This window comes from Zunongwangia endophytica (assembly GCF_030409505.1).
Taxonomy (GTDB): Bacteria; Bacteroidota; Bacteroidia; order Flavobacteriales; family Flavobacteriaceae; genus Zunongwangia; species Zunongwangia endophytica.
This window is the reverse complement of sequence record NZ_JAUFPZ010000002.1, coordinates 3287645-3345315: the sequence shown is the minus strand read 5'-3', so window position 1 is coordinate 3345315 and position 57671 is coordinate 3287645. Positions and strand designations below refer to the sequence as shown.

Genomic DNA, 57671 nt, shown 5'->3' with positions numbered 1-57671 from the left:
ATAGATTCTAATTCCTTCTTCTGAAGCATCATCGGCAATAGACTCTACATTACCTTCGTGGTCCTCGCCATCACTTATAATAAATAATACGCGATTGGTTTGCGTATCATCGTCGTAATAAGTGGTTGCCAAATCGATTGCATCTCGAATCGCGGTTCCCTGAGAGCTAATCATATCGGTATTTAGCGCCTGAAGAAACATTTTTGCAGAAGCATAATCTGTCGTAATGGGTAACTGCGGAAAAGCACTGCCGGCATACGCAATGATCCCTACACGGTCACTACCTAAGCCGCCCAAAATTTGTCGTACTAATTGCTTAGATTTCTCTAAACGGCTAGGTGCAATATCTTCAGCATCCATACTTTTAGAAACGTCGATCGCAAATACAATATCCACGCCTTCTCGCTTTACAGTTTCCATGGTAGTTCCCATCTTAGGATTCACTAAAGCAACTACCAAACAAGCCAAAGCTAAGCACAATAAAATAACTTTAAGTATAGGCTTAAAATTAGATTTATTAGGTGCTAATCTTTCCAAAAGTTCATTACTGGCAAAGCTTTTACGTGCTTTTCGCTTCCAGAATAAAAGGAAAACAAATAGCAGTAAAACCACTGGAATGACTAAAAACAGCCAAAAATATATTTCTTCTTCAAATACTAACATTGCAAGCTTTATATAAAACTTCTAAACACGGTATACCTCAATAACAATTCAAATAATAATAACGCACCTGCCAACAAAGCAAAGGGACGAAATTTCTCGTCGTAATTGGTATACTTAAATTCTTCAATTTCTGTTTTCTCTAGTTGATCGATCTCTTCGTAAATATCTTCTAGCTTCTCGTTATTGGTTGCCCGGAAGTACTTACCGCCGGTTTCATCGGCAATCTGTTGCAATAGCTCCTCATCGATTTCAACCTTACGATTACCAAACTGAAATCTACCATTAGGCAAGACTCCAATAGGTGTTAGCGCCATGCCATTACTTCCTACACCAATAGTATAAACTTTAATATTAAATTCTTTTGCTAACTCACTAGCTACCTTCGGATCTATAAATCCTGAATTATTAACACCATCGGTAAGCAGGATAATTACTTTACTTTCTGCCTTACTATCTTTTAGTCGATTTACCGAAGTCGCCAATCCAGATCCGATAGCTGTACCTCCCTGTAACACATTATTAAACTCAATCCCTTCTAGCGCTCGTAGTACTACAGATTTATCGCTGGTAATAGGCGTTTTTGTAAAACTTTCTCCTGAATATAACACCAAACCTATTCGATCTGTAGGTCGATCTTTAATAAATTCTTCCCCAACAGATTTTAATGCTTCTAACCGGTTAGGCTGAAGGTCTCTTGCCAGCATACTGGCAGAAACATCTATGGCCATTACAATATCAATACCTTGTGTACTATTTGTTCTGGTAGAAACATCTACTGTTCTTGGTCTTGCCAATGCGACAATTAACAATGCCAAAGCCAGGATTCTTAAAACGAAAAGAATCGGCTTCAATTTTGCCAAAATACTCGGTTTTGCTTTAAATCCCTGAATGCTGGACATTCGTAAAGCCGGGGTTTGCAGATTTCTTTTCCAGAAATACCATGCTATCGCCACCGGAAGTAAAATAAACAACCAGAAAAACTCAGGATTTTCGAAAGTGAAATTCGCAAACATTAATTTGTTGATTTTATAAGTTCTACCGAATTAATAATCCTTCCGGAAATTTCTTCAGCATAGCTATCGTCTTCATTATAAATCACTGTGATTTGTTGGAAGCCACCATTTTGAGCAAAATTCAGAATACTATATTTTTTAGGCTGAATTTCGTCGTTTATAGGATTTGTCATTTCTAAAGTGCCAAAGACTTTTACGCCTTTTGCACCATTTACCGTCGTAAAATCTTCCTGCTTCATCACTATATTCTGTGCTCCCTGATTCTCCAACTCTTTATAAACGCCATCTACACCCGTTTTAAGATCAAATTGGTCTTTTTTACTAAACATTCTGGTACTTAAGCTGGTATAAAAATTACTAACCAAACTACCAAAACTAAACATCTGCGCATCTACATAAGATTGAGTAGCATCCTCGCTAAGCTCCATGTCTTTTCTTACCAGAACATCTGGAGTGGTAATATACACAGCTGGTGCTCCATACTCACTTCTTATCCAATCACCTTCTAATAATTCTTTTGTTGGATGTCCCCAATACGTATCGACCACATAATCCAAACCTTTAGAGCTAATTAAAACAGCCAGTGCTATAAATATCACTAAAACACCTCCTGAAATTCCCAAAATCAGTCTTTTCTTTCTTCTTTTTGAAATTTTGTTTTGGCGATATTCTTCATCTAACATTAGCTCTTCTTCAGAAGGCTCTGGCATCGATGATTTTACATCGTTAATGATCATTCGGGTTTTATTACGATCTTCTTTTGCCGTAATAACATCGGGACGTGAGCCTGCAAATTTTGCTAAATCGGCTCTATTTAAAATTTGTTTTAAATTTTCTAGTGTTTTGCCGTGTAACTGTAGAACTCCCGATTTTTGCTGAATTTCTAGAAAGTCAATTAGCTCGGTTGTAGTACTTTCCATAGCGCGATCATAAACCTTTTCGTCTAGATATCGTCTTACTGCATAGGTTAACCTTGAATAATACTCTTTAACCTCTCGGCTTTCCAACAGCGAACTTTTGTCTAAAGTTTCTAAATCCTTTATGGCTTGTTCGTAGGGTGGTAATTTATTTTCTAAGGCTTTTTCTCTTCTGCGTTTAATAAAAAAGAAAGCTAAAACGCCCAAAATGACCAATGCTAACAATAACCACCAAATCCAGTTTGGAATACTAAAACTTTTAGGAATCTCTACCGATGGCTTTATTGGATACATTTCCTGCTTTGTAGTATCTACTGCTACATCGGCAACCTCAACACGCATCGAATCGGTTAAGAAAGGCTTATTGTTAATGATAATTCTTTGCTGCGGAATGGTATACGAACCAGAATCAAACTGCGTAAGCGTATAGGCTTTTAGCAGCTTATATTTATTTTGTACTCGTGTAGTATCTGTTCCTAAAGATTCTACAATTTCTAAAGGTGCAAAAGTGTTTCCTTCAGGAAAAACAACAAGATTCGTAGAATCGGTTTCAACATTTATTTTATAGGAAATTTGCTCTCCAATCTTAATTTGCGCAGTATCTATTTTTACTGAAACCTGAGCCTGCTGAGCAACTAATGGCATTGCAAAAAAAGCGAAAGCAATCACTAAAATCGCCGATAATCGCTTTTTGACAGCATGTTGTATATATATAGTGTCTGACAATGGATTTTTCTTCATCTTAATATGCTTAGCCTCTTCTTTTAAAATACCCCAAAAGTTTTTTCACGTAACTTTCGTCTACTCTGGTATTAATTACTCCCGAGCCACTTAGCTTAAAGCTTTCTTCAAAATATTTGACACGATCCAGATAATGATCGGTATAACTTCTTCTTACCGATTTACTGCCCGTATTTACGGTGATATATTCGTTGGTCTCTTCATCCAACATTTGTACCAAACCAAGATTAGGAATTTCCTTTTCACGTTGATCGTAAACTCGTATTCCCGTAACATCGTGCTTGTTTCCGGTAATCTTTAGAGTTTGTTGATAATCATCGCCAATAAAATCGGAAAGCACAAAAACAATTGCTTTCTTTTTCATCACATTAGAAAGGTATTTTAATCCTTTACCAATATCGGTTTTCTTGCTTTTGGGCTTAAATTCTATAAGTTCTCGAATAATTCTTAGAACGTGAGATTTTCCTTTTTTAGGCGGAATATAATTTTCGATCTGGTCTGAAAACATTAGCAAACCGATCTTATCATTATTTTGTGTTGCTGAAAATGCCAAAGTCGCCGCAATTTCAGTAATCACTTCTTTTTTAAACTGACTTTGAGTTCCGAAAAACTCAGATCCAGAAACATCTACCACTAACATCATGGTTAGCTCTCGTTCTTCCTCAAAAACTTTTACGAAAGGCTCGTTATACTTGGCAGTAACATTCCAGTCTATACTACGAACATCATCGCCAAACTGATATTTTCGCACTTCGCTAAAAGTCATTCCCCTTCCTTTAAAAGTAGAATGATACTCACCGCCAAAGATATGATCACTAAGGCGACGGGTCTTTATTTCGATCTTACGAACTTTTTTAAGTAACTCTTTGGTATCCATATAATTCAATAAACAAATAACAATAATCAACTATCAAAACGTCTTTGATAATTGCCAATTGATAAATGTGTATAGCTACGGTACTTCGATCTCGTTTACGATCTTAGCAATAATATCTTCAGAAGTTATATTTTCGGCTTCAGCTTCGTAGGTGATTCCTATTCTGTGGCGTAATACATCATAAACTACTGCTCTTACGTCTTCAGGAATTACATATCCTCTACGTTTAATAAATGCATAACATTTTGCTGCAGTTGCCAGGTTAATACTACCACGAGGAGAAGCTCCAAAATTAATTAGAGGTTTTAGATCTTCTAGTTTGTATTTTTCAGGAGTACGAGTGGCAAAAATGATATCAAGAATATATTTCTCGATCTTCTCATCCATATACACTTCTCTAACCGCTTGCTGAGCTCTTAAGATCTGCTCGATACTTACCACCTGGTTCACTTTTTCAAAGCTCCCTCTTAGGTTGGCACGAACAATCATTTGCTCTTCCTCTAATTGTGGATATTTAATTACTGTTTTTAGCATAAAACGATCGACCTGTGCTTCTGGCAAAGGATATGTTCCTTCTTGTTCTACCGGGTTTTGCGTAGCCATTACCAAAAACGGTTTGTCTAGCTTAAAAGTCTCGTCACCAATAGTAACCTGCTTTTCCTGCATGGCTTCTAATAGTGCCGATTGTACTTTTGCCGGTGCACGGTTAATCTCATCTGCAAGAACGAAATTGGCGAAAATCGGTCCCTTTTTTATACTAAAATCGTTGATTTTCATATTATAGATCAGCGTACCAACAACATCTGCTGGAAGCAAATCTGGCGTAAACTGCACACGGCTAAACGACCCGTGTACTGCCTGAGATAATGTATTAATTGCCAGGGTTTTTGCAAGCCGGGAACACCTTCTAAAAGGATATGCCCCTGCCCTAATAAACCTATAAGTAAACGCTCTACCATATGTTTTTGGCCAACAATCACTTTGTTCATTTCTGTTGTCAACACATCTACGAAAGCACTTTCTCTTTCAATTTTTTCGTTTAGACTGGCGATGTCTAAAGAAGATTGATTGTCTGTCATTATTCTAATTAGATTTTAAAACGTGAATATACAACCATACAGCGGTCGTAGCAAATTCAAAATTATTAAACTTTCGGATATTCAATAATCTAGTTTATTTGGTTTAAGCATAAATCTAACGGAATGTCACAAATTGTATTGTGTATCAGGGATTAATATTTTCAAAACAAAACTAAATCGCTAAATATTAAGATTTTATAATACATCAAAAATTTCACTTATAAATGCCTAAACTTAGGATCATTAGTCTTTCAAACATTTACGCAATAAAAAAGGGCGCTCTAGAGCGCCCTTTTTTGTTTTATCTACAAGCTGAAACTATTCTAAAAATAAAGTCTCTACATCTGTAATCTCACCATCTTCTACAACCACGTTGTCTTCTGTAATAGGGTCTAGACCTGAAGTTTCGTCTGCGATTATCGTAATTTGGTAAGTGCCTTCTGGCACCCCGTAAAGTGTAAAATCACCGTCTTCGTTTGTGTAAGCAGAAATAGTATTCGAAGCATTTTTAGCCGTAACTAAACTTCTAAAACCTGAAGGGTGAACTTCACCTACAATTTTACCTGAATTTTCTTCAGCAGATAAACGAATAACAGGTTTTAATAAATATCCGCCGTTTCCTTGTACAACAATCGATTCTTCTACGTCAAAATCCAGCGTATACGTATATGCTTCGCCTGCTTCTAATTCTTTATTCAGGTTTAGTTTTAATCCAGATTGTTGAGCGCTTGGTGTTGCCAGTGCATATTGCTCGCCATCTACAACTACCGAATTATCATCTCCTAAAATTAAACGAATTTGTCCCGCATATCCAGGTGCAATTTCTTCGTCGGCTAATAATTGCGACACACCACCGGTAAGTTCTAATAAATTATAAATTCCGGCTTCAGTATCTAATATTATCCAGCCATCATCTTCACCTTCAGCATCAACTTGTACTCTCACTTCTTCAACATCGATATTTACCTCATCAAAATCTCCGGGAGCATCGACCATTCTAAAAGCGACTCTGGCATTTTCTTCAGTAGCAACATTATCGTCATCATCGCTACAAGAGGTTAGCGTAATACCGGCAAGTACCAGTAAAAATAGTGTCTTAAAATTAAAAATTTGTTTTTTCATAAAATCAGATTTGCGTTTGTTTAGCTTAGATAACGGTGCAAAATCGAATTCATTTTTTGCGTTTTTAGCTGTTAACTATTTTTAACAAGATTTAAAATCTAATTAATTTGGCTAAATCTCTTACTTGTAAATAGTTTAGTACTTTAGTCTTTAAAAAAAATTAACAATGAAAACTGCATTAATCACAGGAGCTAGCAGCGGGATAGGAAAAGAAACAGCAAAAGCTTTAGCCGAAGAAGGTTATAATCTGATTATCTGCGGAAGACGAGAAGGCAGATTGAATGAACTTAAAGAAACATTAAGTAAAAAGGTTGAAGTATTAGCTTTAAGCTTTGATGTAAGAGATAAGGAAGAGGTTTTTAAGAAGATTGAAAATTTACCGCCAGATTTCTCGAATATCGATATTCTAATAAACAATGCCGGAAATGCCCATGGTTTAGAAAGTATCCAAGACGGTTCTTTAGACGATTGGGACGCAATGATGGATATTAATGTAAAAGGGTTACTGTATGTAAGCAAAGCCATAATCCCGGGAATGATCGAAAGAAAATCTGGACATATTATCAATATCGGTTCAACTGCTGGTAAAGAAGTTTATCCTAACGGAAATGTTTATTGTGCAAGTAAGCATGCTGTAGACGCAATTAATCAGGGGATGAGAATCGATCTAAACGGCAAAGGAATTCGCGTAGGCGCAATTAACCCAGGTTTAGTAGAAACCGAGTTTAGTGATGTTCGATTTAAAGGTGATAAAGAAAAAGCGAAAAAAGTTTACCAGGGTTTTAAAGCTTTACAACCAGAAGATATTGCAGATATTATTCGGTTTGTGGTTACCAGACCGTATCATGTAAATATTGCCGATTTAATCGTGATGTGTACTTCGCAAGCCACAAGTACCATTGTAGACAAAAACTAACATGATTAATAAACGCCTCCTTATAAAGAATCTTTTAGCGCATAACGACGAGAATAGTTTTTATGATAAAAAGCTACAACTCAACATTCGCGAAAAAGAGGGGAAGGCGAAATTTCTAAAGCACATTTGCGCTCTTGCAAATTCTAACCCAAGCAATAACTCCTACATTGTAATTGGCGTTCGGGATGAGGATAACGAAATACTAGGTATCGATTTTTTTGACGATAGCAAAATTCAGAATCTTATAAATGCGTATTTAAGCAATCCTCCAAAAATTATTTACGAGAATATTCCCTTTCCACACCTTCCCGATCATTTGGTGGTGGGTTTAGTTACAATAAGACCTAATAATGGCCAAATTTGTTCACTTCGGAAAAATATTTGGAAGTACTACGGAGGATCCATTTTCCTTAGAGATGGAAGCATTAGTATGCCGAAGGATTTTGATATTAAAATTGAAGATGAAAATTCCGAAGTTGTTACCGCCATCGAAAAACATGCCCAGAACAATATTGAGCTAACGCTAAACGGAGTTTTTGATTTTGTTAATCATCATAAAAAACTAAATCCCACATATAAAGTTTTTAAAGAATACTTTGTAGTCTGCTGGGCCGGGAAGAAGAAACATGCGAAAGGAAAAATTTACTTTAGCCGAGTAGATATTGCGCTTATCAACGAGCAGGTAAAACTATTTTACTCAGATTTAGATGAAGTAAGTATTTCTTCAGATAACGACACTTTTAAGATATTAGAGTATGTTCATCTTGGTGTTCCCAATAGTTACAACTATTATCCTTTAGAAGAAGTGATCATTCATTTTAGAGATAATGCGACCTACGAAATACAAAGCAAACTAGTTTTCGAGCCGCCTGTGTACGATAAAAGTACGCTCTATCATATTTATAATAGCAACAATCTACTTTTGGAGCGCCTAAAACAACTCTTACCACTTACTAAAAATCAGCGAAAGGATGTTAAAAACCTACCATCAACCTATTTGCTTTGTTACCTTAACGGCTTTGGAGAGGCGATGGAAAAACTGGAAGAAGCAAAACCCTTCCTAAAAAAGTATAGTAGAGAAGCCTACCACTATTATAAAGAAAGTACACGAATTTTAAGAAAAGTAAAATACAATTAGCATGGGTAGAACGCTTGCCATTGGTGATATTCACGGAGGACTACGCGCACTAAAACAACTATTAAACGAGAAAGTTGAAATTACAGAAGAGGATACTATTATTTTTCTTGGAGACTATGTAGATGGCTGGAGTGATTCAGCAAAGGTGGTTTCGTATTTAATTGAATTATCTAAAGAATACAAGTGCATTTTTATGCGTGGTAATCATGATGATCTTACACACCAGTGGTTAGAAAGTGGCACGATGACTGAAAAATGGTTACATCACGGTGGTCAAAGCAGTATTGATGGTTACGCGAGATTGAACGAGGAAGAGAAGCAAGAACATCTTCGATTTTTTTCTGAAATGCAAAACTACTATGTAGACGATCAAAATCGATTATTTGTGCATGCTGGCTTTACTAATCTCCATGGTCCAGAATACGAATATTACAGCACAGGATTTTACTGGGATCGTACGCTTTGGGAAATGGCTTTAGCATTAGATGAAAATATTAAAATAGACAGTCCTTTTTTTCCGAAGCGATTACAGGTTTTTGAAGCCATTTTTATTGGTCATACTCCGGTAACTCGCATTGGCGAAAGCTTTCCGGTGAATAAAGCGAATATTTGGAATGTTGATACCGGTGCCGCTTTTAAAGGAAGTCTATCTGCTATAGATGTTGATTCTAAGAAAGTGTGGCAAAGTGATCCTGTCTACACCTTGTATCCCGAAGAAAGCGGTAGAAATTGATTTAGAACCGTAAAAATTTTAGCACTTTGTAATTCAATGTATTTCCCTTTAATTTGCAAACCATGCATTTAGTTAAAATAATTGCATGATTATTGCATTTTAACTTGCTAATAACTCTGTAATTTGGACAATTTTCATTAATTTACAGTAACATAGAAAAATAATGGCCCTAGAAAACATAAGACTTGAAGTAATGAAGACCATCGAAAAAAAAGTAGATGGGTTTATTGACGAATATCTAATTCCCGTAGATGATATTTGGCAACCTACCGATCTTTTGCCTAATCTACAGGGAGAAGAAGGTTTAGAAAATGCGAAACAACTACGCGAAGAAGCTAAAGAATTAGGTTACGATTTTTGGGTTGTTTTAGTGGCAGATATGGTTACTGAAGAAGCCCTACCTACTTACGAAAGCTGGCTAATGGATGTAGAAGGTGTAGACCAACAACGTCGTGCCGATGGTGAACAGAACCCATGGTCTAAATGGGTAAGACACTGGACAGGTGAAGAAAATCGCCACGGTGACACTCTTAATAAATACCTTTATTTATCGGGTCGTGTAGATATGCGAGAAATCGAAAAAACTACACAACATCTAATAAATGATGGTTTTGATATTGGTACCGGTAGAGATCCCTATAAAAACTTTGTGTATACCAGTTTCCAGGAATTAGCTACAAATGTTTCTCACAAACGTGTGGGACAATTGGCTAAGAAAAAAGGCAATAAGATGCTTGGGAAAATGTGTAATATCATTGCAGGAGACGAGATGCGTCATTACATGGCCTATAGAGAATTTGTAAAAACAATTTTTGAACATGATCCTAGCGAAATGATGATTGCATTTCACGACATGATGAAGAAGAAAATTGTAATGCCGGCTCAATTTTTAAGAGAAAGCGGACAAGGAATTGCAGAAGCTTTCGAAAACTTCTCGAATGCAGCGCAACGTCTTGGTGTGTATACTACTTACGATTATATTGACATCCTAAGAAAACTTAACGAGTATTGGGAAATTGATAAAATGAGATCACTTACTGATGATGCTGAGAAAGCTCGTGACTATTTGATGAAATTACCAGATCGTATGACGAGAATTGCAGATCGTATTGCAATCCCTCAGGATCAATACCAATTTAAATGGGTAGAATCTAACGGAATTGTATAAATTCAGAAAAGATATAGAATTAAAAAAGTCCGCTAAATAGCGGACTTTTTTTATGATTCCATAAAAGGAATTTGTTTTTAAGCTTTTTGGTTTTCTTTCCAAACCTTATACACTGCCAGATCTTTTTCAATAAGACTTAATGAAAAAGCAATCACCGCAGCATCATCCAGATATCCTATAACCGGAATAAAATCTGGGATCAAATCGATAGGAGAAAGCACATATAATAGCGCTGCCCCAACACCCGCGACGATATTAAAAGGTATTTCCCTATAATCACCGTTCGCATAATCTCTTACCAAACTAAATAAGATTTGCGCATCATCAAAATAACGTCGAAGTGCGTTCTTACTTTCGAATTTAGATTTAATTTTCTCTTCTTCCTCTAGAACAGTTTCTACATCTTCTTCCTGAAAATCATCCTGTTTCTTCTGGTGTTCTTCCTCAATTTTATCTTTACTGAAAATGCTCATTTTTGATTGTTTAAATAAAGCTCCAAATTAAAAAAATTATAGCAGACAAGTAAGAACGTTATCATTGTTTTAAGAGTAAAATTGTAAAATAAACACACTATGTTTTGAAAGTTATAAAACACAAAGCTCCTTAGCGTTAATAAATTACATTTCAGCCGATAGCTTTATTATAAAATAATTAAAATGCTAGCACATTAAATTTATTAAACCTGAAAAAGTATATTTGCGCCACTAACAAAAATAGATCGATTTATGAAGAAGGTATTTTTTCTACTAAGTGCTATATGTCTAAGCACATTTGCTAAAGCGCAAACCAGCGGAAATCCACAAAACGAAATAAAATTAAATATTGCCAACACCATCGCTATTGCATCAGTAGAATTTGGTTACGAGCGTTTTTTAGATGACAATCAATCTATAGAAGCTATCGTTTTATTTAACGACCGTATAAATTATCATAGCGAAAGTGGTTCCAGAAAATTTAATACGACCAGCTTTAAGTTTGGATATAACTACTATTTTGGCGAAGATGCAGGTTCTGGAATTTACGCCAATCCTTTTATCAAGATTCGTACAGGTGATTTTACAGAAGATGAAACCATAGATGAAAGAACCGTAGAATCAGAAACAGATATGGATTCATTTATCGTAGGTCTAGGCGGTGGTTATAAGTGGAATTTCAACAATAAATTTGTTTTAGGACCATTTATAAATATTGGAAGAAATTTTAGTGACGAGGTAAAAGATCGGTTTTCTGCAATCGAATTTAATGCAGGTTTCCAGATTGGCTATAGATTTTAATTGTACAGAAACCTCATTTCGTCCTGAGAAAATGAGTGTTTAGTTCATTTAAAAAATTAAAAGAGATGTGCTTTATAGTTTTGATTTCAAATCTATAAAGCACTTTTTTTATGAAAACTATTTTAATTTCTCTTTTACTCAGTTTTAGCTTCATTTCAATAATAGCACAATCTAACCTAAAAGATCCCGATGAATTTCTTCGGAAGGGAGAAAAGGTTCCCAAAGTCCTTTTAGTTGGAAGCTTTCATTTCAACTATCCAAGCTTGGATGCTCATAAAATTTCAGAAGAAAAGAAAATAAATATTTATTCTGAAAAACGTCAAAAAGAGCTTCAAGAATTATTGAATTACATCAGCAAATTCAAACCAACCAAAATTGTTGTTGAATCACGAAATACCTCAAAAATCCTCGAAAACTGGAAGGAATATAAAAAGAGTGAAGCTGAATTATCTGCTAGCGAATCCAGCCAAATTGGTATGCGATTGGTAGATCGATTTGCCCTCGATACTATTTATGGTGCGGATGCTAGACCTCTAATGTTGGATCTATATGAAAAAAGAACTTCTGAAAAACCGCAAAATTATGTAGATAGCATCAGTGATCGACACCACTTTGGAGGAGATGATAAATTTATGCGACGTTACAACGAATTTTACTCATATAAAGATAAGGTTGAATACAAAAACACGCTGCTGGAAACCTTTAAGTATATGAATTCAGATAAAGTGTTGGATCGTGGATTTGGAGATTATATTTCTGGAGGGCAATTTCTTTCTGAAAAGATGGAAGGTCCCGATGCTTTGTCTATGTTTTGGATGAATAGAAATCTTAGGATCTTTAGAAAAATTCAGAAAATAAATTATAACCAGAATGACCGAATCTTAGTAATTTTTGGAGCCGGCCATGTCTCTATTTTAAAATGGCTTTTTAAATGCACTCCAGAATTTGAATTGGTTAAATTTAATGAGTTGTAATCATGAAAAAAATAATCAACATCTTCATTTTTATAGCGCTAAGCCAGATCTCGTTTGGACAACAAAAAGAAGTTTTACTTATAGGAACCATGCATAAAGTTCCAAAAATAGTAAGGCATAGTTACAAACCGCTTTTAAAAAGGGCGGTGAAATATCAACCTGAAGCTATCTATGTAGAAACACCACACCCCAACGATTCTATTAGTTGGGAGTATCTAAAAGATGGCTGGTCTAACAGTTATAAAGAATTTTACTCGCTTTCAGATTCGCTTCAAAAGCACTATAATTTTGACCAATATCGATTTCAGCAATTATTAAAGAAAGACTTCAATGCATTAACGCCAAAAAACTTACAAAGCATCATCACTTCTTTCGCTTACCTGCGTGATTACGCGAATTATGACTTCTATTCTTATATTCAGCAATATGGGATTAAGGGTTCATCAAAACCTACTCGGCACGAAGATGGCGATCTCACCGCCAAACTTGCCTTACAATTAAACATCAAAAAATTACAATCAATGGACGATCAACAAACTAATAAAGAATATCATCAAGCCTGGCAAAATTGCGCAAAAGATGGTGGAGAAAATGGCGATAATGAAATTAATCGTAAACTAAATAAAAAGCATTACAACAAAGCTATTGTTCCTGCACTCTTTGGTCGATTGGGCTTCTACGTAAATAAAAGAAAATCCCTAAAACGCTTAGATCAACTAGCCTCTTTCAGCTATGTAAAAAATCAAACAGAAAGTTGTCTCGAAGGCTTGAATTTTTGGAATCGTAGAAATCATAACATGGCACAAAACATAGGTTCTCAAATCGTGGAAAATTCAGCAACAAGAAGCGTTGTTATCGTAGGTGCAGCGCATATTTATCGCATCGAAAAAGAACTAAAAGCAAATTTTCCTGAAATTACTGTATTATTGTTAAACGACTTATGACCAAGAAACAGGAAGTTACATATCATTTGATCTTTTGGGTACTCTTTTTTGCAATGGATATTTTTGCTGAAATTGTGCTTCAGGGATCTACAACATTCAGCTTAAAAGATCTAGAGTTTGCACTTTTGCAAATGAGCTTGTTTTATCTGGTGTACAGTTTTATCGCTCCCAAAACGATTCCGCAGAAAAAATGGGGATATTTATGTCTAGGCTTAATTTTTAGTTTGCTGTATTTCGTCGGTCTTCGTTACCTTATAGAAGAAGTGATTGTTTACAGTTTTACCGGAGTGCATAATTACTACGAAAACTCGCGTAAACCGCTCTATTACATATTCGATAATTCCTATTACGCGATTCGGATATTTTTATTGAGTTTGATCTTTTATTTTGTGAAATATCAATTCAGCATCAATAAGCGAATTAGTGAACTAAGTTTGGAGAAAAAACAAGCCGAACTTCAGGTGTTGAAATCACAGTTGAGTCCGCATTTTTTATTCAACACACTTAATAGTTTTTATGCAGACGCTTTGGTGGTCGATGAAAAACTGAGCGACGATATTCTTAAACTTTCTGAAATGCTTCGCTATGTCACTTACGAAAATGAAGGAGAATATGTTTTGCTGAAAGATGAAATCCATTTTATTAAAAATTATATCAATCTTTTTCAGCGTCGGTTTTCAAATCAGCTTTTTATAAACGCTAGTTTCCCTGAAGCGGTCGGCAACGAAAAAATCCCCGCTTTACTTTTAATTCATTTTGTTGAAAATGCATTTAAACACGGAATTTTAAATCAGCCAGAAAAACCTGTTGACATTCTATTGAAAATCGACAAAAATCAACTTCATTTTAAAGTCGAAAACTTTTTCAAACCTCAGCAAAATTATGATGAATCGGGAATTGGCTATAAAAATATTGAGCAGAGACTAGCTTTACTTTTTGGTAAAGACTATCACCTAGAGCACTTCAGCAAAGAAAATTCTTATTTCGTAACCCTTCAATTTCCTTTAGACTAATGGCAGAATCTTTAAAATGCATCATCATCGACGACGAACCGCCAGCAATTAAAGTTTTGAAAACTTTCGTGGGGAAAATGAAGAATATTGAATTGCTGACTTCAACTACCGATGCTTTAGAAGGTTTAGACCTCATCAAAAAGCATAATCCAGATCTAGTATTTCTGGATATTCAAATGCCCGATCTTACCGGAATTCAGCTTTCAAAAATGATCGGCGATTCGACCAATATCATCTTTACCACCGCTTATACGCAATTTGCGATTGAAGGATTTCAGGTAAATGCAGTCGATTATCTTTTAAAACCTATTGCTTTCCCCAGATTTATTGAGGCTGTAGAGAAAGTAAAAAAGAAATTTTCTTCGGAAATAATTACTGAAATTATACAATCTGATGACTATTTTTTTGTAAAAACTGATGGAAAAAACAGATTTCAGAAAGTAAAACTCGATGAAATTTTATTTGCTGAAAGTATTAAAAACTACGTTGTGATTCACACCAAAAACGAGCAGCTAGTGACTTACAATACATTGAAGAAAATCCAACAAAGTCTGCCTGAAGATCAATTTATTAAAATTCATAAATCGTATATCGTTGCTCTAAATAAAATTAAAAAAACCGATACTTCTGAAGTTTGGATCGACGGAAAAAATCTTCCGCTAGGTGACACTTATCGCGCAGAATTCTTCAAAGAGATAAACACTAAAAAGCTTTAAATTTCAGCAATATAATTTCTTCAAAAAGATTATGCCGAACTCGTGGAGCAGCGAGACAAAGACGCTAACTTAATTTTAACAAATCCTTTCATTTTATTCTGTAAGCAATAATAAAATGTATTTTTGCAAAAAATTATAGAATATGAGTGTACTTGAAAAACAATTAGTAGAACGCAGTGGCAACAAATGTGAATTATGTGGTAACGACCAAGATTTACAAATTTATCAGGTACCGCCAACTTCAGAAGGAACTTTAGAAGACTCTATTCTAGCGTGTAGCACTTGTGTTTCTCAAATCGAAGATCCAGAAAAAGTAAATCCCAATCACTGGCATTGTTTAAATGACAGTATGTGGAGTGAACATTTACCGGTACAAGTTGTGGCCTGGAGAATGTTAGACAGATTGCGTAGCGAAGGTTGGCCGCAAGATCTACTTGAAATGATGTACTTAGACGAAGAAGCATCAGCTTGGGCAAAAGCAACAAAAGAAACCGAAGAAGAAACTGAAAAAATAATCCACAAAGACAGTAATGGTAATATTCTTGCCGATGGTGACTCTGTGGTACTAATTAAAGATTTAGATGTAAAAGGTGCTAATTTTACCGCAAAGCGTGGTGCAGCTGTTCATAGAATTTCTTTAGTTTGGGATAATGCTGAACAGATTGAAGGTCGTGTAGAAGGACAGAACATTGTGATTCTTACCCAATACGTAAAGAAAACCAAATAAAGAATTGAATTGAAATTAATTCCGGTTTATGCTTTAGACCGGAATTAATTTTGCTCCTATCTTGCGTATTTTATAGTGAAAATGTGGGATCACTGCAATCGCTAACATCACTAATCCTATAAATATACTCATATAAATAAAGTAATCCCTAGCAAACATCAGGTTTGCCTGCTTCCCAACTTCTTTATTTAATAAAGCTTTTGCCGCTTTGTTAGATGCTACCAACTTTCCTTCTTGCTGTAACGCATTTGAATATTTTGAAATCTCCTGCATCGCCACTGGATTATCTGCAGTAATATTTGCTGCGAAAGATTGCTGATGTATTTTTTGCTGATGTAATCCCATAAAAGCGACCAAAGCCATACTGGCTGTAAAAGAGAAAAATCGAAAAGCGACACCTGTTACCGAAGCCGAGAATCCAATTTCAGAAGCTACTGAAGTGACATAAAAAATAACGATGGAAACAATCAACACACCATTCCCGAAACCTTGTAAAAATAAAGGCAATAGTAAAGTAGACATTTCTGCCTGATTTCCAAGGACATTTAAACTCAACAAATGATATAATAGCAAAGAACCAAAACCGGTAAGCCATATCAGTCGTATTTTTCTACCGGCTAAAATAAATCTGGCACTTAAAAAGGCGCCTAGAACAATTCCGAATCCGTTTAATAGCATCACATAACCCTGATGATAAGCATCTAGCTGGACACTGTTTCTAAAAAATCCGTAAAGTACACTGGTATCACCTTTGGCTAGGTAAAACACAAAGAGCAAGACCATACCAATTCTAAAGTTTCTCACTTTAAAGATTTTCAAACTGATGTAAGGAGTTTTTAATTTCAGCTGCCGTAATACAAATACCAGCAACAGAAATATAAAAGCAATCATACAAAAAGTAATTTTCAAACTTTTAAACCAATGGTAATATTGCCCATAAAGCAGAATATAACCAATTAGCAATAAGGCTGCAGAATAGATCACAAAACTCTGCCAGTCTACACCTTTAAACGGAAGCTTACCTTCTGGTCTTAGATCAACATTACTTTTCAGCAGAAAAAGGAATAGTAACAATCCCGGCAACACCATATAAATTTTAATTAGAAAAATGGTATTGAAATCGTAATGAGTAAAAACATTGGCATCTAAAATTTGAGCCAAAGGTGCGGTTACAAATAAACAGGAATATAAAGTCGCATATCCCAAAACTCTGCTTCTTTGCGCATGAAATTGCCTGAAAATAAGACTGAAAGATATTCCTATAAAACTAAGAGAAAGTGCGCCTCCAACAAATCTCAAAATCAGTAATACTGCAAAACTATTGGTGAAATATAAGATCAGATTTATGCAAACAAATACGATGCTCGCTCCTATTAAGTAACTTTTTGATGAGAAATAATTAAAAAAACTTTTCTCTAATGGAAAGGCACTGGCAATTGCCAGATAAAACACCACTACCGAGTAGCGAACATCGGTACTATCTATGCCGTAATAAGTAGCAGCACTATTTGTCCCTGCCAAATAAATCCCGAGCACAGAAGCTATCGGAAGTAAAAAAAGAAAGATTGCCAGTAAAATTAACCAGTCTGTGGCCCAGCTTTTAAAAATAGCCTGATTTTTTTCACTTGCCATAGGTTAAGATTTGGGTACAAAAACTTCAGCATTCATTCCTGCGCGAAGTTTTTTAAGTTTAGCAGCCTCATCGGTAAATAAAATACGTACAGGAAAACGTTGCGTAATTTTCACAAAGTTTCCGGTAGCGTTGTTCGTTGGTAGTAAAGAAAATTCTGATCCTGTAGCTGGAGATAAAGATTCTATTTTTCCGTGGAAAGTTTCATCAGGATACGCATCGATGGTAATTTGAGCTTCTTTACCTTCCTGCATTGTTGCAATCTGCGTTTCTTCAAAATTAGCCACAACCCATTTTCCCTGATTTTGATCTACAATAAAACCAAGCGTTTGTCCTTTTTGAATATACTGTCCTTTTTGCAAGTTCTTTTTGCCCATATAACCATCAGACGGTGCTACGATTACGCTATATTTTAAATTCAGCTGAATGCGTTTTAAAACCGATTTCTTTTGTTCTATAGCTGCTTTAGCCACTGCAATTTGAGCACTCACATCTCTGGTTTTACCTTGTGAAGTACTAAACGAATTTTTAATGGCTGCATAGTTCGATTTCGCAACTTCTAACCGAGTTTTAATATCTTCAAACTGTTGCTGAGTTACGGCTTCTCCTTCTAGCAGTTTTTCGTAACGATCAAACTCCTGCTGTTGTTGCCATAATTTGGCTTTAGCTGCACTAATTTTCGCTTCATTTACACTGGCACTGCTGGTTGCGGTAGTCACATTACTTTCTAAAACTTTTAATTGCGCTTCAGCAGACGCTAAAGCTGCTTTGGCTTCCTGCAAGCTCACATTGGCTTCATCGGTATCTAAAATTACCAAAGTATCTCCTTTGGCTACCTGTTGATGATCGCTATAGCGTATTTCTTCAACATAACCATTGGCTCTACTTAGTATAGGATTTATATATTCTTTTACCTGAGCATCGTTAGTTTCTTCGTATCGCCAAAACCGATCCAGCGTAAAAGCACCCCAAACAATTAGACCTAATAAAATGATCAAGGCAACAATGTAAGTTGATTTTACAACCGTCTTATCTAATTTCTCGTATTTCTTAACTTGCTCGCTCATTATAATTCGCCTGTGATTTTTAGTAATTGGTAATAATGTAATCTTGCTGAAATTTGATTGTTTACCAGTTCAAATTTCGCTTGTAATAATTGCGTATCGGCTTCTAAAAGATCTGTTAGCAATGAAAGCTGATTGAAATAAGTTTGGTTAACAATACGATAGCTTTCCTGAGCCTGTTCAATATTCATTTTAGAAATTTCTATCTTCTCTAGATCTTCCTGCAAATGTTTATAGGCCGCTTTTACACCTTTTCTCAAATTATCTTCGGTATGTTGCTTTTCTAATTTTTGCCGATCTACTGCAATCTTTGCAGCTTCTTCTTTATGCTTGTCGTGATATAAAGCTGAAATGTTATAAGAAAGCTTGATTCCTGCAACACCCAACAAATACGGAGCTGTTTCGTAAGGGTATAATTTAATTTGAGGATAAGAATAGGTGTAATCTCCAAACAGCCCAATTTTAGGAAGCTTATCTGCTTTTAATTCTTTTTCCTGAAGTTCTTTGATCTCGATTTGCTTCTCTGCAATTCTTGTGCGGGGAGAAATGTCTAGTGCTTCATTCCTATAATCTCGATAAGTTTGTTCCGCTTTTAAAATATTCACCCAAATACTATCGGTTGGTTTTATGGGCTGTTCATCTTCAAATCCCACCAAAATATTTAGGGATTGCGTGGAAAGTTCAACCTGATTTTTCATTTCCAACAAATTTGTGTGCTGTCGTGAAAGCTGAAGTTTTGCGCGTAACAAATCACTTTTTAAAACCACGCCATTTTTATACAATTTGGTGATTTGATCTAAACGCTTTTTATTTCGTTCTATATTTTGAAGAATTAATTGATTAAACTCCATAGAACGCTGCATTTGCAAATAAGCTTCTGCTACTTTATAATGAATGGCCGCACTGGTTTCTTCTTCCAGATAAGTGAGCAATTCTTGCTTTGTTTCAGCTTCTTCAATTTGAAGATTCGTTTTATTCCCATTATATAAATTGAAGTAGGCTTCTACACCAGCGCTGTAAGTGGTGTGATCTTCCAAGTGAATATAATCCGCATCATTAGGAAATCCATCAGTAAAAACGGGAATATTAGAAAGCTGTCCATAACTACCTTCTACGCCTATCTCGGGTAGTCGCTGGCGTTTAGCATCGATAATTTTTTCTTTTCCAATTTCGGCGTCAAACGCACTAAGTCGAATTTCTTTGCTATAGGTATTGGCTCGGCTCCAAGCTTCTTCTAAACTTAAAGGAATGCTGTCTTTCAAAACCTGTGCGCTTGCTATTTTACTCATACTTAGAGAGAAAAAGCAAAATAGCAGGCAAGCTGAAATCTTATGTGTCATCTTAAATTTCATTTTGCAAATTTCAGATGAATTATCGAGGCTTATTTTCAAAAAATAGACAAATATTTTATAATTTCAGCCAATATTAAAAATTTCAGATGCATCCATTTTTAGAGAAAGTAAAACGAGATGGAGAAAGTTTCTTTGTACATCATACCAAAATTGAAGAACTACTTCCTATGCACAGTCACAACAAACATCAATTAAGTTATGTTGAAGGTGGAGTGGCTTTTTTAAATACGAGAAACAAATCTTATTTTTTCCCTGCGAGGCATTTTATTTGGATCCCGGCAGGAAGGGAGCATAATGTTACGTCGCGAACTTCAGTAAAAATGATCCGGAATATTTTCTTCCCAAAATGGGTTATCCCTCAAGATCATAAGCTCCAGGAACGCGGTGGAATCTTTCCTGTAACCAATCTTTTAATGGAAATGATTTATCATACTGCCGAGTGGCGAGGCGATATTTCAAAAAAAGATGGTGCCGAATTTGAGTTTCTAATCGCAATGAAAAATATTGTACTAAATGTTGCTGAAAATCCTTTGCCAATTGTTTTACCCACAACCGAAAATGAAATCTTACAACCTATTTTAAGGTATATACATCTTAATATCGATCAGGATTTGTATTTAGATAAAATAGCCGAAGAATTTGGACAAACTCCCCGTACGCTATCCCGGTTATTTCAGAGAAATATGGAGACGTCATTTCTACAATATGTAAAACTTACCCGCATTATAAAAAGTATGGAAATGCTTTTACAAACCGAACTTTCAATTACTGAAATTGCCTATAGTTGCGGCTATAATAGTATTTCTGCATTCAGTTATGCTTTTCATCAGTTAATTCATCGTTCCCCCAATGAATTTAGAAAACAGAATGTTTAGGAAAGCAAAAACCTCACAGACTTTGAAAATCTGTGAGGTTTTTATCTCATTTCTTAAATCTGAAATTCCAGACCTAAAAACTATAAATCAAATTTTATCCCTTGCGCTAGCGGCAATTCTGTAGTGTAATTTATGGTATTGGTTTGTCTACGCATATAAACTTTCCACGCATCAGAACCAGACTCGCGACCACCACCGGTATCTTTTTCACCTCCAAAAGCGCCACCAATTTCAGCACCGGAAGTCCCGATATTTACATTGGCAATTCCACAATCTGAACCTTCCACAGATAAGAAACGCTCAGCTTCTCGTAAATTATTGGTCATAATTGCAGAAGAAAGTCCTTGGCGAACTCCGTTTTGTAATTCTAAAGCATCGGCAACATCACCTTTATACTTCATAATATAAAGTACCGGAGCAAATGTTTCGTGTTGCACGATTTCAAAATGATTTTCAGCTTCGGCAATGGCTGGTTTTACATAACAACCGCTTTCGTAACCTTCACCTTCTAAAACACCACCTTCAACTAAAACCTTACCCCCTTCTTCAACTACTTTTTCTAAAGCGTGTTGGTAATTTTTCACCGCATCTTTATCGATTAGCGGCCCCACGTGATTGTTTTCATCTAAAGGGTTGCCAATCTTAATTTGCTTGTAGGCATCAACAACCGCATTTTTTACTTTATCATAAATATCTTCGTGAACAATTAATCGACGGGTAGAAGTACAACGTTGTCCGCAACTTCCTACCGCCCCAAAAACAGCTCCGATTACTGTATTTTTAATATTCGCATCTGGAGTAACAATAATGGCGTTATTTCCGCCTAATTCTAAAAGAGATTTCCCTAAACGTCCGGCAACTTCTTTGGCTACAGTTTTGCCCATTCGGGTAGAACCGGTTGCAGAAATTAGCGGAATACGCTCATCTTTAGTCATCATTTCTCCTACGGTATAATCTCCTGTGATTAGACAAGAAATCCCTTCTGGCACTCCGTTTTCAGAAAATACACGTGCCGCAATGTTTTGACAAGCTACCGAGGTAAGCGGAGTTTTCTCTGAACCTTTCCAGATACAAGCATCACCACAAACCCAAGCTAAAGCGGTATTCCAAGACCAAACGGCCACAGGAAAGTTAAATGCAGAAATTACTCCTACTACTCCAAGCGGATGATATTGCTCGTACATTCTATGTCCGGGACGTTCAGAATGCATCGTTAATCCGTGTAATTGTCGAGAAAGACCTACGGCGAAATCACAGATATCGATCATTTCCTGAACTTCACCTAAACCCTCTTGGTAAGATTTTCCCATCTCGTAAGAAACGAGTTTCCCTAGTGGTTCTTTTAAGCGGCGTAATTCATCATTAAATTTTCTAACAATTTCTCCGCGTTGTGGTGCCGGCATTGTTCGCCACTCCTTAAAAGCTTTTTCTGCTGTTGTGATTACTTTTTCGTAATCATCTGCCGTAGTTGCTTTTACTTTTCCAATCAAAGCTCCATCTACCGGAGAATATGATTCGATAATTTCTCCGTTACCGAAAAAATCTTTCCCCGTAGAAGTTCCATTATTTATTTCTTGTAGCCCTAATTCTTTTAAAGCTTTATCGATCCCGAACTGTTTAGCAATTTCACTCATTTTTTATGGTATAACTTAATACTCAATCTAAGATTCATCGGCTACAAATCGTGGATCTACAGGCATCACCTCTCCACAATTATCACAGGTTCTTAAATCTTCATTCTCGTAGAAATATTTAAAATGCTTTAAAAAATCTACTTCGATATCTTCCAAAGGAAAATAAACCTCATATAACTTATGGTTGCAATTATCACAATGCCAAAGCAAGCCATCTTCCCCTTCTAAATGCGCTCTTTTGCGCTCTACAACCAATCCCAAAGAACCTTCTTCTCGTACGGGAGAATGCGGAATTTTACCGGGATTTAAATACATATCCCCAGGTCTTAATTCCATCGTTCTCTTCTGTCCATCTTCTTGAATATTTACCTGAATATTCCCTTCTAATTGATAGAATAATTCTTCAGTTTCGTTATAATGATAATCCTTTCTTGCATTAGGCCCGGCAACGATCATTACAATAAAATCACCGGCATCTCTATACAAATTTCGATTCCCAACAGGTGGTTTTAGCGTATCTCTATTCTCTTCGATCCACTTGTTAAGGTTAAAAGGTTTTGCAACAGCCATATTCTCTATTTTGAACCTAAAATTACATAATATGAGCAAAAGAAAATCAAGATTCGGCAATTATCTCCAGATTCTCAAAGCATTATCAACGCAAAATGAAGCTTAAGATCTAATCCAGATTTCGGTAAACGATTTAGACTTAGCAAATAAGGGCGTTTGGGCAAATCGCTCCGCTTTTTGCCCACCGTGCTATCCGTTGCAAGTCCGCAGCGCCAAAAAAGGCGCTTTACGGGCTTTCCACTACTATCACTAACGCAAAAACTAAGTCCGTTTCAATAAATTTCTATAACTTCAAGCCTAATAAACTCCATATTCGATGAAAAAACTACTCCTTATTTTTAGCATTTTCGCCTTTATTTCCTGCGGAGAAACCTCACATAAAAACACTTCTCAAAACACAGCTACTTCCGAAGAGAAAAAAACGGACAGTATTCCTAATTTCGGAATTGTGATTCATGGTGGCGCAGGAACGATCCTAAAAGAAAATATGAGCGATTCTTTAGAAAACGCCTATAAAGCCAAATTAAAAGAAGCTATAAAAACCGGACATCAAATTCTTGCCGATGGCGGTACAGCAATCGAAGCTGTGCAACGAACTATTAATGTGATGGAAAATTCACCGCTATTTAATTCGGCTAAAGGAGCAGTGTTGCGAACGATGAAACCAATCAATTAGACGCTTCAATTATGGATGGAGCAACCTTAAATGCAGGTGCCGTTGCTGGTGTTACCAACGTAAAAAATCCTATAAACCTGGCTTACGAGGTTATGGAAAATTCAGAACATGTATTACTAGCCGGGAAAGGCGCTGAAGAGTTTGCAGCATCCCACGGATTAGAAATTGTTGACCCCAGCTACTTTTATACAGAAAACCGCTTTAAAAGTTTACAGCATTTAAAAGAGCGGGAAGCCAAAAAAGCAGGAAATAAAACAGCGGCCAATTACGACAGTTTTATAAAAGATTCAAAATTTGGCACTGTAGGTTGTGCGGCTCTGGACAAGAACGGAAATCTTGCTGCGGGAACTTCTACTGGCGGAATGACCAATAAAAAATGGAATAGAATTGGCGATTCTCCCATAATTGGTGCAGGAACGTATGCAAACAATGCCACTTGTGCAGTATCTTCTACCGGCTGGGGAGAGTTTTTTATTCGAGGTGTGATTGCTTATGATATTTCAGCTTTAATGGACTATAAAGGCTTGAGTTTACAAGAAGCTGCTATGGAAGTTATTCAGAAAAAATTACCAGAGATGGGTGGTGATGGTGGCATTATCGCCATTGACCATGAAGGAAATGTTGCGATGGAATTTAATACCGCCGGCATGTATCGCGCTACGATGAATCGAAATGGAGAGTTAAACATTGGAATTTATGGTGAGTAATTGCTATTAAATGTATTTCAGTCATGCTTTTTCAAATAATAAGATTCTTAATTTCAAAAAGTTAAAAACCTTTGCGAAAATTTTTCGAATTTTGAGTTATTAAAATTTTAAAGGTACGACTAAGCGCTTTCTCTAAATTGAATTTACATAAAAAGCCTATTAATTAATGAAGATCTTCTTTTCCCTGCTATTTTTCTGTTTTCTGAATACCCTAAATGCTCAAGGTCTTACCAAAGAGACCTTGAAAGACAGTCTTGCGGTATTGCCTTCTTTTACCATCCATAAAGACAATTACTTTATTACCGGGATTCCCACGCATACGTCCATCAATAAACAAACGGCAGATGCGAAATACCAGATTAGTTTTAAGCAGCTAATTTTCAGAAAAAAAGTTCCGCAGGATTCTTACTTATATATAAAATATACTCAAAAAGCATTTTGGAATATTTACGAGTTTTCCAGTCCTTTTGAGGAGATAAACTTCAACCCGGGAGTTGCTTATTCCAAATACTTTTATGATAAAAGCGGTAAAGTAAATTCTCTTGGAACGTTAGCTTTAGAACATGAATCTAACGGGCGTGATAGTATTTATTCTCGTAGTTGGAATTTTGTTTCTTTAGACTTCAATTTGGCTATTAATGATAAATTGATCGCCGGTGTAAAAGGATGGATTCCTTTTTCTTACAAAGAGGGTAATCCAGATTTGATGGATTATTCAGGATACGGCCAATTAAATTTTGATTATGAGTTTATCCCAAACAAGCTTTATGCACAATTGATGATCCAAAAAGGATTATCCTGGGATTGGAAAGGTGCTGCACGACCACGTATTTTATACAATCCTTTTAATAGCGTAAATCAGTTTTTAGTCTTAGAATGGTTTACGGGCTATGATGAAAATCTAATCGAATACGATCAATATCGTAGTGTTATACGTGTGGGCTTCCTTTTAAAAAGCAATGAGCTTGACTTTCTGCGCAGTAACAAATAATTAACTTTTTTTTAAGTTTAATTAGTTCGGTAGTTTCCGAACCAATCATACCTTTGCACCTCAAATTTTTTAAATATGAGTTGTTGTTCAGAGGAAAAAAGCCAGTTGATTGAAGAGATAGGTGTGCACTTCGAACAGATTCATCAATTAGCTCCATTAGCGGCAAGAATCTATGCTATAATGATTCTTTCGCCAAAAGACGGGCATACTTTCGATGAAATTCTAGAGATCACAAGTGCAAGCAAAAGTTCAGTTTCTACGCATCTTAACCATCTTTTACAACTAAAGAAAATAGAATATTTCACGAAATCGGGAGATAGGAAACGATATTTCAGAGCGAGCACATTCTACTTAAAAAACACCCTCGAAGAATATCATCTCAACATTTCTGAAGAAATAAAATTGATGGACAAAATTATAAACTTCAATACAAAAAATAACAATCAAAAATTTCAAATGAATGGACAGACAGCTTTGCTCTTTAGAGAATATCTAGAGTCTCAAAAATTGAATATTGAGAATGTTATACAAAAAATGTCGAAAATAAAAAGCTAATAATCTTTACCCCCTAATTATTATAAAATGAGAAAAATTAAAGCTTATATGGGTTTTGTCGCCGGAGTTCTCATGCTCGTATCTTGCGGAGAAGACAAATCGAATCAGCAACAAGCCCAAGGCCAGCAACAGCAGGCAATGCCTTATCCGGTAATTTCTATACCAGCAAAAACACTCACAGGATATAACTCCTACCCTACCAGAATTGAAGGTATTGTAAATAGTGATGTTCGTGCAAAAGTACAGGGATATATCCAGGAAGTACTAGTAGATGAAGGTGAACGTGTTAAAAAAGGACAGGCGCTATTTAAATTAGAAACCCAGTCACTAACACAAGATGCTAATGCTGCTAAAGCAAGTGTAAATGCTGCGCAGGTAGAAGTTGATAAAATTAAACCACTAGTTGAAAAAGATATTGTTAGTGAAGTTCAATTAGAAACGGCTAAAGCAAACTTAGAGCAGGCTAAAAGTAAATACGAAGGTATTACTGCTAATATTGGCTATGCAACGGTAAAAAGCCCGGTTGATGGTTATGTAGGTTCAATAAGATTAAGACAGGGAACTCTTGTAGGCCCAACAGATTCTACTCCTTTAACTACAGTTTCAGATATCGAAAAAGTATACGCATACTTTGCTATGAACGAGTCTGACTACTTAGATTTTATACAGTCTACAGAAGGAGAAAACCGCCAGGATAAAGTAAATAATTTCCCAGAAATTAGTCTTGTACTAACTAATGGTGAAACTTACGGAGAAAAAGGTAAAATCCAGACGGTTACAGGACAGGTTAATCAAAATACTGGTACGGTTAGTTTTAGAGCGATCTTCGACAATCCAAACCAGCTAATTACCAATGGTAATAGCGGAACGATCAAGATACCGGTAACATATAAAGAAGTTCCTGTAGTTCCACAAAACGCGACTTTCGAGCAACAAGGAAGCATTATGGCTTATAAAGTTGCCGATAGCAACAAAGTAGATGCCATAAAAATAAAAACCAAAGCGAATGTTGGTAATTTATATGTGATCACTTCTGGATTAAAAGAAGGCGATAAAATAGTTGCAAAAGGAGCTGGGAAACTAAGACCAGGCGCGACTATAAAACCTCAGGAAGTACCATTTGATAGCATCGCTAAGCCGGTAGATCAATTATTTCAATAATCCTTAGATAACAAAAGTAATGCTTAAAACATTTATAGAAAGGCCCGTCCTCTCTACAGTGATATCTATTATCATTGTTATTTTGGGAGTTTTGGGACTTAGCAATTTACCAATAGAGCAATACCCAGATATTGCACCACCAACGGTAAAAGTATCTGCTACTTATACAGGAGCCAGTGCAGAAACCATTTTGGAGAGTGTAATTATTCCTATTGAAGAGCAGATAAACGGAGTAGAAGGAATGACATACATTACTTCTAGTGCAACCAATAACGGTACTGCTGAAATCACTGTTTATTTTGAACAGGATACCGATCCCGATATCGATGCGGTAAACGTACAAAACAGGGTTGCCCTTGCCAATCCATTATTGCCGCAAGAGGTAACACAAGCTGGTGTAACCACGCAAAAGCAACAGACAAGTTCGCTGATGTTTATGTCTTTTTACACCACTAATCCTAATTATGATGCGACATTCTTAAACAATTACCTAAATATTAATGTTGTACCAGAATTTAAAAGGGTAGCTGGTGTTGGTGATGTAAACGTATTCTCTCGTCAGGATTACTCTATGAGAATATGGTTAAAACCAGACCGTTTAACTTCATATAATCTTGTCCCGTCAGATGTTATTTCTGCATTAAATGAGCAAAGTTTAGAGGCAGCAGCAGGTACACTGGGACAAAATAGTGGAGAAACATTCTCTTACACAATCAAATATCCAGGTCGTTACAAAGAAGAAGGACAGTACGAAGATATTATCATTAAAGCGCTTGGAAATGGAGAATTTCTAAGACTTAAAGATGTTGCAGATATTCAATTAGATGCCCAATCGTATCAGGTAAGCTCTAATACTTTAGGTAATCCTAGTGTGAGTATGGCGGTTTATCAAACTAAAGGCTCTAATGCACAGGAAATCATCAAAAACATTAAGTCTCGATTAGATGAACTTCAGAAAGATTTCCCTGACGGAATTGAGGTTTTTATTCCTTACGATACTAATGAATTTTTGAACGCTTCTATCGAGAAGGTGGTTCACACACTTGTTGAAGCATTTATCTTAGTATTTATTGTAGTATTTATATTCCTACAGGATTTTAGATCTACACTTATCCCTGCTATTGCAGTGCCGGTGTCGATTATTGGGACATTTTTCTTCCTGAATCTTTTTGGGTATTCCATAAACTTACTAACGTTATTTGCCCTCGTGCTGGCGATTGGTATTGTAGTGGATGATGCCATTGTGGTTGTAGAAGCCGTTCATGCTAAATTGGATGAAGGGGCTAAATCTGCACATGATGCTACATTAGATGCAATGCACGAAATTTCTGGTGCAATTATTTCTATTACACTTGTTATGGCAGCGGTTTTTATCCCCGTAACTTTTATTACAGGACCCACAGGTGTATTTTATGAGCAATTTGGTATTACATTAATTGTAGCCATTGCTATTTCTGCGGTAAACGCATTAACACTAAGTCCTGCGTTGTGTGCACTATTTTTAAAACCTCACGACGAAGATGAGGATAAAGACAAAAAGAAGAACTATTTACAGCGATTCTACGCAGCCTTCAACAGAGGATTCAATGCAATGATTCAACGTTACGGTAAATCATTACAGTTCCTTTATAAGAATAAATGGATTACAGTGCTAATCTTAATTTTATCGGGAGTAGGAATCTGGTGGACTGCCACAACTACCCCAACAGGTTTTGTTCCTAATGAAGATAGAGGAATCGTATTTGCCAACGTAGAATTGCCAGCAGGTTCTTCTTTAGATAAAACTCATCAAATTACTGAGGAGCTTTACAATAAAGTAAAGAATATCCCAGGTGTTGATGGATTGAACATGGTTGATGGATTTAGTTTGTTAAATGGACAGGGTAGTAACTATGCCTTAGGATTTATAAAATTAGACAATTGGAGTAAACGTGGTGAAGATTCGTTATCTGTAGAAGCAATTACAGGAAAACTTTTTGGAACCGCTGCGACTATCCCAGATGCTAATATTATATTCTTCTCTCCTCCTAGTATTCCAGGATTTAGTTCATCCTCGGGAGTAGAAGTGAATTTATTGGATCGCTCTAGCGGTAGCTTCAAAGATTTAGATGAAGCCAACCAAAAGTTCATGCAAAGCATCATGTCGCATCCTGAAGTGCAGTATGCACAAACGGCTTTCAATACTAACTATCCACAATATCAAATGGATATTAACATTCCACTTGCTAAGCAAACCGGAGTTACGATAAGTGACATTTTTGCAACAATGCAAGGATATATTGGTGGTATTTATGCGGCAGATTTTTCTAGATTTGGTAAACAATACAGGGTTTATATTCAGGCTTATCCTAATGATCGCGCAGAAGCTAACGACCTAAACCAAATGTTTGTTAGAACTTCAACAGATGAGATGTCTCCGTTAAGTGAGTACGTTACTTTAAAAAGGGTTTACGGTCCTCAATCTGTAACAAGGTTTAACCTGTTTAATTCAACTAAACTAACGGTTGCCATGAATCCTGGATTTAGTTCTGGTGATGGTATTGATATCGTAAATAGTGAGATTAGCAAATTAGGCTCTAACTATACTACAGCCTATTCAGGACTTACCAGAGAAGAGGTTAATGCTGGTAGCCAAACGATCATGATCTTTATTCTTTGTGTGGTATTTGTGTATTTCCTACTAGCAGCGCAATATGAAAGTTATTTACTTCCGTTTTCTGTAATTCTTTCTTTACCACTAGGTATTTTTGGAGCATATATCAGTACTAAATTTATGGGACTGGAAAATAATATTTACTTCCAGATCGCCTTGATCATGTTGGTTGGACTTTTAGCAAAGAATGCGATTCTTATCGTTGAGTTTGCGATACAACGTAGAAGAAACGGAGAGTCTATTGTAGATGCAGGTATCGACGGTGCTAAAGCACGTTTAAGACCTATTCTTATGACCTCTTTCGCCTTTATATTAGGTTTGATGCCGTTGGTATTAGCATCTGGTGTAGGAGCAGAAGGAAACCGATCTATAGGAACTGGTGCCGTAGGAGGATTATTAATAGGGACTTTATTAGGAATCTTTGTTATCCCAATTCTCTTTATCGTGTTCCAATGGCTACAGGAAAAGATAGGTAAGAAACCTGAAGCAGTAGAAAAAACAGAATCTTAGAAAAGAATTTAAAGATGAAAAAATACATCAGTTTTAAATTTCTGGTATTCCCAATACTCTTATGTAGTTTACAATCTTGTTTTGTAGCTAAAGAATATGAAAGACCAGAAGTTGTTAAAGAAGAAAACTTCAGAACAGATAATCTGCCACAGGATAGTATTACTATGGCAGATGTCTCCTGGAGAGATTTATTCACCGATCCTGTTTTACAACAATACATTGAAGAAGGATTGGAGAATAATATTGATATTAGGGTGGCTATGCAGCAAATCTTAGCTTCCGAAGCATACCTAAAACAAGGAAAAGCGGGTTATTTTCCTACCCTGAGTGGTAACGGTACTTTTACTAGAAATTATTTTTCTAAAAATAGCCAGATGGGGTTACAATTAGGAAATGTCCCTAGTGGATCTATTGGTGATCACATCGATCAATACGAGATTTCTGGAAATCTTTCCTGGGAAGCTGATATTTGGGGTAAAATTAGAAGTAACAAAAGAGCTTATGAAGCGTCTTACTTGCAAAGTGTGGCGGCACACCAAGCGGTTAAAACGACACTTATCTCTAACATTGCTTCTACTTATTATCAATTGCTCTCTTTGGATGAGCAGATAAAAGTAACCGAGCAAACAGTAGAAACCAGAAGAAATAGCCTTGAAACTAACAAAGCGTTAAAAGAGGCTGGTAATGTAACTGCGGCTGCTGTAAAGCAAACAGAAGCCCAAGTGTACACGGCACAGGCGATTCTAATAGATCTTAAAAATGATATGAGATTGATGGAAAATAGCATGTCTATATTACTAGGTAAATCGCCTAGGGAAATAGAGCGGACGGAACTGTCGGATCAGGAAATAACGACTGAGCTGAAAATCGGCGTTCCAACCCAACTACTTAGAAATCGTCCAGATGTAATCCAGGCTGAATATAATCTTTGGAATGCTTTTGAACTTACAAATGTAGCCAGAGCTAATTTCTACCCATCACTAACAATCACAGCTACTGGTGGATTGCAAAGTTTAGATGCCGGAGATTTATTTGATACTAATTCATTGTTTGCAAATATAGTTGGAGGCTTAACGCAACCTATTTTTAACGGTCGCCAAATAAGAACGCAGCACGAAGTTGCAGAAGCGCAACAAGAGCAAGCACGTTTAAACTTTAGACAAGCTATTCTTACGGCAAGTCAGGAAGTATCTGATGCGCTTTATAATTACGAGGCTGCAAGTGAAAAAATAGAGGTTAAAGAAAAAGAATTTGAGGCTTACAGCACTGCAACAGATTATTCTGAGCAATTGCTTAATAACGGATTAGCAAATTACCTTGAAGTATTAACTGCAAGAGAAAATACGCTAAACTCCAGATTAGATCTTATTAGTGCTCAATACACTCAGCTAAATTCGTTAGTTAATCTATACGAAGCTTTAGGTGGTGGATGGCAATAATTTGAATTATTTGTTAATTGTTGAAAACAGCCCCAAACGTATATTTGGGGCTATTTTTATCTAAAATCCAAAGTTTATGGGGAAAAATTACGCTGTAAATTTTTATAGCTTTTCGAATCAACATCCATTTTTAAGCAAAATCCTTAAACAAATTATTTTCTGGATTTTAGCTTATGGATTATTGTTTCTAATAATTCACCTCACCGCTTTATCGGTGCTACAAGCTATTGGTAGATCAACAAATATTTCAATTACTGGGGTGTTAACTCTATTCTTGGGATTAGGAGCATTCTTGGGAGTGGCTCTAGGGTTTATAGATCACTTTCTAAAAAATTATATCTTCAGAAATCGCTCTTTAGGATTTAATATTCTGGCAGGTGGTATTCTTTATTTTACCGTGCTAACTTTTATCATATCCTTTATTAGATATGTAGTGGTAGAGTATGCCGATGATTCATTTTTAAATGAATACACCGAAAATATTATTAGAATGAACTGGAAGTTCTATAATATTATCATCCTAAGTTATACGCTGTTTATGACTTTGATTTTAAGTTTTATAAACCAGATGACTAATAAGTTTGGTCCTGGTTTAATCTTACCATTTCTATTAGGAAAGTTCCGTTACCCCGCTGAAGAGAATCGACTTTTTATGTTTCTGGATTTAAAAGATTCTACGCAATTGGCCGAAAAACTGGGACATGTTCGTTACAGCGCATTTATCCAAGAAAGCTTTATGGACATCAATCAAATTGTAAAAAAATATAATGCCCAAATTTATCAATATGTGGGAGATGAAGTTGTGGTTAGCTGGCCATTAAAATGGTTCGATTCTTCAGAAGCTATTCGGTTTTTCTTTGCCGTTCATAACCAATTTCAGCAGAAAAAAGAACATTATCTTAAATCATACAATCATGTTCCAGTGTTTAAAGCAGGAGCTCATCAAGGGGTGGTTACGGCTGTAGAAGTAGGAGATATTAAGCGAGAAATCGCCTATCACGGCGACACATTAAATGTGGCTGCCAGAATCGAAGGACTTTGCAAGACCTACGATAAATTAATTTTGATTTCTGGGAAAGTAAACGAGAACTCAAAAATTTCTGAGGAATTTGAAGTTAAGCCTCTAGGGCCTCAAAAACTGGAAGGAAGAAAAATGAGCGTAGATGTTTTCTCTATTACTGAAAAATAAGGCAAAACTTAACAATTTTGAATTTTTCAACGATCTTGAATTTGCTAAATTTACCTAAAACCAATAATTAATGAGCACTTTTGGAGACATCATCGCCGATGAAAAACCTGTTTTAATTGACTTTTATGCCGATTGGTGTGGCCCTTGCAAAACGCTTGGCCCAATCTTAAAAGAGGTGAAAACTGAACTTGGAGAAGACATCAAAATCATTAAAATTGATGTAGATAAAAATCAACAGCTCGCTACCAAATATCAGGTTAAGGGCGTTCCTACGATGATGTTGTTTAAAAATGGTGGTCAACTTTGGAGACAATCTGGAGTTTTACAAAAACAGGAAATTATCGATATTATTTTATCTAAGGCTTGATTTTAAGACTTCTATAAACTTAGATCTTCAAAAGAGAAATCTATTTTAGAGAAATTAGACTTCATCTTTTTGAACTTTTCTACAGAAAAAAAGAATAAAAATGTCTAATATCGATTCTAAACTACCAGTTTTTATAAGGATTTTTAGTTAGCTGGGAATTATAATAACGTGCATCCCCGGTCACCTCATTACCCAGCCAGTTTGGTTTTTCAAAAGTTTCAGCTTCACTAGAAAGTTCTACTTCAGCAACAGTTAAACCTTCATTTTCGCCGTAAAATTCATCTACCTCAAAAGTATGTGCTTCACATTTTACTAGAAACCGAGTTTTATCGATCATTCCGGGTTCACAAAGTTTCAGTAATTCTTCAGCTTCATTCTTATCGATTTGTTTTTCCCATTCAAAACGAGTTAATCCGGCTTCGTTATTCTTCCCTTTTACTGTAATATAAGCTTCTTCATCTCTTATTCTAATTCTTACTGTACGTTCGGGATTTGTATTTAAAAAACCTTGTTGTATTCGGCTTTTGCTATAGGCTGCTTTTTTGAAATCTTCAGAATTCACTAAAAATTTACGCTCAATTTCTACCATCGTATGTTGTTGCGAGTTCGCTTATTTTATTGGATTTAATAATCGAATCTGGATATCCATAATTAGCAACTTCGATCATCGTTTTTGCTATATGAACAGATTTTACAGATCGATATTTTTTTAATTTCCCTACAAGCATAAAATTAAAAATTTTAAAAGCATGAGTGGCCAGTTTTTCAAAAAAACGTTTTTCTTCTCGATCTCCAACAATTAATGCAGGTCTTATAATATAAATATTAGGAACATTTTTTACCATGACATCCTGTTCCATTTTACCTTTAGTTTGATTATAAAAGATCTTACTATTCGCATCGGCTCCCATAGCAGAAATTACGGTAAAACATTCTGCGCCATTTTTGGCAGAAAGTTTTGCTGCGGTAACAGGAATTCCATGATCTATTTTTTTATAGGTTTCTTTATCGGGCGTCTTCGATTTAGTGGTACCGATACAGCAAAAGACATGATCGGCTATAAAATTGTCCTTATAATCTTCTAATTTAAATAGATCGACCAGATGCTCTTCGAGCTTCGCATCTTTTCTTCCTAAGGTACTTCTGGAAAATAAGGTTATTTTAGAATACGCGTCATTCCTAAGAAGTTCTTCTACCAAATTTCTGCCTGTTAAACCTGTAGCGCCCAATACTATTGCTGTCTTCTGCATACTCTAAGATTAATATATAACTAAATATAAGCATTTAAAGCAACTGTGCTTTTAGGTTGGATGGTTTTAGCATTAAATTTGCAGTATAGTGAAAATGCGCAAGATTATTCATATCGACATGGATGCGTTTTACGCCTCTGTAGAACAGCTGGACAATCCCGAACTAAGAGGGAAACCCATCGCCGTTGGTGGTAGTTCGCAACGGGGTGTTGTGAGCGCAGCTAGTTACGAGGCTAGAAAATATGGCGTAAAAAGTGCTATGAGTAGTGTAATTGCTAAGAGAAACTGCCCAGACCTGATCTTCGTTAAAACGAGATTCGATCGTTATCGAGAGCTTTCACAACAAATTAGAAGCATTTTTTTTGAATATACAGATCTTGTAGAGCCATTATCTTTAGATGAAGCTTATCTTGACGTTACAGAAAATAAAAAAGGAAATCCAAGCGCTACTATGATGGCTCGAGAAATTCGGGCTAAGATTAAAGAGAAGACGGGATTAAATGCTTCTGCGGGAATTTCAATCAACAAATTTATTGCTAAAGTAGCGAGTGACTTTAATAAACCTAACGGACAAAAAACCGTAAATCCCGAAGAAGTTGAAGCCTTTTTGGAAGAATTGGAAATAAGAAAATTTCATGGCGTGGGGAAAGTTACTGCTGAAAAGATGTATAGGCTTGGAATTTTTACCGGAAAAGATCTAAAATCGAAACCTGAGGAATATCTTGCAGAACATTTTGGTAAACACGGTTCCTATTATTATAATGTTGTACGCGGTATTCATTTAAGCGAAGTTAAACCTAATAGAATGCGAAAATCACTTGGTGCAGAGCGCACATTTAGCGAGAATATATCTTCGGAAATATTTATGCTGGAAAAGCTAAATAGTATTGCTGAGGAAATTGAAAGACGATTGCAAAAGAGTAAAGTTGCCGGAAAAACTGTCACACTTAAGATCAAATACAGTGATTTTAGTTTGCAAACACGTAGCAAAACAATCTCGTATTATATTTCCAGTAAAGAGTTAATTTTAGAGCTCGCCAAAGAACTTCTATATCAGGAAAAGATGAAAGATTCGGTACGGCTTTTAGGCATTTCCCTTTCCAATTTAAATACTGATAAGCCGTCTAAAAAAGAAGAAGAACAGAAGGAAATAATTGTTCAGTTGAAGTTTGATTTTTAAATAGAATCAGCATAGAAGTAGTAAACTAACTCTGGGCAAGCACACAACGCATTCGTTGGAAATAGATTTACAATTTAAAGGCAAGCCTTAGAGATATAAAAACCTTTAACAATGACAATAAAAAAAGCCCCGAAAATTCGAGGCTTTTTCTATATAAAATTGAATCTAAGATTATTCTATTTCAGAAACTCTAAGCGTATTTACCATTCCTTTAGAAGTGATCGGCATAGCTGCAAGATTAATTGTAAAATCGCCTTGCTCAACAAAACCATCCGCTTTTGCGATGCTATTAATATCGTCTATAGTTTCGTCTGTAGTGCTGTATTTATCGTAATAAAAAGCCTGAACTCCCCATAATAAACTAAGACGGTTCAATATAACTCTATTAGAAGTAAATACAAGAATATGACTTTCTGGACGCCAAGCTGAAATTTGAAAAGCAGTATATCCACTATTGGTTAGCGTACAAATTGCTTTTGCTTTAATTTCGTTCGCCATATGCGCCGCATGGTAACAAATAGATTTAGTAATGTATCTTTTTGTACGTACGTGTGGTGGCTCGTGAGGAACTTTAATTAGCGGTGAGTTCTCTACACTTCTTAGGATAGAAGCCATCTTTTCTATAACCTGTACAGGATATTGTCCTACAGATGTTTCTCCACTTAACATTACCGCATCTGCACCATCCATAACAGAGTTCGCTACATCGTTAACCTCTGCTCTAGTTGGAGTTAAGCTATCAATCATCGTTTCCATCATCTGTGTGGCGATGATTACCGGGATACGTGCTTTCTTAGCTACAAGAACTAATTTCTTCTGAATTAATGGAACTTCCTGAGCAGGAATTTCAACTCCTAAATCTCCACGAGCTACCATCAATCCATCACAGTAGGCCGCGATTTTTTCTATATTCTCAACACCTTCTGGTTTTTCAATTTTCGCAATAATCGGAATTTTATACTCCGTATGCTCTTTAATTAAATCCTGAAGTTCGATAATATCACCTTCATTTCTTACAAAAGAAAGTGCCATCCAATCTACCTTAAGACTACATGCAAATTTTGCATCTTCTACGTCTTTCTCGGTAAGTGCTGGTAAAGAAATATCTGTGTTAGGAAGGTTTACTCCTTTATTCGATTTTAAAGGTCCACCCTGAATTACTTTCGCTACAACTTCGTTTTCTTTGTTTGTGCTAACAACTTCGAACATTAGTTTCCCATCGTCCAAAAGCACTCGCTCCCCTTCGTTCACATCTTTAGGAAACGCATCATAATTCATATAAACACGTTCCTTAGTACCTTCAAATCTTTCTCCGGTAGCAAAAACAATTTCATCTCCGGGTGATACCACTACACCCTCCTGCATTTTTCCAACTCGTAATTTCGGACCTTGTAAATCTGCGAGAATTGCAGCATTGTACTCTTTCTCTTCATTTAGCTCTCTTATCATTTGTACACGCTCTTTTACATCATTGTAATCTGCGTGAGAAAAATTGATTCTAAACACATTTACTCCTGCTTGGAGCATATCGTTTAAAGTTTGCTTTGAGCTAGTTGCTGGCCCTAGAGTAGCAACTATTTTAGTCTTTTTATTTGTTGGCATTATTCAAAAATTAGATTTTGTTTGGATTTTAACTGATCCACATGGATCTTGTAGGCAGCCTGTACCTGCGGAATACGTCCTATCTGATTCACTAGTTGGTGAACCTGTTGATCTTCTATGTTTTCTTCTATCTTCAAAAAAAAATCAACTTTCTTATATTGAAGGATTAGATTTACCTCCAAAGGTCTTACCTCTTCTTCTAAAAATAGAGATCCTGCATTCAAAATTTTCCTGGATTCTCCTTTATACTTATTACTTACCAGGCTATAATCTCTATAATTACTAAGGTCTTTGTATGTAAATAAAGCATACATTGCCTGAACATCTTTATGATTGAAGTCTACATCAAACCGACTTCGCATCAATTTTAAATTTAAAAAGCGATTAAGCAAAAATGCCATCTTAAAAGGCTCTAAATTAGCATAAATCGCTATCAATTTAAAGTCCTCTTCTTCAATATCATCAAGCATCATTTTGTGCGCATGCATGCTTATCTCACTTTATCGATAAAGATAAAATATCGATGACAAAATGAAAGGTTAAAATTGAATAATTTTCACAAATTTTAACGCAAACGTTGTAGTTTCCACGAATTTGATAAAAATTAATCGATTTTATTTTGAAGTGCGTAATATGCTCGCTTAGAAGCCTTTTCTTCAGCTTTCTTTTTAGAAGTCGCTCGAGCCTTTGCAATTACTTTTTTATCGATCCATAATTTTACCGCAAAATGCTTAAGTTCATCGTTACCGGTATCCTCATAAACCTGATAATTGAATTCCTTTTTTTTCTTCTGGCACCATTCTATCAATAAGCTCTTATAACTTATTACACGCCCTTCTAAAGTTTCAATATCCACATAAGGTTCTATTACCCGATAGTAAATAAACTTATTACAATATTTATATCCCCTGTCCAGATAGATCGCACCAACCAAAGCTTCGAAAATATTACCATGAATATTCACTCCAAATTGATCATTAGGAATATTAGACTTTACGAATCTAATTAGATTCATGTCTTTCCCTAATTCATTTAAATGCTTTCTGCTAACTATTTTAGAACGCATTTTGGTAAGATATCCTTCATCCCCATCTGGAACTTCCATGTATAGATGAGAGGCAATTACAGATCCTAGCATAGCATCTCCCAAAAATTCAAGGCGCTCATAGTTAATTGCGTTACCTTCTTTATCCTTAACGTTTAAAGAACGATGCGTAAATGCCCTTTCGTAAACAGATATATTTTTTGGTCTAAAACCAAGTAACTTATGGAGAGAATCAAAAAAATTCCCGCCTTTTGAAGAAGAACGGGAATTTAGTATGTTTCGAATAACACTCATTAAGGCGTTACTCGTTTAATTTTCTAAATGCAACACAGGCATTATGCCCACCGAACCCAAATGTATTACTCATCACGATGTTTAAATCTCGTTTTTGAGGTTTATTTAGGGTTAGATTTAACGAAGGATCTATATTTTCGTCAACATTCTCGTGATTGATAGTAGGTGGTACAATACCATTCTGCATAGCGAGTATACTTGCTATTCCTTCTATCGCACCGGCAGCACCTAGTAAGTGCCCCGTCATCGATTTTGTTGAGTTAATATTTATATTCTTCGCGTGATCTCCAAAAACCTTAGTAATAGCTTTCAATTCAGCTACATCTCCTAAAGGTGTCGATGTACCATGTGTATTAATGGCATCGATATCTTCAGGTTTTATACCTGCATTATTCAAACAGTTCTCCATCACTCTTACAACACCATTTCCTTCTGGATGTGGTGCCGTCATGTGATAAGCATCTGAAGAAAGACCACCACCAATTACTTCAGCATAGATTTTAGCGCCTCTTGCTTTTGCATGCTCATATTCTTCTAATATAAGCGCACCGGCACCTTCACCTAGAACGAAACCATCACGAGTAGCATCAAAAGGTCTTGAAGCTGTCGCCGGACTTTCATTTCTGGTAGAAAGGGCATGCATGGCGTTAAATCCTCCCATTCCTGCAATTGTTACAGCAGCCTCTGAGCCTCCTGAAACAATTACATCACTATATCCCAATCTTATATTATTCAATGCATCTATCATCGCATTGGCAGAGGATGCACAAGCCGACACCGTAGTGTAGTTTGCACCCATAAACCCATGTTTGATAGAGATATTACCAGGGGCAATATCAGCAATCATTTTAGGAATAAAGAAGGGATTAAATCTTGGAGTACCATCTCCCGCAGCGAAATTTAAAACTTCGTTTTGGAAGGTTTCCAATCCACCAATTCCAGCACCCCAAATCACACCAACACGATATTTATCTACCGTATTAAGATCTATTCCAGAGTCTGCGATAGCTTCATCTGAAGCTACCATGGCATATTGGGTAAATTTATCCAGTTTTCTCGCTTCTTTTCTGTCGAAGTGATCTAACGGGTTAAAATTTTTGAGTTCACAAGCGAATTTTGTTTTGAACTTTTCGGGGTCGAAATGCGTAATAGCGCCACTACCACTTTTACCACTAACCAAGCCGTCCCAATATTCGCTAATATTGTTACCGATTGGGGTAAGGGCACCCAAGCCCGTTATTACAACTCGCTTTAACTCCATATGGTTCTTTTAATTTTTATTTTTTCGCGTCTTCAATATAAGAAATTGCTTGACCAACTGTCGCGATATTTTCAGCTTGATCGTCTGGAATTTGAATATCGAATTCTTTTTCGAATTCCATGATTAATTCCACAGTATCTAATGAATCAGCACCTAAGTCGTTTGTGAAGCTTGCTTCATTAACAACCTCGTTCTCATCAACACCCAATTTGTCAACGATAATCGCTTTTACTCTTGATGCAATGTCAGACATAATATTTTATTTTAATTTTGATTAGGAGGCAAAAATAAAAAACTTTATTTTAAAACCGATTTTTACTTTAAAAATGTGAGGTGAATTTACATATTTTTCGATGAAAGAGATTAACTTTATATCCTAATAATTGTTAACAGCCTTGTTTTGAGCGACCAACCAAAAAATAACAACGTAAAAAAAATTGTGATATTTGCTTCGGGTTCAGGCACAAATACCGAAAATATCATACGCTATTTTGAAAATTCTTCAAATATTAACGTAGCTGCAGTTTTTTCAAACAAAAGAAACGCTAAAGTACTACGACGTGCATACGATCATAATATAAAAGCATTATATTTTGATAGAGATGCGCTTTACAACTCTAATGAAGTCTTACATGTATTAACAGATATTAATCCCGACCTTATTGTATTGGCAGGATTTCTATGGATTGTTCCTTCTATTATTATTGAAAATTTTCCCAATCGTATAATTAACATACACCCTGCATTACTTCCTAATTATGGAGGAAAGGGAATGTATGGTATGCGCGTTCACCAGGCTATCCTAAATAATAAAGAGAAAGAAAGCGGTATTACTATTCATTTTGTAAATGAAGCTTACGATAAAGGAGAACATATATTTCAGGCTAAAACAGTTATTGAAGATCATGATTCACCAGAAAGTCTTGCTTCTAAAATCCATGAACTGGAACATCACCATTTCCCTCTGGTTATCGAAAAAATTCTACTAAAAGAATCCTAAGCATTGCAGGAACAAGTTCATATTTATACAGACGGCGCAGCACGTGGTAACCCCGGCCCTGGTGGTTACGGCATTGTAATGGAATGGGTAGGCAAACCTTATAAAAAAGAATTTGCTCAAGGTTACAAACACACCACTAATAATCGCATGGAACTTTTAGCAGTAATCCATGCCCTTCAAAAATTAAAAAAACCAAATTTAAATATTAGAGTATTTACAGATTCTAAATACGTTGCAGATGCAGTAGAAAAAAAATGGGTGTTTGGATGGGAAAAGAAAAAATTTAAAGATCGTAAGAATGCAGATTTGTGGCAGGAATTCTTAAAAGAATATAGGAAGCATCAAGTTTCTTTTACCTGGATTAAAGGCCATAACAACCATCCACAAAACGAAAGATGTGATACTTTGGCGGTTACAGCATCCAAACAAAAGAACCTTCCGGAGGATATTGGTTTTAAAAATTAAATTTGTAAACCTTCTAAATTAACTTTTGGTTTACAGCTTGAAAAACAAACTGTATATTTGCAACATAATTTTTGAATGCAATTATGAGCAAACTAGTTATTGTAGGAACCGTAGCCTTTGATGCTATCGAAACTCCTTTTGGAAAAACAGATAAAATTCTTGGTGGTGCAGGAACTTACATTGGCCTTTCGGCTTCAAACTTTAATGTAGACAGTGCAATAGTTTCTGTTGTTGGTGGTGATTTCCCTCAGAAGTATTTGGATCTCCTTTCTTCAAAAAATATTGATATTGAAGGAATTGAGATTGTTAAAGACGGTAAGACCTTCTTTTGGAGTGGTAGATACCACAACGACTTAAATTCTCGCGATACGCTAGATACACAACTTAATGTACTGGCAGATTTTAATCCGGTAGTTCCTGAAAATTATAAGGATGCTGAATATATCATGCTAGGGAATTTACACCCTTTAGTTCAACTTGGCGTTTTAGAACAAGTTACCAATCCGAAATTAGTTGTTTTAGATACGATGAACTTTTGGATGGACAATGCTTTAGAGGAACTTAAGCAAGTAATCGCAAAGGTTGATGTTATTACCATTAACGATGAAGAAGCCAGACAACTTTCTGGTGAACATTCGTTAGTTAAAGCGGCTCGAGCGATCGAAAAAATGGGACCAAAATACGTGGTGATCAAAAAAGGTGAACATGGCGCATTACTTTTCCATAAAGAAAATGTGTTTTTCGCACCTGCCCTACCTTTAGAAGAAGTATTTGACCCTACTGGTGCCGGAGATACTTTTGCCGGTGGCTTTATAGGTTATCTTGCACATTCTGAAGATATTTCTTTTGAGAATCTTAAGAACGCCATTATTTACGGATCTAATTTAGCTTCCTTCTGCGTAGAGAAATTTGGAACCGAGCGGATGAAAGATCTTTCGCCCGACGAAATCGACAAGCGACTGGAAGAATTTAAAAAACTCACACAGTTTAAAATAAATTAAAATAAAAACACGCCCTGTAATTTCAGGGCTTTTTTTGTTACTAAGGCATAAATAAACCCCACACAGAGCAACAATACAATTATGAGTGACGCGATTAAACACGAATGTGGAATTGCACAGGTTAGGCTGTTAAAACCACTAGAATACTACAAAGAAAAATATGGTACTGCTTTTTACGGTGTAAACAAGATGTATCTTTTAATGGAAAAGCAGCATAATCGTGGACAAGATGGTGCCGGTTTTGCCAGCATTAAACTTAATGTGCAGCCTGGGGAACGCTACATAAGCAGAGTTCGCTCTAACCAATCGCAACCCATACAGGATATTTTTGAGCAAATAAATCAGCGTATTAATGATGAAATGCAACAACACCCTGAATATGCCGATGATGTTGCGTTGCAAAAAAGAAAGATTCCATATCTGGGTGAATTATTTTTAGGACATGTTCGATACGGAACATTCGGTAAAAATAGTATCGAAAGTGTGCATCCATTCCTTAGACAAAACAATTGGATGCATCGTAACCTTATTGTGGCTGGTAACTTTAACATGACGAATGTTAATCAGTTATTCAACAATCTTATTAAGCTGGGACAGCATCCTAAGGAAAAAGCCGATACTGTTACGATCATGGAAAAGATTGGGCACTTTTTAGATTCAGAAGTGCGCAAGCTTTATAAAAAATTAAAAAAAGAAGGATTCACCAAACAGGAAGCGTCGCCTCATATTGCTGAACAATTGAATGTAGCCAAAATTCTTAAGAAATCTTCTAAAGATTGGGATGGTGGATACGCTATCGCCGGATTAATGGGACATGGGGATTCTTTTGTTTTACGTGATCCATCGGGAATTAGACCGTGCTATTATTATAAAGATGACGAAGTTGTTGTAGTAGCTTCAGAACGACCGGTAATCCAAACTGTCTTCAATTTAAACTTTGAAGATATTAAAGAACTTGATCCTGGTCACGCTATTATTACCAAGAAAAGCGGTGAGGTTTCTATCAAAAAAATCATTGAACCTTTAGAAAGAAAAGCATGTTCTTTTGAGCGTATTTATTTCTCTAGAGGTAGTGATGCTGAAATTTACAAGGAGCGTAAAATGCTTGGTAGATTATTAATGCCTGAAGTTCTTAAGGCTATTAACTACGACACCATTAATACCGTTTTCTCTTTTATACCGAATACAGCAGAAACTTCTTTCTACGGAATGGTTGAAGCTGCACAGGACGAATTGAATCGCCAGAAGAATGAAGCGATTTTAGAAGAAAAAGAAACGCTAACAGATGAGCGTCTTCAACAGATTTTAGAGTATCGCTTAAGAACTGAAAAGATTGCAATTAAAGATGTAAAGCTAAGAACTTTTATTACTGAAGATAGCAGTCGTGATGATCTTGTAGCTCACGTTTATGACGTTACTTATGGTGTTGTAAAACCAGAAGACAATTTGGTAATTATCGACGATAGTATAGTACGTGGTACTACTTTAAAGAAGAGTATCATAAAAATGATGGATCGTCTAAATCCTAAACAAATTGTAGTAGTTTCTTCAGCTCCACAAATTCGATATCCAGATTGCTACGGAATTGATATGGCGCGTTTAGAAGACCTGGTAGCTTTTAGAGCCGCATTAGATTTACTTCAAGAGAACGGTAATTACAAATTAGTTGAAGAGGTTTACGATAAGTGTAAAAAGCAGGTAAATCTGGCAGATAAAGAGGTACAAAATTTCGTGAAAGAAATTTACGATCCTTTTACCGATGAGCAGATTTCAGAAAAAATATCAGAACTTTTAAGCGAACCAACAGTAGAAGCTAATGTAAAAGTAATCTATCAATCTGTTGATAATTTACATAAAGCATGTCCTAAAAATCTTGGCGACTGGTACTTTACGGGAGACTACCCAACACCAGGAGGTAACAGAGTAGTTAACAGAGCTTTTATAAACTTTTTTGAAGGAAATAAGGATAGAGCTTACTAAAATATGTATTTCAACTATTTTATAAGTCTTTCATCTAAAAGATTTTAGACAAATATGCATAATATCTATATTAGACTTGCCATAAAATTTAAGTAGGTTAAGTTCATGGTAGATTTGGGGCAAAAAAGGTGGATGTAAATCCGCCTTTTTTATTTTCTTACCTTTTCGACATTCCCATTTTATAAAAAGAACGCTCGATTTTATTATTCAAAATAAAGCACAAAAAAGGCCGTTCTTGCGAACAGCCTCTTTCGAACTTTAACAATTAATTACTTAATTATTTTCCTTTAGCGTAGCGACTTGCTACTTCTTTCCAGTCGATTACTTCAAAGAAAGCATCGATATATGCTGGACGTTTATTTTGATAGTTTAGGTAATAAGCATGTTCCCAAACATCTAATCCTAATATTGGAGTTCCACCACATCCTACTTCAGGCATTAATGGATTATCCTGATTTGCAGTAGAGCAAACTTCTAATTTTCCGCCGTCATGAACACATAACCATGCCCAACCTGAACCAAATTGTCCAGCTGCAGCATTAGAAAATTCTTCTTTAAAAGCTTCAAAAGAACCAAAAGCACTGTCTATTGCAGTTGCTAAGTCACCTTCAGGCTTTCCTCCTCCGTCTGGAGACATGATTTCCCAAAACAGATTGTGGTTATAAAATCCTCCACCATTGTTTCTAACAGCGGTGTTAGATAAATCAAGATTTTTTAGAATGTTCTCGATAGTTTTTCCATCAAGATCAGTTCCGTCAATCGCTTTATTTAATTTTGTGGTATATCCAGAATGATGCTTATCATGGTGAATTTCCATAGTTTTTGCATCTATATGTGGCTCTAATGCATCGAATGCATATTTAAGCTCTGGTAACGCGAATGGCATAGTCTTATATTTTTTAGTGATTAGTATTAAATTCTACTCAAATTTAAGTATTAACATGTGTAATGAAAATATTTAAGTGTTATAATATACTTAAAAGCTTAGGCTTTTACAGAATCAATTTTACCTTACCTTTAATCACTCATTCTCTATTAAATTTAAACATTGGCGAATACTTTTACAATATATAATGCTTCTGCAGGATCGGGAAAAACCTTTACGCTGGTTAAATCCTATTTAAGTTTACTCTTCAAATCAGACAAAACCGACACGTATAAAAACATCCTCGCAATCACCTTTACTAATAAAGCGGTTGCAGAGATGAAAACTAGAATTGTCGAAAGTCTTTATGCATTTACTAAAAATCCGGTTCCAGAAAACTCCCGTGCCCTTTTGGAAGCCGTCGCTAAGGAGACGAATAATTCTACGGAAGTAATTCAGCAAAAATCAGTTGGAATTTTAAAGAATATCATTCACAATTACGCTGCTTTTGAAGTTTCTACGATCGATGGATTCACCCACCGTGTACTCCGAACTTTTGCCAAAGATCTGGGCTTACCCGTAAACTTTGAAGTTGAACTAGATACCGAGAAAATCCTAAACGAAGCTGTAGATCGATTAATAAATCGTACTGGAAATGACGAAAAGCTCACTAAAGTTTTGGTGGATTTTTCACTCAGTAAAGCCGACGAGGATAAAAGCTGGGATATTGGTCGTGATTTACTTGATATTGCAAAATTACTGGTAAACGAAAACAATCAGTTTTACTTAGAGAAACTTCAACCGAAAACGCTGGAAGATTTTGAAGCTTTCAGAAAAAAACTGAAACAAGAAATCAAAAATAATCAAGCTGAAATTGAGCAAAAAGTAGATCATTTTTTTCAACTAATCGCAGATCACGGAATCGATCCAACCGATTTTAGCGGACAATATTTACCAAAACATTTCCTGAAATTAAAAGCCAACGAAACACCAAATTTCACTTCAAAATGGGTAGAAAAGCTCGAAAATGAAGGTATTTTGCCACTAAAAAAAGGAAAAGTGGCTGCTGGTGATGCAATTCAGCCACAAATTCTGGATCTGTTTGTTCAGACTAAAAAATTATTTTTCAGCTTAGAATTTAATACAGAAATTGGTAAGCGACTTACCCAACTTTCGTTATTAAATGCCTTAAATCGAGAAATAAAAGAGATTAAAGAAGAGCGGCAAATACTACTAATTTCAGAATTTAATCCAATGATTAGCGCCCAGGTTAAAGACCAACCCGCGCCGTTTATCTACGAGCGATTAGGCGAGCGCTATCAAAATTATTTTATCGATGAGTTTCAGGATACTTCGCAAATGCAATGGGAAAATTTAATTCCGCTTATCGATAACAAACTTTCGATGGAATCGTTGCCAGAGGAAACTTCAAGTTTAATGCTGGTAGGCGATGCTAAACAATCGATTTATCGCTGGCGTGGCGGTAAAGCCGAACAGTTTATTGATCTGAGTAATGAAGGAAATCCATTTCAGATAGATAAACAAGTATATAATTTACCCGATAATTATCGAAGCTCGGCAGAAATTGTAAATTTCAATAACCAATTTTTTGGCTACGCAGCAGATTTTCTTGGACATCCCGAATACAGTAAATTATTTAAACAAAGTGCGCAAAATCCGAAGAAAGCTGGTTCGGGCTATGTAAATATAAGCTTTGTGGAAGCTGAAAACAGCGAGGAAGAACAAGAGGTTTATCCTGAAAAAGTGATCGAAATTATTAACAATATCGATGCTAAAGGATTTAAACGATCTGATGTTTGTATTCTAACCCGAAGAAAAAAGGAGGGTGTTGCGATAGCTTCGGCTTTAAATGAAAAAGAGATTGATGTAGTTTCTTCTGAAACCTTATTGATTTCTCGATCGCCAGAAGTTCATTTTATATGTGATCTTTTAAAATTCTCGATTACTCCAGAAAATAACGAACTCAAATTATCGATTTTCGGTTATATTCAAGAGTATTTATTGCAGCTTGACGATCCACATGCCGTCATTTCAGAAAAAATAAATCTTAGCGGAAATGCGTTTTTTGAATGGCTTAAAGAATTTGAAATTGACTTCAACCTCGAGTTTTTAAATGAATACTCGGTTTACGAAAGTTGCGAATTTATTATAAGAAGCTTCGGACTGGTTAAAGACTCCAATGCCTACATTCAGTTTTTCCTTGATTTTGTTTACGAAACCACCCAAAAAGATACTGAAGGTATTCAGGGATTCTTAGAAATCTGGGATCAGGAAAACGAAAAGTTAAGTATCATCGCGCCACAGCAGGAGAATGCAGTCACGATTATGACCATACATAAAGCTAAAGGGCTGGAGTTTCCTATCGTGATCTATCCTTTTGCGAATTCAGATTTTAAAGATACCCGCAAAGATTCTCTTTGGGTTCCGCACGATGGCAGTTTGGGCGATATCCCGGCGAGCTATATTAATGCGTCTTCAAAAATGGAAAATTGGGGTGAAATTCCAGAAGCTTTATTTACTCAGCTGCTTTTTCAGAATGAATTGGATACCTTAAATGTTTTATACGTTGCCTGCACGCGTCCTGTAAAACAGCTTTATATTTTATCGAAATTGGATTTGGATAGAAGCGGCAACGAAAATCCTTCAAAAACTTCAGGATTACTTATTGGATATTTAAAAAGAAATGGTGTTTGGGACGACGAGCAGACTAATTATGAGTTTGGTGAAATTGAAGCTCCAACTTCCGAAGAAAAGAAAAATTCAGGAATAAATTTACAGCATTTTTACTCTTCAGCAACACAAAATCATGCGGTAAATATTGTAACGCGTTCAGGTAGTTTGTGGGATACAAAGCAGCAGGAAGCTATAGAAAAAGGAGAAATAATCCACGATCTTTTAACCGATATTAATACTGAAAAAGATGTAGAACTGGTGATTAAAAACGCGATCGCTAACGGAATTATTACTGAAGAAGTTTCTGAAAAAATTAATGGTCTACTGAAGCGAATTGTAACCCATCCAGATCTTGAAGAATATTTTTCTGAAGAATCGACAAATTATAACGAAAGAGATATTCTTACTGAAACCGGGAAACGCTTAAGACCAGATCGCTTAAATTTTAAAGGAAATAATGTAAGCATTATCGATTATAAAACCGGTGCTTTTGATGTAAAGCACGAACAACAAATTACCAGCTACGGTGATACCCTTATAAAAATGGGATATCAAATCGATAAGAAAATACTAGTCTATACAAACAAAGCAATTTCTCTTAGGTTTGTGTAGCAGAGATACTAATTTTGCAAAAATGAAAATGAAATAATTATGTACGGATCTATTAAAGAACACCTTCAAAACGAAATAGAAGATATTAAAGACAATGGATTGTTTAAAAGAGAGCGTATTATCACGACTCCGCAAGACGCTGTTATAAAAATCAATACCGGGCAGGAAGTGATAAACTTTTGTGCCAATAATTACTTAGGACTTTCTTCGCATCCAGAAGTTATTCAGGCGGCTAAAGACACGATGGATTCTCATGGATTCGGAATGTCTAGCGTTCGTTTTATTTGTGGTACTCAGGATATCCATAAAGAACTAGAACAAAAAATTGCAGATTTCTACGGAACTGAGGATACCATTTTGTACGCAGCTTGTTTTGATGCCAATGGCGGTATTTTTGAACCACTTTTGACCAAAGAAGATGCGATCATTTCAGATTCGCTAAATCACGCTTCAATTATTGATGGCGTTCGTCTTTGTAAAGCAGCGCGATACCGTTACCAAAATGGAGATATGGCAGATCTTGAAGCGCAACTTAAAGCAGCGAACGAAAATGGAGCACGTTTCAAACTTATCGTAACCGATGGTGTATTCTCTATGGACGGTCTTGTCGCGCCATTAGATGATATTTGCGATTTGGCCGATAAATATGATGCTATGGTCATGATCGACGAGTGCCACGCCACAGGTTTTATTGGCGAGAAAGGTATTGGAACACTAGAAGAAAAAGGAGTTCTTGATCGTGTAGATATTATCACAGGAACTTTAGGTAAAGCTCTTGGTGGCGCGATGGGAGGTTATACTACCGCTAAAAAAGAGATTATCGAGATCCTGAGACAACGCTCGCGTCCATACCTATTTTCAAACTCCTTAGCGCCATCTATCGTTGGTGCTTCTTTAAAGGTTTTTGAAATGCTTGAAAAGGATGATAGCTTAAGAACTAAACTTAAAGAAAATACGAAATATTTTAAACAAGGGATTAAAGATGCAGGTTTCGATATTATTGATGGGGATGCTGCAATCGTTCCGGTAATGCTTTATGATGCAAAGTTATCTCAGGATATGGCAGATAAACTTCTGGAAGAAGGTATTTACGTGATTGGTTTCTTTTACCCGGTTGTTCCTAAGGAAAAAGCCAGAATTAGGGTACAATTATCAGCAGCACATCAAAAGGAACATTTGGATAAAGCTATCAATGCTTTCACCAAAATCGGTAAGGAACTGGGGGTTATAGATTAACTAATTTTTGTGATTTACAAAACGTATTCTTAAAAAACCTATAAAAAAAGGTGTTTTCATTCGAAATATGCCACCAAATCTATATTATTATTAAGAAAACTTTATTACAGCAAAGTTTGGCGGTGAGCACCCACCGCCTAATTTTGCAGTAATAACACTTAAAACTAAACTATTGATATGAAACATCTTTCCAAATTAATCGTGCTATCGATGGTCGTTCTTGGGATTAGTTCTGCAAGTGCGCAGGATGAAAACAACCCTTGGGCGGTAAGCATCGGTACTAACGCTGTGGATTTTTACCCTACTGGTAATGACGCTCCACTAAGTAATGGTATGTTTGACGAATACTTTAATACTGGTGATCACTGGAACATTCTTCCATCGGTATCTCAACTAACAGTTGGTAGATATATTGGTGCTGGATTAGTTGCAGAAATTGACGGTACAATTAACCAGATTGACCAGTTTGGTGACCGTTCTGTAGACGATTTATCTTACTACTCTGTAGATGGATCTATTAACTACTCTCTTAGAGCAATGCTTAACGACGGATGGTTTGATCCTGTAGTTGGTGTTGGTGGTGGTTACACTTGGATTGGTGATCAAGACGGTGCAGATATGGAGAATCTTGATGCTCCTACTTTAAACGGTAGCTTAGGGATCAATTTCTGGTTTACCGATAATCTTGCATTATTCGTAGAGTCTAAATACAAGCACTCTTTTGAGCCTGAAATGGGTCAACATTTTCAACACAGTGCAGGTATCAAATTTATGTTTGGTGGAACTGATACTGATGGTGACGGAATCTATGATAAAGATGACGAATGTCCAGAAACTCCAGGTCTTCCTGAATTTAATGGATGTCCAGATTCTGACGGTGATGGTATCCCAGACAAAGATGATGAGTGTCCAAACACTCCAGGTTTAGCTGAATTTAACGGATGTCCTGATACTGACGGTGATGGTGTTCCAGATAAAGATGATGAATGTCCAGAAACTCCAGGAATGGTTGAATTTAACGGATGTCCAGATTCTGATGGTGATGGCGTTCCAGATAAAGATGACGAATGTCCAGAAACTCCAGGTTTAATCGAGTTTAACGGATGTCCAGATTCTGATGGTGATGGTGTTCCAGATAAAGATGACGAATGTCCAGATGTTGCTGGTACTGTTGCAAACAATGGGTGTCCAGAACCAAGTGCTGAAGTTGTAAAAGAACTTAACGAATACTCTAATACTGTATTATTCGATTTCAATAAAGCATCAGTTAGAAGTGATTCTGAAGAAGCGTTAAATTCTATCGCAGATATCATGAAAGAATACGATAACACTGTATTCCATATTGAAGGTCATACAGATAGCGTAGGTAACGATGAGTACAACCTGAAACTTTCTAAGGAAAGAGCTGCTTCTGTAAGAGAATTTTTAATTGGAGCTGGTATCCCAGAAAACAGATTAACTTCTGAAGGTTACGGGGAATCAAGACCAATTGCTACTAATAATACTGCTGCCGGAAGACAGGAAAACAGAAGAGTAGTTATTTCTCTAGATGAGGACAAAGAAATGAAGTAATCTAACAGTGTTAGTCACTTTATAAATTTTACAAAAACGCGCTGAAACCTCAGCGCGTTTTTTATTTTTATAGTATGAAATCATTTATCCGTCAGGTCTTAGAAAAACTTCTAAAAGAAGAGGCTCCAATTTCAGATATTATCTTCGTTTTACCCAGTAAAAGAGCTGGTGCATTCCTTTTAAACGAGTTAAGTATGCTTTCTTCGGAAAGTATTTTTGCACCAAAAATTTATAGTATTGAAGAGTTTGCTGAAGAAGTTTCTGGTTTAAAATCTATAGATAATACCACCACATTATTTGAGTTTTATGAAGTATATCAAAAACTTACTTCTAAGGAAGAATTAGAAAATTTTGAAACCTTTCTTGCCTGGGCGCAAAGCCTGATTCATGATTTTAATGAGATCGATCGCTATTTGATTGATGCTGAAAAGTTTTTTGACTACCTGGCCGATATTCAGGATATTAATCATTGGTCTAAACAAAACCGAACTGAACTAATTGAGAACTACCTGAAGTTTTGGGCACAGTTACCTCAATATTATTCAGTTTTAAAAGAAAATCTAGTCGCCAAAGAGCAAGGCTATCAGGGGTTAATTTATAGAACAGCAGCTTCCAAAATTCCAGATTACGCTTCAGAAAATTCTAATCAAAATTATGTATTCTTAGGATTTAACGCACTTAACTCGGCAGAACAGGTTATTTTTCAGGAATTATTAGAAAAACAACTTGCTACAGTTTATTGGGATATTGATAATGTTTTTCTGAAAGATTATCATCACGAGGCTTCTCTATTTATCCGTGAATATTTAAAAGATTGGCCATTTTATCAGGACAATCCGCTAAACCCTGGCATCGAAGAATACAAAGAAGAAAAAGATATTTCGATCACTGGGATTCCTAAAAATGTAGGGCAAGCGAAGTATTTAGCCGAATTACTAGCTGAGAAAAGCGAAGCTGAATTAGAAAAAACGGCCATTGTTTTGGGTGATGAAAGTTTGTTGTTGCCTATTTTGAATAGTTTACCACCAAATGTGAAGGATCTAAACATCACCATGGGATTTCCGCTTAAAAATGCACCCGTAACTTCGCTATTCAATTCGTTGTTCGATCTTCATACAAAATCGGGTTCCAGCTATTATTATCGTAATGTGATTGCGATTGTAAACCATCCTTCTTTGCATCAAATATTAAAACCTTATGCTTCTAAATTTATTCAAAAGATAAATAAAGAAAATACAGTCTATTTGAAATTGGAAGATATTCAGGACAATTTTCCCGAAGAACTTAAACAGTTTATTGGATGGTGTTTTAACGACTGGAAGAATTCAGCTAAAATTGCTATCGAAAATTTTCAGAATATAGTTTTTAGCATTAAAAACATTTTAAAAGAAGAACAGACAAGTCAACTTCAATTAGAGTTTTTATATCATTTTCATAAACTTCTTAATCAGCTTCAGACCTTAAATAATACTTATCCGCATATAAATAGTTTAACGGCTTTACGTAATTTCTATAACGAAATTATGAGTACGCAAAGTCTGGATTTCCAGGGGCGACCTTTTAAAGGATTGCAGCTTATGGGAATGTTAGAATCGCGTGCGCTGGATTTTGAAAATGTGATTATCACATCGGTAAACGAGGGCACGCTGCCTTCAGGAAAATCGAATAATTCTTTTATTCCTTACGATCTTAAAAAGTCCTACAACCTTCCTACTTATCGTGAAAAAGATGCGGTGTACACCTATCACTTTTATCGATTATTACAACGTGCCAAAAAAGTAACACTTCTATATAACACTGAAAGTGGCGGATTAAATTCCGGAGAAAAAAGCAGATTCTTAACTCAGCTAGAGATCGAAAAACAGCCAAGACACGAGTTAAAGATCAATACGGTTTCACCAAAAGTTCCCACAGTAAACAACGAACTTAAAGTGATCGAGAAGACTCCTGCTATGATCGAGAAATTAAAAGGGCTGGCAAATTATGGATTCTCACCTTCAGCATTAACCAGTTATATACGTAATCCGTTAGATTTCTACTATCAGTATGTATTAGGAGTGAAGGAGGAAGAAGAAGTTGAAGAAACTGTAGCTTACAATACGTTGGGTACGGTAATTCACGACAGTTTAGAGGAGTTTTATCAACCCTTGGAAGGACAGTTTTTAACTGAAGCCCATATTCTCGATTTTAGAAAAAGAATTGGACAGGAAGTGGCGACTCAGTTCCACAAGACCTATACAAAATCACCAATTTTACAGGGAAAAAATTATTTGATCTTTGAAATTGCCAAGCGCTATTTATCAAACTTCTTTGATCTTGAAAGCAATCGTTTAAAAAACGGAGAAGAGATAAAAATCGTTAAAATCGAACAGAATTTAAAAACTAAAATTACAGTTCCTGAACTTGATTTTCCGGTTTATATTAAGGGAAAAGTGGATCGCGTAGAAAATTGTAACGGTATCACCAGAATTATTGACTATAAAACTGGAAAGGTCGAACAAAGTAAAATAGAAATTGTAGATTGGGAAAACATCACTACAGATTACGATAAGTACAGCAAGAGTTTTCAGGTACTTGCCTACGCTACAATGATGAAAAACGAAGAAAATCTCTCCCTTCCTTTAGAAGGTGGAATTATTTCTTTTAAAAACCTGAAAGGCGGTCTGCTAAAATTTGCCAAGCGGGAGAAAGCGAGAGGCGGTGCTAAGGATTTCTCTATCAGCGAAGACACTTTCGAAGCGTATCAAGACCAATTAAAAAAATTAATTACTGAAATTTGCAATCCGGCGATTCCTTTCACCGAAAAAGAAATTTAGAACTTATGGAAGTTACGAAAAAGAAAAATATTCAAATAGATGGTAAACACAACAAACCAATATTGTGTGATGTGTTTTACCAGGACGATCAAAAACCAAAACCCGTAGTTATATTTTGCCACGGTTATAAAGGTTTTAAAGATTGGGGTGCCTGGGACAAAATGGCCGAAACTTTTGCTGAAAAAGGCTATTTTTTCGTGAAATTTAATTTTTCACACAACGGTACAACTCCAGAAAATCCAACCGAATTTTTAAATATCGAAGCTTTTGGTGATAATAATTACACCATAGAATTAGACGATTTACAATCTGTAATCGATTGGATACTGTTACCAGATTTCCCTCAGGCTGTACAGGTAGATGTTAGCCATATTAATCTTATTGGACATTCTAGAGGTGGCGCTATTGCCATTATTAAAGCTGTAAACGAAAAACGTATTACCAGATTGGTAACTTTCGCTGCGCCAACAGATCTTGGTTCTAAATTTCCTACAGGCGAAGAGTTAGAAAAATGGGAAAAGAAAGGTGTACAATATGTTGTTAACTCTAGAACAAAACAGCAATTGCCTCACCACTATCAATTCTACAAGAATTATAAAGAAAATAAGGAGCGATTTAATGTTAAGAGTGCAACTCAAAAACTAGATGTTCCGCACATGATTGCTCACGGAAGTAATGACACCACGGTTTCCATTTCTTCTTCAGGAGAGTTATTTGAGTGGAGTCCTATTTCGAAGTTGCTATTAGTAGAAAACGCTAATCATGTTTTTGAAGCTACACATCCTTGGGACAAAGATGAATTACCAGAAAAATTCCAATATCTTTTAGACCGAACATTCCCGTTCTTAGAAGCAGAAGTTCAGGCGCTAGTTGACGAATATGGAGATTCTGACGATTAATTAAAATATCTTGGTCAATAAATGATCATATAAAAATAAGCCTCCTCTATCTTGACGATTGTAGGAGGTTTCTTTTTTTCTTTTCCTTTTGAAACTATCTTTGAAAAAAATTATACCAATGAAACGATTTATAATAGTCTTCCTTTTATGTTTAAGCACAGCAGCGAATGCTCAGTTTAATGAAGAAGGAAACCTTTATTACGAAGAAACCATTACTGCGGAAGGCGTCTCCCAAGAGCAAATTAAAGAAAAGTTACACGAATGGCTTTTAGCTGAATTTGACCAAAAAAATATTAAAGCTTCTAAGAATACAGAAACCGAAATGATTGTTGATATCAATTCTGAAATCAATATCAAGCAAGGTGAATCAAGCACAACTACAGATCTGTATTTTGGGATTTTAAGCAATTTCAAGGACGACCAGTATAAAATCCAGATAAGCCACTTAGATGTTGGACCAACCCAAACGCCGGTTAAAATAAACTTTCCCGATTTTGAATCTTTCAAAACAGAGATGCAGGAAACAGTAAATCGACTAAGTGGAGATGCCAAGGCAAAAAATCAGGCCATACTGGATGATAAAGAGAAAATTAAGGATATCTACCAGCGTGGATTACAAAATCACGAAAACATGCTCGCTTCTGTAAAAGCATATATTTCTGGACTAGTAGAAAGATTGAAAAAGACTATCAAATAAAAAACCCCGCATTTGCGAGGTTTTGTGGAGAATATCGGAGTCGAACCGATGACCTTTTGGCTGCCAGCCAAACGCTCTAGCCAGCTGAGCTAATCCCCCATTTGGTGAAAGCAAATTTATAAATTTTATCCATATAAAAAAGTTTTTTAAGCCTAATGATAAAAACTGCCCTACCTGAAGATTTAGCTGAAATTAAACAACTTACAGAGCGTTGCGCTCAGGCAATGATTAGCAAAGGAATTTACCAGTGGAACGAGAACTATCCTACAAAAGAAAAGCTAGCTAATGATATTGAGAAAAAAGAATTATTTAAACTCTTAAATGAGGAAAATGAACTTACGGGCATCATTGTCTTAACACCTGAGATGGACGACGAATATATCCCAATAGAATGGCTCACCGAGAATAAAAATAACCTTTATATTCATCGTCTTGCCACCGATCCTTCTTTTTGGGGACTAGGTAACGGTAAAATTCTAATGGATTTTGCTGAAGAATTTGCAAGAGATCACAATTACGATTCCGTGCGTCTGGACACCTTTAGCCAGAACAAGCGAAATAATCGTTTCTACGAAGCCAGAGGTTATAAAAGATTAGGCGATATCTTTTTCCCGGAGCAAAGTGAGCACCCATTTCATTGTTACGAACTGGTTCTTTAAAAAACTAATCTATCTTTGCCAATATGGCCAAATTAGATAACTCAGCAGTAAGTTTTAAAAATATCAATAGGATTGCCATACCTGCAATTATTGCCGGTATTGCCGAACCACTTATTTCCCTTACCGACATTGCAGTTATTGGTAATGTAGAAGATAACTCAGTTGAAGCACTAGCCGCGGCTGGTATCGTTGGTTCTTTTCTTTCTGCGGTAATTTGGATTTTAGCACAGACTAAAACCGCCATTTCAGCAAAAATATCGCAGCATTTAGGTGCCAGTCGACTACATGCCGTTAAAACCTTGGTTCCGCAGACGATCGTTTTTAATCTCATTTTGAGTTTGCTTATCTATGGAATTACTGCTCCCCTGGCTCATTTAATTTTTAGTGCTTATAATGCTGAAGGTTTAATTTTAGATTATTCGATTAGCTATTATCAAATAAGGGCAATAGGCTTTCCTTTAACGCTTTTAACCTTTACTATCTTTGGTGTATTTAGAGGTCTACAAAATACATCCTGGGCTATGAAGTGTAGTCTTAGCGGAGCCATAGTTAACATTGCGCTCGATTACTTATTGGTTTATGGTATCGACGGTTATATTCCTGCGATGCATCTAGAAGGTGCTGCTTATGCCAGCTTAGCTGCACAAGCTACCATGTTAATTATGGCCTTATGGTTTTTCTTTCGTAAAACTCCGTTTCATCTAAAACTGAGCCTTAATTTAAACCCGGAATTCAAATCCCTTTTGGTGATGGCCGGGAACCTTTTTCTACGTACGCTTTCGCTAAACATTGCGATAATGCTCGCCAATGCTTATGCAACCGACTACGGGGAAAACTATATCGCAGCACAAAGTATATTAATGAATATCTGGCTATTCTTTAGCTTTTTTATTGATGGTTATGCTAATGCGGGAAATGCAATTGGAGGCCGACTACTAGGAGCCAGAGATTACAAGAACCTTTGGGAATTAAGTAAGAAAATATCGAAATATGCCGTTTTGATCGCTCTTATTTTAATGGGAATATGTGGACTCTTTTATAATCAAATTGGATTTCTATTCAATAAAGATGAAGTTGTTTTAGCACTTTTTGCCTCTGCCTTTTGGATAGTGCTATTAATGCAGCCAATAAACGCTATCGCTTTTATGTTCGACG

Annotated in this window: 50 protein-coding genes, 1 tRNA gene and 2 pseudogenes (2 of these 53 running past the window's edge); 32 read left to right on the top strand and 21 right to left on the bottom strand. The window is 36.0% G+C overall.

Annotation, left to right across the window (positions count from 1 at the left end):
• The 6 genes and pseudogenes from QWY91_RS14575 to QWY91_RS14550 form a co-directional block, all read right to left on the bottom strand.
• Positions 1 to 663, bottom strand: the 5' portion of a protein-coding gene (locus QWY91_RS14575; RefSeq protein WP_290236229.1) for a VWA domain-containing protein. 381 nt of this gene lie to the left of the window's left edge; the window shows 663 of its 1044 coding nt (coding positions 1-663); it begins with the start codon at positions 661 to 663; its stop codon lies beyond the left edge, outside the window.
• Between the two features lie 8 nt (positions 664 to 671).
• On the bottom strand, positions 672 to 1676 hold the full coding sequence (locus QWY91_RS14570) for a vWA domain-containing protein (RefSeq protein ID WP_290236228.1): 1005 nt from the start codon (positions 1674 to 1676) through the stop codon (positions 672 to 674).
• Positions 1676 to 3334 (bottom strand): DUF4381 family protein, encoded by a 1659-nt coding sequence (locus tag QWY91_RS14565; RefSeq protein ID WP_290236227.1) that lies wholly within the window; start codon positions 3332 to 3334, stop codon positions 1676 to 1678. The genes QWY91_RS14570 and QWY91_RS14565 overlap by 1 nt, the downstream gene beginning before the upstream one ends.
• A 10-nt stretch (positions 3335 to 3344) precedes the next feature.
• Positions 3345 to 4211 (bottom strand): DUF58 domain-containing protein, encoded by an 867-nt coding sequence (locus QWY91_RS14560; protein WP_290236226.1) that lies wholly within the window; start codon positions 4209 to 4211, stop codon positions 3345 to 3347.
• Positions 4212 to 4286: 75 nt separating this feature from the next.
• A pseudogene (locus QWY91_RS14555) lies at positions 4287 to 5290 on the bottom strand (AAA family ATPase).
• 318 nt (positions 5291 to 5608) lie between these two features.
• Positions 5609 to 6412 carry a DUF4382 domain-containing protein gene (locus QWY91_RS14550; RefSeq protein WP_290236225.1) on the bottom strand — a complete coding sequence of 268 codons (804 nt, stop codon included), beginning with the start codon at positions 6410 to 6412 and terminating at the stop codon, positions 5609 to 5611.
• A gap of 166 nt (positions 6413 to 6578) precedes the next feature.
• On the opposite strand from QWY91_RS14550, the gene QWY91_RS14545 reads away from it, so the two are divergent.
• The 4 genes from QWY91_RS14545 to QWY91_RS14530 all read left to right on the top strand — a co-directional run bounded on the left by QWY91_RS14545 (position 6579) and on the right by QWY91_RS14530 (position 10367).
• Positions 6579 to 7328 carry an SDR family NAD(P)-dependent oxidoreductase gene (locus QWY91_RS14545; protein ID WP_290236224.1) on the top strand — a complete coding sequence of 250 codons (750 nt, stop codon included), beginning with the start codon at positions 6579 to 6581 and terminating at the stop codon, positions 7326 to 7328.
• 1 nt (position 7329) lies between these two features.
• Positions 7330 to 8466 (top strand): ATP-binding protein, encoded by a 1137-nt coding sequence (locus QWY91_RS14540; protein WP_290236223.1) that lies wholly within the window; start codon positions 7330 to 7332, stop codon positions 8464 to 8466.
• 1 nt (position 8467) lies between these two features.
• Entirely contained in the window at positions 8468 to 9199 is a 732-nt protein-coding gene (locus QWY91_RS14535; protein WP_290236222.1) for a metallophosphoesterase family protein, read from the top strand.
• A gap of 163 nt (positions 9200 to 9362) precedes the next feature.
• On the top strand, positions 9363 to 10367 hold the full coding sequence (locus QWY91_RS14530) for an acyl-ACP desaturase (protein ID WP_290236221.1): 1005 nt from the start codon (positions 9363 to 9365) through the stop codon (positions 10365 to 10367).
• Between the two features lie 77 nt (positions 10368 to 10444).
• Here QWY91_RS14530 and QWY91_RS14525 read toward each other — a convergent pair whose 3' ends face one another.
• Positions 10445 to 10840: a YkvA family protein gene (locus QWY91_RS14525; RefSeq protein WP_290236220.1), complete on the bottom strand. Its 396-nt coding sequence runs from the start codon at positions 10838 to 10840 to the stop codon at positions 10445 to 10447.
• A 252-nt stretch (positions 10841 to 11092) separates the two neighbouring features.
• Here QWY91_RS14525 and QWY91_RS14520 point away from each other — a divergent pair, with 252 nt between their 5' ends.
• From QWY91_RS14520 to QWY91_RS14495, 6 genes are all read left to right on the top strand, one after another.
• Entirely contained in the window at positions 11093 to 11641 is a 549-nt protein-coding gene (locus QWY91_RS14520) for an autotransporter outer membrane beta-barrel domain-containing protein (RefSeq protein ID WP_290236219.1), read from the top strand.
• A 110-nt stretch (positions 11642 to 11751) separates the two neighbouring features.
• Entirely contained in the window at positions 11752 to 12615 is an 864-nt protein-coding gene (locus QWY91_RS14515) for a DUF5694 domain-containing protein (RefSeq protein WP_290236218.1), read from the top strand.
• 2 nt (positions 12616 to 12617) lie between these two features.
• On the top strand, positions 12618 to 13559 hold the full coding sequence (locus QWY91_RS14510) for a DUF5694 domain-containing protein (protein WP_290236217.1): 942 nt from the start codon (positions 12618 to 12620) through the stop codon (positions 13557 to 13559).
• A complete protein-coding gene (locus QWY91_RS14505) occupies positions 13556 to 14572 on the top strand; it encodes a sensor histidine kinase (protein WP_290236216.1) in 1017 nt (338 codons plus the stop codon). Before QWY91_RS14510 ends, QWY91_RS14505 begins: the two co-directional genes overlap by 4 nt.
• Positions 14572 to 15288, top strand: coding sequence for a LytR/AlgR family response regulator transcription factor (locus QWY91_RS14500; RefSeq protein WP_290236215.1), 717 nt, complete (start codon positions 14572 to 14574; stop codon positions 15286 to 15288). Before QWY91_RS14505 ends, QWY91_RS14500 begins: the two co-directional genes overlap by 1 nt.
• A 142-nt stretch (positions 15289 to 15430) precedes the next feature.
• Positions 15431 to 16015: a PhnA domain-containing protein gene (locus QWY91_RS14495; protein ID WP_290236214.1), complete on the top strand. Its 585-nt coding sequence runs from the start codon at positions 15431 to 15433 to the stop codon at positions 16013 to 16015.
• A gap of 33 nt (positions 16016 to 16048) precedes the next feature.
• On the opposite strand, the gene QWY91_RS14490 is transcribed toward QWY91_RS14495, so the two are convergent.
• Genes QWY91_RS14490 through QWY91_RS14480 form a run of 3 tightly spaced genes read right to left on the bottom strand, consistent with a single transcriptional unit; the run spans position 16049 to position 20049 of the window.
• The gene (locus QWY91_RS14490; protein ID WP_290236213.1) at positions 16049 to 17647 is read right to left on the bottom strand and encodes an efflux MFS transporter permease; all 1599 of its coding nucleotides are present in this window, start codon (positions 17645 to 17647) and stop codon (positions 16049 to 16051) included.
• Positions 17648 to 17650: 3 nt separating this feature from the next.
• Positions 17651 to 18712 (bottom strand): HlyD family secretion protein, encoded by a 1062-nt coding sequence (locus tag QWY91_RS14485; RefSeq protein ID WP_290236212.1) that lies wholly within the window; start codon positions 18710 to 18712, stop codon positions 17651 to 17653.
• Entirely contained in the window at positions 18712 to 20049 is a 1338-nt protein-coding gene (locus QWY91_RS14480) for a TolC family protein (RefSeq protein ID WP_290236211.1), read from the bottom strand. Before QWY91_RS14480 ends, QWY91_RS14485 begins: the two co-directional genes overlap by 1 nt.
• 98 nt (positions 20050 to 20147) lie before the next feature.
• Between QWY91_RS14480 and QWY91_RS14475 the strand changes: the two genes are divergently transcribed.
• On the top strand, positions 20148 to 20936 hold the full coding sequence (locus tag QWY91_RS14475) for a helix-turn-helix domain-containing protein (RefSeq protein ID WP_290236210.1): 789 nt from the start codon (positions 20148 to 20150) through the stop codon (positions 20934 to 20936).
• Positions 20937 to 21016: 80 nt separating this feature from the next.
• Here the strand turns inward: QWY91_RS14475 and amaB are convergent, their stop codons facing one another.
• Both amaB and QWY91_RS14465 read right to left on the bottom strand, forming a co-directional pair.
• Complete coding sequence (gene amaB, locus QWY91_RS14470) at positions 21017 to 22570, bottom strand: L-piperidine-6-carboxylate dehydrogenase (protein WP_290236209.1); 1554 nt, start codon at positions 22568 to 22570, stop codon at positions 21017 to 21019.
• Positions 22571 to 22597: 27 nt separating this feature from the next.
• Positions 22598 to 23140, bottom strand: coding sequence for a 3-hydroxyanthranilate 3,4-dioxygenase (locus tag QWY91_RS14465; protein ID WP_290236208.1), 543 nt, complete (start codon positions 23138 to 23140; stop codon positions 22598 to 22600).
• Positions 23141 to 23456: 316 nt separating this feature from the next.
• On the opposite strand from QWY91_RS14465, the pseudogene QWY91_RS14460 reads away from it, so the two are divergent.
• The 8 genes and pseudogenes from QWY91_RS14460 (at position 23457) to trxA (ending at position 33388) form a co-directional block, all read left to right on the top strand.
• Positions 23457 to 24523 (top strand): annotated as a pseudogene (locus QWY91_RS14460) (isoaspartyl peptidase/L-asparaginase family protein).
• Positions 24524 to 24689: 166 nt separating this feature from the next.
• A complete protein-coding gene (locus QWY91_RS14455) occupies positions 24690 to 25514 on the top strand; it encodes a phospholipase A (protein WP_290236207.1) in 825 nt (274 codons plus the stop codon).
• A gap of 75 nt (positions 25515 to 25589) precedes the next feature.
• Positions 25590 to 26069 carry a GbsR/MarR family transcriptional regulator gene (locus QWY91_RS14450; protein WP_290236206.1) on the top strand — a complete coding sequence of 160 codons (480 nt, stop codon included), beginning with the start codon at positions 25590 to 25592 and terminating at the stop codon, positions 26067 to 26069.
• Positions 26070 to 26096: 27 nt separating this feature from the next.
• Positions 26097 to 27230, top strand: a complete 1134-nt coding sequence (locus QWY91_RS14445) for an efflux RND transporter periplasmic adaptor subunit (protein WP_290236205.1) — start codon at positions 26097 to 26099, stop codon at positions 27228 to 27230.
• 19 nt (positions 27231 to 27249) lie between these two features.
• Entirely contained in the window at positions 27250 to 30393 is a 3144-nt protein-coding gene (locus QWY91_RS14440; protein WP_290236204.1) for an efflux RND transporter permease subunit, read from the top strand.
• Positions 30394 to 30407: 14 nt separating this feature from the next.
• A complete protein-coding gene (locus QWY91_RS14435) occupies positions 30408 to 31832 on the top strand; it encodes an efflux transporter outer membrane subunit (RefSeq protein ID WP_290236203.1) in 1425 nt (474 codons plus the stop codon).
• Between the two features lie 76 nt (positions 31833 to 31908).
• A complete protein-coding gene (locus tag QWY91_RS14430; protein ID WP_290236202.1) occupies positions 31909 to 33021 on the top strand; it encodes an adenylate/guanylate cyclase domain-containing protein in 1113 nt (370 codons plus the stop codon).
• Positions 33022 to 33091: 70 nt separating this feature from the next.
• Positions 33092 to 33388, top strand: a complete 297-nt coding sequence (trxA, locus tag QWY91_RS14425; RefSeq protein WP_290236201.1) for a thioredoxin — start codon at positions 33092 to 33094, stop codon at positions 33386 to 33388.
• 121 nt (positions 33389 to 33509) lie between these two features.
• Here trxA and QWY91_RS14420 read toward each other — a convergent pair whose 3' ends face one another.
• A complete protein-coding gene (locus QWY91_RS14420; protein WP_290236200.1) occupies positions 33510 to 33977 on the bottom strand; it encodes a CYTH domain-containing protein in 468 nt (155 codons plus the stop codon).
• Positions 33964 to 34638: an NAD-dependent epimerase/dehydratase family protein gene (locus tag QWY91_RS14415; protein WP_290236199.1), complete on the bottom strand. Its 675-nt coding sequence runs from the start codon at positions 34636 to 34638 to the stop codon at positions 33964 to 33966. Before QWY91_RS14415 ends, QWY91_RS14420 begins: the two co-directional genes overlap by 14 nt.
• A 94-nt stretch (positions 34639 to 34732) precedes the next feature.
• Between QWY91_RS14415 and dinB the strand changes: the two genes are divergently transcribed.
• Positions 34733 to 35818, top strand: a complete 1086-nt coding sequence (dinB, locus tag QWY91_RS14410; protein WP_290236198.1) for a DNA polymerase IV — start codon at positions 34733 to 34735, stop codon at positions 35816 to 35818.
• A 171-nt stretch (positions 35819 to 35989) separates the two neighbouring features.
• Here dinB and pyk read toward each other — a convergent pair whose 3' ends face one another.
• From pyk to QWY91_RS14385, 5 genes are all read right to left on the bottom strand, one after another.
• Positions 35990 to 37420, bottom strand: a complete 1431-nt coding sequence (gene pyk / locus QWY91_RS14405; RefSeq protein WP_290236197.1) for a pyruvate kinase — start codon at positions 37418 to 37420, stop codon at positions 35990 to 35992.
• Positions 37420 to 37908 (bottom strand): IPExxxVDY family protein, encoded by a 489-nt coding sequence (locus QWY91_RS14400; protein ID WP_290236196.1) that lies wholly within the window; start codon positions 37906 to 37908, stop codon positions 37420 to 37422. The genes pyk and QWY91_RS14400 overlap by 1 nt, the downstream gene beginning before the upstream one ends.
• A gap of 116 nt (positions 37909 to 38024) precedes the next feature.
• Entirely contained in the window at positions 38025 to 38759 is a 735-nt protein-coding gene (gene rnc, locus QWY91_RS14395; RefSeq protein WP_290236195.1) for a ribonuclease III, read from the bottom strand.
• A 7-nt stretch (positions 38760 to 38766) separates the two neighbouring features.
• Positions 38767 to 40020 carry a beta-ketoacyl-ACP synthase II gene (fabF, locus tag QWY91_RS14390; protein WP_290236194.1) on the bottom strand — a complete coding sequence of 418 codons (1254 nt, stop codon included), beginning with the start codon at positions 40018 to 40020 and terminating at the stop codon, positions 38767 to 38769.
• Positions 40021 to 40036: 16 nt separating this feature from the next.
• Complete coding sequence (locus QWY91_RS14385; RefSeq protein WP_013069791.1) at positions 40037 to 40273, bottom strand: acyl carrier protein; 237 nt, start codon at positions 40271 to 40273, stop codon at positions 40037 to 40039.
• Positions 40274 to 40420: 147 nt separating this feature from the next.
• Between QWY91_RS14385 and purN the strand changes: the two genes are divergently transcribed.
• From purN to QWY91_RS14365, 4 genes are all read left to right on the top strand, one after another.
• Entirely contained in the window at positions 40421 to 41020 is a 600-nt protein-coding gene (purN, locus tag QWY91_RS14380) for a phosphoribosylglycinamide formyltransferase (RefSeq protein ID WP_290236193.1), read from the top strand.
• A gap of 3 nt (positions 41021 to 41023) precedes the next feature.
• The gene (gene rnhA, locus QWY91_RS14375; protein ID WP_290236192.1) at positions 41024 to 41485 is read left to right on the top strand and encodes a ribonuclease HI; all 462 of its coding nucleotides are present in this window, start codon (positions 41024 to 41026) and stop codon (positions 41483 to 41485) included.
• Positions 41486 to 41568: 83 nt separating this feature from the next.
• On the top strand, positions 41569 to 42486 hold the full coding sequence (locus QWY91_RS14370) for a PfkB family carbohydrate kinase (RefSeq protein WP_290236191.1): 918 nt from the start codon (positions 41569 to 41571) through the stop codon (positions 42484 to 42486).
• Between the two features lie 81 nt (positions 42487 to 42567).
• Entirely contained in the window at positions 42568 to 44466 is a 1899-nt protein-coding gene (locus tag QWY91_RS14365; protein WP_290236190.1) for an amidophosphoribosyltransferase, read from the top strand.
• Positions 44467 to 44743: 277 nt separating this feature from the next.
• Here QWY91_RS14365 and QWY91_RS14360 read toward each other — a convergent pair whose 3' ends face one another.
• Positions 44744 to 45352: a superoxide dismutase gene (locus QWY91_RS14360; RefSeq protein WP_290236189.1), complete on the bottom strand. Its 609-nt coding sequence runs from the start codon at positions 45350 to 45352 to the stop codon at positions 44744 to 44746.
• Between the two features lie 162 nt (positions 45353 to 45514).
• Between QWY91_RS14360 and QWY91_RS14355 the strand changes: the two genes are divergently transcribed.
• The 6 genes from QWY91_RS14355 (at position 45515) to QWY91_RS14330 (ending at position 55857) form a co-directional block, all read left to right on the top strand.
• Positions 45515 to 48637, top strand: a complete 3123-nt coding sequence (locus tag QWY91_RS14355; protein ID WP_290236188.1) for a UvrD-helicase domain-containing protein — start codon at positions 45515 to 45517, stop codon at positions 48635 to 48637.
• A 39-nt stretch (positions 48638 to 48676) separates the two neighbouring features.
• Positions 48677 to 49873, top strand: a complete 1197-nt coding sequence (gene kbl, locus QWY91_RS14350; RefSeq protein WP_290236187.1) for a glycine C-acetyltransferase — start codon at positions 48677 to 48679, stop codon at positions 49871 to 49873.
• Positions 49874 to 50050: 177 nt separating this feature from the next.
• The gene (locus QWY91_RS14345) at positions 50051 to 51445 is read left to right on the top strand and encodes an OmpA family protein (RefSeq protein ID WP_290236186.1); all 1395 of its coding nucleotides are present in this window, start codon (positions 50051 to 50053) and stop codon (positions 51443 to 51445) included.
• Between the two features lie 74 nt (positions 51446 to 51519).
• Positions 51520 to 54261: a PD-(D/E)XK nuclease family protein gene (locus tag QWY91_RS14340; protein ID WP_290236185.1), complete on the top strand. Its 2742-nt coding sequence runs from the start codon at positions 51520 to 51522 to the stop codon at positions 54259 to 54261.
• A 5-nt stretch (positions 54262 to 54266) separates the two neighbouring features.
• Positions 54267 to 55160 carry an alpha/beta hydrolase family protein gene (locus tag QWY91_RS14335; RefSeq protein ID WP_290236184.1) on the top strand — a complete coding sequence of 298 codons (894 nt, stop codon included), beginning with the start codon at positions 54267 to 54269 and terminating at the stop codon, positions 55158 to 55160.
• Between the two features lie 118 nt (positions 55161 to 55278).
• Positions 55279 to 55857 (top strand): DUF4468 domain-containing protein, encoded by a 579-nt coding sequence (locus tag QWY91_RS14330; protein WP_290236183.1) that lies wholly within the window; start codon positions 55279 to 55281, stop codon positions 55855 to 55857.
• Between the two features lie 25 nt (positions 55858 to 55882).
• Here QWY91_RS14330 and QWY91_RS14325 read toward each other — a convergent pair.
• Positions 55883 to 55956: transfer RNA gene (locus tag QWY91_RS14325), tRNA-Ala, on the bottom strand.
• A 56-nt stretch (positions 55957 to 56012) separates the two neighbouring features.
• On the opposite strand from QWY91_RS14325, the gene QWY91_RS14320 reads away from it, so the two are divergent.
• Together QWY91_RS14320 and QWY91_RS14315 are read left to right on the top strand one after the other, a co-directional pair.
• Entirely contained in the window at positions 56013 to 56516 is a 504-nt protein-coding gene (locus QWY91_RS14320; protein WP_290236182.1) for a GNAT family N-acetyltransferase, read from the top strand.
• Positions 56517 to 56539: 23 nt separating this feature from the next.
• A protein-coding gene (locus tag QWY91_RS14315; protein ID WP_290236181.1) for an MATE family efflux transporter crosses the window boundary here: on the top strand, positions 56540 to 57671 show its 5' portion. Its footprint extends 209 nt past the window's final position; only the first 1132 of its 1341 coding nucleotides appear in the window; it begins with the start codon at positions 56540 to 56542; its stop codon lies beyond the right edge, outside the window.

Excerpts from the sequence above, each read along its gene's own strand:
- QWY91_RS14505 (WP_290236216.1), top strand. The coding sequence starts at position 13,556 with ATGACCAAGAAACAGGAAGTTACATATCATTTGATCTTTTGGGTACTC.
- QWY91_RS14550 (WP_290236225.1), bottom strand. The coding sequence starts at position 6,412 with ATGAAAAAACAAATTTTTAATTTTAAGACACTATTTTTACTGGTACTT.
- QWY91_RS14385 (WP_013069791.1), bottom strand. The coding sequence starts at position 40,273 with ATGTCTGACATTGCATCAAGAGTAAAAGCGATTATCGTTGACAAATTG.
- QWY91_RS14420 (WP_290236200.1), bottom strand. The coding sequence starts at position 33,977 with ATGGTAGAAATTGAGCGTAAATTTTTAGTGAATTCTGAAGATTTCAAA.
- QWY91_RS14510 (WP_290236217.1), top strand. The coding sequence starts at position 12,618 with ATGAAAAAAATAATCAACATCTTCATTTTTATAGCGCTAAGCCAGATC.
- QWY91_RS14345 (WP_290236186.1), top strand. The coding sequence starts at position 50,051 with ATGAAACATCTTTCCAAATTAATCGTGCTATCGATGGTCGTTCTTGGG.
- QWY91_RS14495 (WP_290236214.1), top strand. The coding sequence starts at position 15,431 with ATGAGTGTACTTGAAAAACAATTAGTAGAACGCAGTGGCAACAAATGT.
- QWY91_RS14480 (WP_290236211.1), bottom strand. The coding sequence starts at position 20,049 with ATGACACATAAGATTTCAGCTTGCCTGCTATTTTGCTTTTTCTCTCTA.
- QWY91_RS14520 (WP_290236219.1), top strand. The coding sequence starts at position 11,093 with ATGAAGAAGGTATTTTTTCTACTAAGTGCTATATGTCTAAGCACATTT.
- QWY91_RS14490 (WP_290236213.1), bottom strand. The coding sequence starts at position 17,647 with ATGGCAAGTGAAAAAAATCAGGCTATTTTTAAAAGCTGGGCCACAGAC.
- amaB (WP_290236209.1), bottom strand. The coding sequence starts at position 22,570 with ATGAGTGAAATTGCTAAACAGTTCGGGATCGATAAAGCTTTAAAAGAA.
- QWY91_RS14465 (WP_290236208.1), bottom strand. The coding sequence starts at position 23,140 with ATGGCTGTTGCAAAACCTTTTAACCTTAACAAGTGGATCGAAGAGAAT.
- QWY91_RS14370 (WP_290236191.1), top strand. The coding sequence starts at position 41,569 with ATGAGCAAACTAGTTATTGTAGGAACCGTAGCCTTTGATGCTATCGAA.
- QWY91_RS14440 (WP_290236204.1), top strand. The coding sequence starts at position 27,250 with ATGCTTAAAACATTTATAGAAAGGCCCGTCCTCTCTACAGTGATATCT.
- QWY91_RS14330 (WP_290236183.1), top strand. The coding sequence starts at position 55,279 with ATGAAACGATTTATAATAGTCTTCCTTTTATGTTTAAGCACAGCAGCG.
- QWY91_RS14455 (WP_290236207.1), top strand. The coding sequence starts at position 24,690 with ATGAAGATCTTCTTTTCCCTGCTATTTTTCTGTTTTCTGAATACCCTA.
- QWY91_RS14475 (WP_290236210.1), top strand. The coding sequence starts at position 20,148 with ATGCATCCATTTTTAGAGAAAGTAAAACGAGATGGAGAAAGTTTCTTT.
- pyk (WP_290236197.1), bottom strand. The coding sequence starts at position 37,420 with ATGCCAACAAATAAAAAGACTAAAATAGTTGCTACTCTAGGGCCAGCA.
- QWY91_RS14540 (WP_290236223.1), top strand. The coding sequence starts at position 7,330 with ATGATTAATAAACGCCTCCTTATAAAGAATCTTTTAGCGCATAACGAC.
- QWY91_RS14545 (WP_290236224.1), top strand. The coding sequence starts at position 6,579 with ATGAAAACTGCATTAATCACAGGAGCTAGCAGCGGGATAGGAAAAGAA.
- QWY91_RS14485 (WP_290236212.1), bottom strand. The coding sequence starts at position 18,712 with ATGAGCGAGCAAGTTAAGAAATACGAGAAATTAGATAAGACGGTTGTA.
- QWY91_RS14445 (WP_290236205.1), top strand. The coding sequence starts at position 26,097 with ATGAGAAAAATTAAAGCTTATATGGGTTTTGTCGCCGGAGTTCTCATG.
- QWY91_RS14340 (WP_290236185.1), top strand. The coding sequence starts at position 51,520 with ATGAAATCATTTATCCGTCAGGTCTTAGAAAAACTTCTAAAAGAAGAG.
- fabF (WP_290236194.1), bottom strand. The coding sequence starts at position 40,020 with ATGGAGTTAAAGCGAGTTGTAATAACGGGCTTGGGTGCCCTTACCCCA.
- dinB (WP_290236198.1), top strand. The coding sequence starts at position 34,733 with ATGCGCAAGATTATTCATATCGACATGGATGCGTTTTACGCCTCTGTA.
- QWY91_RS14435 (WP_290236203.1), top strand. The coding sequence starts at position 30,408 with ATGAAAAAATACATCAGTTTTAAATTTCTGGTATTCCCAATACTCTTA.
- QWY91_RS14365 (WP_290236190.1), top strand. The coding sequence starts at position 42,568 with ATGAGTGACGCGATTAAACACGAATGTGGAATTGCACAGGTTAGGCTG.
- rnc (WP_290236195.1), bottom strand. The coding sequence starts at position 38,759 with ATGAGTGTTATTCGAAACATACTAAATTCCCGTTCTTCTTCAAAAGGC.
- QWY91_RS14535 (WP_290236222.1), top strand. The coding sequence starts at position 8,468 with ATGGGTAGAACGCTTGCCATTGGTGATATTCACGGAGGACTACGCGCA.
- trxA (WP_290236201.1), top strand. The coding sequence starts at position 33,092 with ATGAGCACTTTTGGAGACATCATCGCCGATGAAAAACCTGTTTTAATT.
- QWY91_RS14525 (WP_290236220.1), bottom strand. The coding sequence starts at position 10,840 with ATGAGCATTTTCAGTAAAGATAAAATTGAGGAAGAACACCAGAAGAAA.
- QWY91_RS14450 (WP_290236206.1), top strand. The coding sequence starts at position 25,590 with ATGAGTTGTTGTTCAGAGGAAAAAAGCCAGTTGATTGAAGAGATAGGT.
- QWY91_RS14530 (WP_290236221.1), top strand. The coding sequence starts at position 9,363 with ATGGCCCTAGAAAACATAAGACTTGAAGTAATGAAGACCATCGAAAAA.
- QWY91_RS14360 (WP_290236189.1), bottom strand. The coding sequence starts at position 45,352 with ATGCCATTCGCGTTACCAGAGCTTAAATATGCATTCGATGCATTAGAG.
- QWY91_RS14570 (WP_290236228.1), bottom strand. The coding sequence starts at position 1,676 with ATGTTTGCGAATTTCACTTTCGAAAATCCTGAGTTTTTCTGGTTGTTT.
- kbl (WP_290236187.1), top strand. The coding sequence starts at position 48,677 with ATGTACGGATCTATTAAAGAACACCTTCAAAACGAAATAGAAGATATT.
- QWY91_RS14515 (WP_290236218.1), top strand. The coding sequence starts at position 11,752 with ATGAAAACTATTTTAATTTCTCTTTTACTCAGTTTTAGCTTCATTTCA.
- QWY91_RS14320 (WP_290236182.1), top strand. The coding sequence starts at position 56,013 with ATGATAAAAACTGCCCTACCTGAAGATTTAGCTGAAATTAAACAACTT.
- QWY91_RS14430 (WP_290236202.1), top strand. The coding sequence starts at position 31,909 with ATGGGGAAAAATTACGCTGTAAATTTTTATAGCTTTTCGAATCAACAT.
- QWY91_RS14565 (WP_290236227.1), bottom strand. The coding sequence starts at position 3,334 with ATGAAGAAAAATCCATTGTCAGACACTATATATATACAACATGCTGTC.
- QWY91_RS14560 (WP_290236226.1), bottom strand. The coding sequence starts at position 4,211 with ATGGATACCAAAGAGTTACTTAAAAAAGTTCGTAAGATCGAAATAAAG.
- QWY91_RS14415 (WP_290236199.1), bottom strand. The coding sequence starts at position 34,638 with ATGCAGAAGACAGCAATAGTATTGGGCGCTACAGGTTTAACAGGCAGA.
- QWY91_RS14500 (WP_290236215.1), top strand. The coding sequence starts at position 14,572 with ATGGCAGAATCTTTAAAATGCATCATCATCGACGACGAACCGCCAGCA.
- QWY91_RS14335 (WP_290236184.1), top strand. The coding sequence starts at position 54,267 with ATGGAAGTTACGAAAAAGAAAAATATTCAAATAGATGGTAAACACAAC.
- QWY91_RS14400 (WP_290236196.1), bottom strand. The coding sequence starts at position 37,908 with ATGCATGCGCACAAAATGATGCTTGATGATATTGAAGAAGAGGACTTT.